We start from the raw sequence: 44,776 nt of genomic DNA, 5'->3' as shown, positions 1-44,776 counted from the left end.
CATGACGTCAATCGCCAAAGCCGTCCTCACCCTGGAGCGGCAACGCTGAAGAAGCTCAGTGAGCTCATAACGTGAGAAGAATGGGGGGATTCGGCCGCCTTCCGGCCTTGTCCGTCTTTCAGGCCGCCGTGACCGCCGGGCTCAGTCGCTGCTGATCCTCGCCCTGGGCAGCTCCCCAAGCGGGACCGGGCCGCGCCGCCGGTGGACTCTTCTGGTGGCGCCCGTCCTTGTCGGCTCCGGAGGCTACATCTCCGCGAACAACTCGTCCGCGTCAGCGGCTGTGAGTGAGCGGTCGAACCAGGTGCCGAGCATGTCCAGGTCGGTGCAGCCGCTGATGCGTTCGCGGGCGGCCTCGGGGATGTCGATGCCGCGGAGGTCGAGGATGCGGAGGATGTCCTGGGCGCGGCCCTCGGCTTCGCCCTTGGCTTTACCTTCGGCTTCACCCTTGGCCCGGCCCTCGGCCTCACCCTTGGCCTTGCCTTCGGCCTCCCCCTGCGTGAAGCCCTTGATCCGGTACTCCTCCACGATGGTGCCGCTGCCCGGGAAGCGGCTGGGACGCATGGCCACGAGGTTCCTCCAGAGTGCGCGGGCCGGGGTGTCACCCAGGCCGATTTCGGTGTATTCCGCCCAGTCGTCCAAGGCGTTGCCGCCGACGTTGGCCAGCGCCGTCGCCAGAGCATCCAGTATCGCAGGGAGGGCCGGGTCCTTGGCGTGGGCGAGCGCGGACAGGACCGCCAGGGGGATGTCCTGTTCCGCCTCGTCCGGGTCGATGATCGTGGGCAGGTTGTCCGGGCCCAGGACCAGGGGGAAGACCGCGATGCTGGTGTGCGCCGGCAGGCCGATACGGATCGGGTTCGCGGCCCAGGACGCGGTGTTCTTGTCCCGGCACAGGACCAGCAGGATCGGGGGCACCTTGTACTTCGCGTACAGGTACGCCAAGTAGTACGTCCAGCTGCTGTGCTTCTTCTCGTCCGGTTGGCCCTGGGACTCGAAGGCGAGCAGATAGCCGTCGTTGTCCGCCGTGCTGATCCGTAACAGGGTGTCCACGCGGCGTTCCACGGGCTTGATCTCGGCGAGATCGGTGTCCAGGAACTGGATCGACGTGGGTTTGGGGAAGGGGATGCCGGCCCTCGGAAGGGCTCGGGCGAACAGCTCCGGGTCCTCCCTGAAGATCTGGTGCATCGCCTCGTGCGGTGAGCTGACCATGCGATGGAACGTAATGGGGTCAATGCGTTTCTATGGCGACAAGGTGATGCGTTCAGCCGTACGAGTGGCTTTTGCTGTTGGAATTTGCCAAAGGGGCATGCATTCAGATCCGTGTAGACCTGCGTAGGTCCATATGGCGCGCCCGGTGGCCGGATTTCGCCGTACTGGCTGCCGCACTGTCCTCGAACTCTCTTGCGAAATATGCCAGTTGCGATCACGCTCTGCGTATCGACGGGGGTCGGGGGTGGGAGCTGGAAGCGGAGGCTGGGGCGGGTATGGGTGCCATGGAGAGGGTCGCTGATGCGGCTGGGGGAGCGGTGGACGCGGTAGCGGACGTGGTGCGGAGCGATGCCGCTCTGCTGGAGGACGACTTGGCCGAGTTTCTCGGTTCGCTCACCGCTCCTGGGGCGGTCGCCTCGCAGTCCGTGTACGAGGCCGCCCTACGGCGCTCCCTCTACGAACCCGTCGCCGATGCCGTCGGGTCCAAGGTGGGCCAGGAGGCGTTGCCCCCGACTGCCGGGGCGCCCGGCGGCAACCGGGCCCCGCTGCGGCCGTCGATGGTGTACTGGGCCTATCGCAACTACCGGGGTTTCCCCGACGAGGCCGGGGGCGGCGATTCCGAGGCCGACCTGGCCGTCGTCCGGCGGGCCGCCGTGGCTGTACGGGTCCTTCTCAAGGCCTTCGTCGCCATCGACGACATCCAGGACGGCAGTGACATCCGCTACGGAGAACCCGCGCTCCACGTCACCCACGGCGTGCCCCTCGCGCTCAACACCGGTTCCTGGCTGATCGCGGCCGTCCTGCGGCACGCGGCCGATCCCGCTGTCGTGGACAGTCTGCTGCGTGCCGTCGAGAGCGGCTTCACCGGGCAGGCCGTCGACCTGTCCACGCGTACGGCCGAGACCCGCGCCGAATTGCTGGCCGCGCCCCTCGAAGAGCGCCTGGCCTACTGGGAGTCACTCGCCGCTCTCAAGACCGGAACGCTCTTCCGGATGCCGCTCGACTCGGCGCTCACGGGTCTGCGTGTCATCGACGACGAGCAGTACGTCCTGGACGCCGCCATGCGCCAACTCGGCCTGGCCAGCCAGCTGTTCAACGACCTCACCGACTTCGTGCCCGAGTTCGGCGGGGGCCGGATCCACGAGGACTACGACGGGCTCAGCAACCGGGTCTTCCTCGAACTGCTCGACCCGGAGTCGTCCGAACGGTCACTCGCAGGGGAGCAGCTCAAGGCGTACGTCCTCGGTCGTCCCGAGCTGGAACCCACCCTCCTCGCGCTCGCCGCCGAAGCCGTCCGGCTGAAGCGTGAGGCCAAGGAGAGCGTGTACCGCGTGTGCCGGTCCGACCGCAGCGCGGCCTATTTCGACCTCACCATCGAACGCAAGGGTCACCTCATCGACCGTCTCCACGAGACGCTCCAGCAGCGGAGCGGCGCGTGACGGCGGCCCCGGTCCCGGTCCCGGCCACGATGGTCGAGCGGCTGCGTACGAGCACCCGCGACTGGCACGACGCCCTGGAGGCCACCCCGTTCGCGAGCGCGATGATCGCCGAAACGCTTCCCGTCGAGCGGTACGTGGGCCAACTCGGCGCCTACCGGGTGGTGTTGGAGACCCTCGAAGGGGAACTCTCCCGCGTCGCGGACTCCTCCGCCGACCCTGTGTGGTCGCCGGACCTCGGCAAACTTCCCCTCATCGAGCGTGACTTGGCCTACTTCGCGAACCTCGGCACCGCGCCCGGCCCTTGGGCGGTCGAAGAGGCCGAGGCGTTCACCGCGGAGATACGGCAGCGGGCCGTCGACGCCGACCTCCGCGCCCTCCTCGGCTTCCTCTATGTCATGGAGGGCTCGACGCTCGGCGCCCTCTTCCTGCACCCGCATGTCACCGCCGCCTACCGCCTGCCGGGCACGGACGGCGTCGCCTACTACACGAGCGGCGACCGCGACCGCTGGGCGCGCTTCGCCTCCCGCATGGACCAGACCCTCACCGACCCCGAGGCGCAGGACCAGGTCCTCGCGGCGGCCCACAGCGCCTACCGGCACGCCGCCGCGATCACCGGGGCACTCTCCGTGGGTCTCAGCCCGCCATTTCCATCCCCAGCCCCAACTCCCGTGCGATGAGCATTCGTTGGACCTCGCTCGTGCCCTCCCCGATCTCCAGGATCTTCGAGTCGCGCCACATCCGGGCCACCGGGTACTCGTTCATGAAGCCGTAGCCGCCGTGGATCTGGGTCGCGTCGCGGGCGTTGTCCACCGCGATCGTGGAGGAGTACAGCTTGGCCAGGGCGGCTTCCTTCTTGAAGGGCTCGCCCGCCACCAGCCGGGAGGCCGCGTCCCGCCAGGCCAGGCGGGACGTGTGGGCCTTCATCTCCATGTCCGCGATCTTGAACTGGATCGCCTGGTTCGCGCCGATCGGACGCCCGAACGCGTGCCGTTCCTTCGCGTACTTCACCGACTCGTCCACGCAGCCCTGGGCAAGTCCGGTCGCCAGCGCGGCGATCGCGATGCGCCCCTCGTCGAGGATGCGCAGGAACTGGGCGTAGCCGCGCCCTTCCTCGCCGACCAGGTTCGCCGCTGGGACGCGCACGTCCGAGAACGACAACTCCCGGGTGTCCGAGGCGTTCCAGCCGACCTTCGAGTACGGTGCCGCGACCGTGAAGCCCGGCGTCCCGGACGGGACCAGGATCGCCGAGATGAGTGGCCTGCCGTCCTCCTTGCGGCCCGTCACCGCCGTCACCGTCACGAAGCCCGTGATGTCCGTACCCGAGTTGGTGATGAAGCACTTCGTCCCGTTGATCACCCACTCACCGGTGTCGGGGTCCAGCCGGGCCGTCGTCCGCGTCGCGCCCGCGTCCGAGCCGCCGTCCGGTTCCGTCAGGCCGAACGCGCCCAGGATCTCGCCGGCGCACAGCCGCGGAAGCCACTCCCGCTTCTGCTCCTCCGTGCCGAACAGGTGGATGGGCATCGCGCCCAGCGACACCCCCGCCTCCAGCGTGATCGCCACCGACGAGTCGACCCGCGCCAGTTCCTCCAGGGCGATACCCAGCGCCAGATAGTCACCGCCCATACCGCCGTACTCCTCGGGGAACGGCAGTCCGAACAGGCCCATCCTGCCCATCTCGCGGACGATCTCGTACGGGAACTCGTGCCGCTCGTAGAAGTCGCCGATCTTCGGGGCCACGACGTCGTGCGCGAACTGCTCGACCGTACGGCGGAGTTCTTCCAGTTCGGGGGAGAGCTTGTGGTCCATGGTCCTTCACTGCTCCTGGGAATCCTGAGAGGCCTGTGAGCCCTGCGAATCCTTGTGGGACAGGGCTCGTACGGTGCGGGACGGGCTCGGTCGGCCCAGTCGGTCGGCCATCCACGTGCTGGTGGCGACGAGGCCGGTGAGGTCGACGCCGGTCTCGATGCCGAGGCCCTGGAGCATCCACACCAGGTCCTCGGTGGCCAGGTTGCCGGTCGCGGACCTGGCGAACGGGCAGCCGCCGAGGCCGCCCGCCGACGCGTCGACCGTCGTGACGCCGTGTTCCAGCGCCGCGTACGTGTTGGCCAGTGCCTGGCCGTAGGTGTCGTGGAAGTGCACGGCGAGCGTCGACGTCGGTACGTCCGTCTCGTTCAACTCCGTCAGCAGGCGCCGCACATGACCCGGCGTCGCGACGCCGATCGTGTCGCCCAGGCTCAACTCGTCGCAGCCCATGTCCAGCAGAGCCCTGCACACCCGGACGACCTGCCCGACCGGCACCGGGCCCTCCCACGGGTCGCCGAAGCACATGGAGAGGTAGCCGCGGACCGAGACGTTCTCCGCCCTGGCCCGGGACACGACCGGCTCGAACATCGCCAGTGCCTCGTCGACCGTCCGGTTGAGGTTGGCCTTCGCGAAGGACTCCGTCGCGCTGGCGAAGACGGCGACCTGCCGAGCGCCGAGGGCCAGGGCCCGGTCCAGGCCACGTTCGTTCGGCACCAGAACCGGGAGCGCCACCCCCAGATCGCTCAGCTCGCTCAGATCCCTGACGAGCGGGAACAACTGCTCCGCGTCCGCGAGTTGGGGCACCCACTTGGGGTGGACGAAGCTGGTCGCCTCGATCGTCGTCAGGCCGGCGGAGGCCAGTCGGCGGACGAACTCCGCCTTCACCGGCGTCGGGACGGTCGTCTTCTCGTTCTGGAGCCCGTCCCGCGCGCCCACCTCGTGGATCCGCACCCGCGCGGGCAGATTCGCCGCCGGTACGGTCATCGGCAGCCCTGGGATCGTCATCGCGTCGTCGCCTCCGTGTCCTTCTCGTCGTGCGGCGTGATCACGGCGAGTACCTGGTCCATGGCGACCGTCGTCCCGGGGGTGACGTCCAGTTCGGCGACCGTGCCCGCGTGCGGGGCGGCGATGACGTGCTCCATCTTCATCGCCTCGACCACCAACAGGCTCTGACCGGCGGCCACTTCGTCCCCGACCGCCACCTTCACCACCGTCACCGTGCCGGGCATCGGGGCGGTCAGCGAGTCGGCTCCCGCGTGGGCGGCGCCGGTGAGCGAGGCCGCCACCGGGTCGTGGTCGCGCACCTGCCAGGCGTCGCCGTCGCGGCCCAGCCAGTCGCCGGCGCGGTGGAAGGTGTGGCGGACGCCGTCGACGACCACGGACACCTGGGCGGTGGTGACCGTGTGCGTGCCCTGCGGGAAGTGGGTGACGGGTTCGAGTCCCGTCACTCGTAGCTCGAAGGGCAGCGGCTCCGGTGTACCGCCCAGTCGCCAACCACTGGGCACGGAGAAGGGATCCGTCCAGCCGTCCCCCGTCGCCTTCGGGCGCAGCGCCTCCAGCCGTACGGCCGCCGCCGCCTCGTAGACCTCCTCCGGCACCCCGTCCGGTACGAGGGAGTCGACCTCGCGCTCCACCAGCCCCGTGTCCAACTCGCCTGCCACGACCGCCGGATGGGCGAGGAGCCGGCGCAGGAAACCGGCGTTCGTCGGCACGCCCAGCGTGACCGTCTCCGCGAGGGCAGCGCGGAGTTTACGGAGCGCGGTCGGCCGGTCGGGGCCGTACGCGATCACCTTGGACAGCATCGGGTCGTACAGCGAACCGACCTCCGTGCCCTCGGTCAGCCCCGAGTCGGTGCGTACGCCGTCACCGGAGGGTTCGCGCAGCGCGAGCACCGTGCCGCCGGACGGCAGGAACCCGCGCGCACCCGCCCGCACGGACACCGTCTCCGCGCAGATCCGCGCCTCCACGGCGTGCCCGGTCAGCCGTACGTCCTCCTGCCCGAAGCCGAGCGGCTCGCCCGCCGCCACCCGCAGCTGCCACTCCACCAGGTCGAGGCCGGTGACCAGCTCCGTCACCGGGTGCTCGACCTGGAGGCGGGTGTTCATCTCCATGAAGTAGTAGGAGGACGGGTCGGTGCCCGGGACGATGAACTCGACCGTGCCGGCGCCCTCGTATGCGCACGAGCGTGCCGCCTGGACCGCCGCCTCGCCCATCGCGGCCCGGGTCCGGTCGTCGAGGAACACGCTGGGCGCCTCCTCGATGAGCTTCTGGTGGCGGCGCTGGAGCGAACACTCGCGTTCGCCCAGGTGCACGACGTTCCCGTGGGCGTCGGCCAGGACCTGGATCTCGATGTGCCGGGGCCGGTCGACCCACCGCTCGACCAGGAGCGTGTCGTCACCGAAGGAGGCGCGGGCCTCGCGCCGCGCGGCGGCGATCTCCTCCTCCAGGGTGGTGAGGTCCCGGACCAGACGCATGCCCTTGCCGCCGCCACCCGCACTGGGCTTCAGCAGTACCGGAGCTCCCAACTCCCGGGCAGCAGCGGCGAGTTCGGGGTCGCGGCCGCCGGGCACCACGGGTACTCCAGCCGCCTTCACGGTCTCCTTGGCGCTGATCTTGTCACCCATCAGGGAGATCGCGTCGGCGGGCGGCCCGATGAAGACGAGCCCGGCATCGACGCACGCCCGTGCGAAGCCCGCGTTCTCCGCGAGGAAGCCGTACCCCGGGTGCACGGCCTGGGCGCCGGTGCGGGCAGCCGCCTCCAGGAGTCGCTCGACGGACAGATAGCTCTCGGCGGCCGGCGCCGGTCCCAGCCGTACTGCGGTGTCGGCCTCCCGGACGTGCCGCGAGTCGGCGTCCGCGTCGGAGAAGACGGCCACCGAACGCACGCCCAGCGCGCGGAGGGTGCGGACGACCCGGACCGCGATCTCGCCCCGGTTGGCGACAAGCACAGTGTCAAACATGAGTCCTCACATCCGGAAGACGCCGAACTGGGGGTCGCCCAGTGGCGCGTTGGCGCAGGCGGTGAGCGCGAGACCCAGTACCTGGCGGGTTTCGAGGGGGTCGATGACGCCGTCGTCCCAGAGCCGGGCGGTCGCGTAGTAGGCGTTGCCCTGACGCTCGTACTGCGCGCGGATCGGGTCCTTGAAGGCGTCCTCGTCCGCCGCAGGCCAGGACTCCCCGCGCCCCTCCAACTGGTCCCGTTTGACGGTCGCGAGGACGGACGCGGCCTGCTCGCCGCCCATGACCGAGATCTTGGCGCCGGGCCACATCCACAGGAAGCGCGGCGAATACGCCCGGCCGCACATGGAGTAGTTCCCCGCGCCGTACGAACCGCCGACCACGACCGTCAGCTTGGGCACGCGTGTGCAGGCCACGGCCGTGACCATCTTGGCGCCGTGCTTGGCGATGCCCCCCGCCTCGTAGTCCCGGCCCACCATGAAGCCGGAGATGTTCTGGAGGAACAGCAGGGGGATGCCGCGCTGGTCGCAGAGCTCGATGAAGTGGGCGCCCTTCTGGGCGGATTCGGAGAACAGGATGCCGTTGTTGCCGATGACCCCGACCGGGTGCCCGTGGATGTGTGCGAAGCCGGTGACGAGGGTCTGCCCGAACTCGGCCTTGAACTCCGAGAAACGGGAACCGTCGACCACGCGCGCGATGATCTCCCGTACGTCGTAGGGCGTGCGGGAATCGGTGGGTACGGCGCCGTAGAGGCCGTGGGGGTCGACCTTGGGCTCGATGGACTGCTGGACGCCCCAGGGCAGCGGCCCGCGAGCGGGGAGGGTGGCGGCGATGTTCCGCACGATGCGCAGGGCGTGCGCGTCGTCCTCGGCGAGATGGTCGGTGACGCCCGACACGCGCGCGTGGACGTCCCCTCCGCCCAGTTCCTCGGCGGTCACCACCTCACCCGTGGCGGCCTTCACCAGCGGGGGACCGCCCAGGAAGATGGTCCCCTGATTGCGGACGATGACCGCTTCGTCGCTCATGGCCGGGACGTAGGCACCCCCCGCGGTGCACGATCCGAGCACGGCGGCGATCTGCGGAATCCCGGCGCCGGACATCCGTGCCTGGTTGAAGAAGATCCGCCCGAAGTGGTCGCGGTCGGGGAAGACCTCGTCCTGCATGGGCAGGAAGGCGCCCCCGGAATCCACCAGGTAGATGCACGGAAGCCGGTTGTCGAGGGCGATCTCCTGCGCGCGCAGATGCTTCTTGACGGTCATCGGGTAGTACGTGCCGCCCTTGACGGTGGCGTCGTTGGCGACGATCACGCACTCGCGCCCGCTGACCCGCCCGATCCCGGCGATGACACCGGCGGCGGGCGCCTGCCCCTCGTACATCCCGTCGGCGGCGAGAGGGGCGATCTCCAGGAAGGGTGACCCGGGGTCGAGGAGCCGGTCGACGCGCTCCCGGGGGAGCAGCTTCCCGCGCGCGGTGTGCCGCTCCCGGGCCTTCTCGCCCCCGCCCAGCCGGGCCGCGGCCAGCTTGCCGTGCAGTTCCCCGACCAGCGCGCGATGAGCCGCCTCGTTGGCCCGCCAGGCCTCCGACGCGGGGTCCGCCGTGCTGTGCAGCTCCGGTGCCTCCTGCATCCTGCGGTCCCCTCACCCGGTGATCGCCCAGTGGTCACCCGGCGGGCGACTGGTTAATGAGCGTTAACGTCATTTCCTTCAGGTTAACGACCGCTAACCTCCGTGTCTAGAATCAATCGCATGGCCACCAGAACCGACGCCCCGACCCGCCGCGAACAGATCCTCAAGGAGGCCGCCAGGCTCTTCGCCGAGCGCGGTTTCCATGGCGTGGGCGTGGACGAGATAGGGGCGGCCGTGGGCATCAGCGGCCCCGGCCTCTACCGCCACTTCCCGGGCAAGGACGCGATGCTCGCCGAGCTGCTGGTGGGCATCAGCGGCCAGCTCCTGACGGGCGGCAAACGGCGGGTGTCCGAGGCCGACGGGGACCCCGGGGCGCTCCTCGACTCCCTCATCGAGGGCCACATCGACTTCGCCCTCGACGACCGCCCCCTGATCACCCTCCACGACCGCGAACTGGACCGCCTGCGCGACAGCGACCGCAAGCTGGTGCGTCAGCTCCAGCGGCAGTACGTCGAGCTGTGGGTGGAGGTGGTCCGGGAGGTCTATCCGGAGCTGACGGAACCGACCGCGCGCTCCGCGGTCCACTCGGTCTTCGGCCTCCTGAACTCGACCCCGCACCTGGGCCGCCCGGGCGCGCTGCCCGGCCGGGGCGTCACCGCGGGCCTGCTGCACCGGATGGCGAGGGGTGCCTTCGCGGCGGCGGGGGCGGGAGAGTGATGAGCGTTACGGCCCAACTCCACTGGACGGGGCTTCGTACTCGCCGGTACGGTTGATCTGAGCAAGCGCTTAGGTGTTCGAGTCGAGGAGGCGGCGGTGCGCCGTACTGTGTTCAATGAGGACCACGAGGCGTTCCGGGAGACCCTTCGCGCCTTCATCGAGGCCGAGGTCGTTCCCGTCTACGACGAGTGGTTCGCCGCCGGCCAGGCGCCGCGCGACTTCTACTACAAGCTCGCCGAGCTGGGCGTCTTCGGCATCCGCGTCGACGAGGAGTACGGCGGCGCCGGCATCGACTCGTACAAGTTCGAGGCCGTCCTGTACGAGGAGACCGCGCGCGCGGGTGTCTCCTTCGGCGGCTCCGGTGTGCACGTGCTGCTCGGTCTGCCGTACGTCAAGCTGCTCGCCACCGACGAGCAGAAGAAGCGCTACCTGCCGAAGTTCGTCTCCGGTGAGGAGATGTGGGCGATCGCGATGACCGAGCCGGGCACCGGCTCCGACCTCGCGGGCATGAAGACCACCGCCAAGCTGAGCGAGGACGGCACCCACTACGTCCTCAACGGCTCCAAGACCTTCATCACCGGTGGTGTCCACGCCGACCAGATGATCGTCTGCGCCCGCACCGACGCGCCCAGCGCCGAGGACCGCCGCCACGGCATATCCCTCCTCGTGGTGGACACCAAGTCCGAGGGCTACTCGATCGGCCGCAAGCTGGACAAGCTCGGCCTGAAGACCTCCGACACCGCCGAGCTGGCGTTCGTCGACGTCAAGGTGCCCGTCGAGAACCTCCTCGGCGAGGAGAACAAGGGCTTCTCCTACCTCGGCCACAACCTCGCCTCCGAGCGCTGGGGCATCGCCTACGGCGCGTACGCGCAGGCCAAGGCGGCTGTGCGGTTCGCCCAGCAGTACGTCCAGGAGCGTGTCGTCTTCGGCAAGCCGGTCGCGCACTTCCAGAACACCAAGTTCGAGCTGGCCGCCTGCAAGGCCGAGGTGGACGCCGCCGAGGCCGTCGCCGACCGTGCCACCGAGGCCCTGGACGCGGGCGAGCTGACCCCGGCCGAGGCCGCCAGCGCCAAGCTGTTCTGCACCGAGGTCGCGCACCGCGTCATCGACCGCTGCCTCCAGCTGCACGGCGGCTACGGCTTCATGAACGAGTACCCGATCGCCCGCCTGTACGCCGACAACCGCGTCAACCGGATCTACGGCGGCACCAGCGAGATCATGAAGTCGATCATCGCCAAGGACATGGGCCTGTAGGTACTTCCGCACGGCCGGGATCGCACGGCTGGGATCTGCGGGCCTGTCAGGACCTGGGCTGCCAGGACATGGGCCCGTAAGGTCCCGGAAATTACTGACCCGTAGAAATGACTGCATGAGTCAGGCACTTCAGTCTCTCCTCGATCTGCTCGACCTTGAGCAGATCGAGGAGAACATCTTCCGCGGCCGGTCCAGGCCCGCCATCGTCCCGCGTGTCTTCGGCGGGCAGGTCGCGGCCCAGGCCCTCGTCGCCGCCGGCCGGACGGTCCCCGCCGACCGCCCCGCCCACTCGCTCCACTCGTACTTCCTGCGCCCCGGCGACCCCGGTGTGCCGATCGTCTACACCGTCGACCGCATCCGGGACGGCCGTTCCTTCACCACCCGCCGCGTAGTCGCGGTCCAGCACGGACAGCCGATCTTCCACCTCTCCGCGTCCTTCCAGCGGCACGAGGACGGCCTCGACCACCAGGCCCCGATGCCCGTCGCCCCCGACCCGGCGACCCTCCCCACGGCCGAGGAACAGCTCCCGCGGTACGCGCACCTGGACCCGGCGGTCGTGGAGAAGTTCCTCCGGTCCCGCGAGGCCGTCGACCTCCGCTACGTCGACGACCCGCCCTACGGCAGGTTCGGCGAGCCCCGCGAACCGCGCTCCCAGGTCTGGTTCCGTACGAACGGCAAGCTCGGCGGCGCCGTCGACGAACCGCTGCTGCACGTCTGCCTCGCCACGTACGTCTCCGACATGACGCTGCTCGACTCCGTCCTGCTCGCGCACGGACGCGGCGGCTGGGCGGTGGGCGATGTGGTCGGCGCCTCCCTGGACCACGCGATGTGGTTCCACCGCCCGTTCCGCGCCGACGAATGGCTGCTGTACGACCAGGAGTCACCGTCCGCGTCCGGCGGCCGTGGCCTCGGCCAGGGCCGCATCTACACGCAGGACGGGCAGCTGGCCATCACGGTCATCCAGGAGGGCGTGATCAGGGTCCCCCGCACGCCCTGACGTGCGTTTCTAGTCGTCGAGCAGCCCGGCCTCGGTCAGCAGGAACGCCGTCAGCGGGTCGTAGAAGCGCGGGCTCGTCACATGGTCGTCGAGCGGAACGGCGACCTGGAGGGTGCCTTCCGCCTCGGCCAGGAACAGCGCCGGATCGTTGCAGTCCGCGTATCCCACGGAGTCGATGCCGTGCTGTGCGGCGTACCCCGCCCAGCCGTGGTCGGCGACGACCAGGTCGGGCAGCGGGCGGCCCTCCCGCTCAAGGCCCGTCAGGATCGCGCGCATCGGCTCGCCGGAGTGCGTGTGCCACAGCGAGGCCCCGTGCTCCAGCACCGCCACGTCCGCGAACTGGAACACGTACCCCTCGTCCGTCGTCAGACCGTCCGGAATGACGACGATCTCGCAGCCGGCGGCCCGCAGCGCGTCGGCCGTGGCGCGGTGCACGTCGAGCAGGCCGCCAGGGTGGCCGGTCGCGAACAGCACCCGCTCGTGCCCGTCGGCCGCCTTGCGCAGCCGGGCAGCCAGCCGCTCCAGCGCGGCGACCGTCAGCTCGGGGTCGATGGTGTCCTGGCCGTAGCGGTGCTCGGGATCGTCGTTGACGCCGACCCGCTCGGCCATCACCGCGAGCACGTCCTGCTCGTCGCTCCAGCGGTCGCCCAGCTCCAGCCCGAGCCAGTAGTGCCGTTCGCCGTTCGCCAGCTTGCGGTAGTGGGAGAGGTTGTTCTCGCGGGGCGTGGCGACATCACCCGCGATACGGGTTTTCACAAGGTGATCGACAAGCTCGGCGCGGCTGGGAATCCCGGGTATCGGCATGCCTCCCATTGTGAGGCAGGCGACACCGCGAGCACCCGGGCGTACCGGCCGCTGGGACGCAGGTCACGCCGCCCGGCCATCGGGGACCGTATGTCCGGATCGTCGAGGTCCGTGGTGAGGAGAGCCCTGTTCAGCGCCCGCCGCACCCGGTCGGGCACCGTCGCCTCCCGGTCACCACCTACGCTGGCGCGAGCGGCTCGTCGGGCGCACCATCGAACTCGTACCGAAACCCGTATCGGCGGATCCGAATCCATATCCAAACCGGCCCCGAGGCGCAGGAAAGAAGGCAGAACAGCATGACCAGCAGTTACGAGGCGTACGAGACGCCCCGCGGCCCCGTCGACTCGTCGCGCATCCCGAGGTACGCCGGTCCCGCGACCTTCGCGCGGCTGCCGCGCCTCGACGAGGTCGGCGGACGTGCGGATGTCGCCGTGGTCGGGGTGCCGTTCGACTCGGGTGTCTCGTACCGGCCGGGCGCCCGCTTCGGCGGCAACGCGATCCGCGAGGCGTCGCGGCTGCTGCGGCCGTACAACCCGGCGCAGGACGCGTCCCCGTTCGCGCTGGCGCAGGTGGCGGACGCCGGAGACATCGCCGTCAACCCGTTCGACATCAACGAGGCGGTGGAGACGGTGGAGGCGGCGGCCGACGAACTGCTGGGGACGGGGGCGAGGATGATGACCCTCGGCGGCGACCACACGATCGCGCTTCCCCTCCTGCGCTCGGTCGCGAAGAAGCACGGCCCGGTGGCCCTGCTCCACTTCGACGCGCACCTCGACACCTGGGACACCTACTTCGGCGCCGAGTACACGCACGGGACGCCGTTCCGGCGGGCGGTGGAGGAAGGCATCCTGGACACCTCCGCCCTCTCGCACGTCGGCACGCGCGGCCCGCTGTACGGCAGGCAGGACCTGGACGACGACGCGAAGATGGGCTTCGGCATCGTGACGTCGGCGGACGTGATGCGGCGCGGCGTCGACGAGGTCGCCGACCAGCTCCGCCAGCGCATCGGGGACCGCCCGCTCTACATCTCCATCGACATCGACTGCCTCGACCCGGCGTTCGCACCCGGCACGGGCACGCCGGAGGCCGGCGGGATGACGTCGAGGGAGCTGCTGGAGATCCTGCGGGGCCTGGCGTCCTGCAACCTGGTCTCGGCGGACGTCGTGGAAGTCGCCCCCGCGTACGATCACGCGGAGATCACCTCGGTCGCGGCGTCGCACACGGCGTACGAACTGACGACGATCATGTCCCGCCAGATCGCCCAGCAGATCGCACAGGCCCGCAGGGACAGGGACGAGAACAAGGACGGCGAAACGCAGTGACCCACGACCACGACCTGGTACTGAAGCCGACCGCCGCCCAGACGGAGGCCGCGCTCAACCCGCCCCCCGGCCGCAACGGCGGAGACCTGGTCGTGGAGACGCTGGCCGGCCTCGGCACGACGACGGTCTTCGGCCTGCCCGGCCAGCACGCCCTGGGTCTGTTCGACGCGCTGCGCCGCTCCGACCTGCGGTACATCGGTCTGCGGGTGGAGAACAACGCGGGGTTCGCGGCGGACGCGTACGGCAGGATCACGGGCGAGGCGGCGCCGCTGCTGCTGTCGACGGGCCCGGGCGCACTCACCTCGCTCGCGGCGCTCCAGGAAGCGGCGGCGGCCTCGGCCCCTGTCCTGGCGATCAGCAGTCAGATCCCGACGGCGGGGCTGGGCGGCGGCAGGCACGGCTACCTCCATGAACTCCCGGACCAGCAGGCGTCGTTCAGGGGTGTGGTGAAATCGGTCCACACGGTCCGTACGCAGTCCCAGATCCCGTCGGTGATCGAGGCGGCCTGGAAGTCGGCGCTCACGGCCCCGCACGGCCCGGTGTGGGTGGAGATCCCGCAGGACGTACTGCTGGCGGAAACCCCGATTCCCGTGGTGACGGGCGGCGACGCCTTCCCCGAGGAACTGCCCCCGCGCCCCGAACTGACGGCGCTGGCAGCCCACTTGCTGTCGAACGCCGAGCGCCCGGCGATCATCGCGGGCGGCGGGGTCGTACGGGCGGACGCCTCGGGCAAGCTGCGGGCGCTGGCGGAACGCCTCCGGGCCCCGGTGGTGACGACGTACGGCGGCAAGGGCGCGTTCCCGTGGACGCACCCGCTGTCGTTGCAGTCCTGGCTGGAGGACCGGCACATGACCGACTTCCTGGAGGACGCGGACGTCCTGCTGGTCGTCGGCTCGGGCCTGGGCGAACTCTCCTCCAACTACCACACGTTCAAGCCGCGCGGCCGGATCGTCCAAGTCGAGGCGGACCTGGGCAAGTTGGAGGCCAACCACCCGGCGCTGGGCATCCATGCGGACGCGCGGCTGGCGTTGCAGGCGCTGCTGGAGACGGTGCCGGCGGTGAGGGAGGACGAGACGGCGGGGGAGACGGCGGGCGACCGGGTCCGGGGGGTACTGGACCGAGTCGCTGCGCGCCTCGCCGACCAGGAACTCACGCTGGAACAGGGCCTGTTGAAGTCGATCAGGGCGGCCTTGCCGTCCCGCTCCCCCTCCTTCTGGGACATGACGATTCTTTCGTACTGGGCATGGTCGGCCTTCGACCCGCGCGGCGCCAACACCATGCACTCGGCCCAGGGCGCGGGCGGCCTCGGCTACGCCTTCCCGGCGGCCCTGGGAGCGGCGGTGGCCGATCCGACGTACCCGGTGCTCGCGGTCTCGGGCGACGGCGGCGCGCTGTACGGGATCGCGGAGCTGGCGACGGCCCGGCAGTACGACCTCAACGTCACCTGGCTGATCGTCGACGACGGCGGCTACGGCATCCTGCGTGAGTACATGACGGACGCGTTCGGGGAGACGACGGGCACGGAGCTGGCGCGGCCGGACTACGTGGCACTGGCGGAGTCGTTCGGGGTGCCGGGGGTGCGGACGTCGGCGCAGAAGCTGGAGACGGACCTCGCGAAGGCGCTGGCGGCGCCGGGGCCGTCGGTGGTGGTGCTTCCGGCGGTGCTGCGGATGTTCGCGGCGACGCACTTGGGCTGACGGACGGGGACTGTCCGGCGCTGGAAGAATGAACGGACCAACAATCAGGCGCCACAACCGCGATCGAACCAGACGACCTCTCGGCGAGTGCACCCCGCGGACGGTCAAGGAAGGCCGTCTTGGTCTCGGTGAGGCGGCCACGCCGGGCCGGCCGCGAGAACGACGGAGACCCTGCGTGCACCCGGCTCCGGCAGACCGTGTCGGGGATGGTCGTACGCGTGAGGCGCGACCGGCAACGATTCCGGTCCCCAGGGGCAACCGACGAACCCGGTTGATCGTCTCCAGGGGCAAGTCGGACGAGAGCCTGCGTGCGAGAGCAAGTGACAAGCGGCAGAAGCGGATCGGACCGAGAACCCAAGGGGAAGAGGGCCGGATGATGAGTGCGGAAGCAGACCGGACCGGGCGACCCGGAACGGTGGACACGGCTTTCTGGGCCCTGGTCGCGGCGATTGCCGTGGACACCGTCATCTGGGTGCTGGACACGTTCGTCATCTCTCCCTCGGGGTTCGCGGAGATGCGTGAGGAGATGGGGCAGGGCGCGATGCGGCAGGTCGCCATGTCTGCGGGATTCCTGGTGGTCACCAGTGCGCTGTTCCTGCTCCTCGCCTTCAAGATGCGCGAGGGCCGTGGATGGGCACGGAACGGGCTCGCCGCCGTCGGTGCTCTGGGCATGCTCTTTTTCGTGGGCAGCATGAACATGAGTGGCTTCGACGAAGAGACGGCCGGCGAGATCGTCTATGCCCTGTTGGTCGGCAGCATCCCGGCCCTGCTCGCCCTCGGCGCCATCCTGTTGATGTTCCTGCCGACGTCCAACTCCTACTTCTCCTCCGCGGCACGCACCGCGTGAGGCTGCGCGAACGGGCGCGGCTGGAGAGCCTGTTGTCCCGTCGCCCGCGGCTCTCCGACTGTGATCCTCTCGGTCTTGGCCACGTGGAGTACGACGACATTCCGAAGATCAGTCCGTGGAGCACACGGTGAAAAGCTTGCTGGCCATCGTGGTCATGGTGGCCCTTGCCGTGCTTTACCTGCTGCCGTCGTACATCGCGTTCGCGCGCGGCGCGAAGGACCGGTGGTTGATCCTCGTCATCAACGTGTTCCTCGGCGGATCGATCATCGGGTTGCGGAACGACAGACGGCCCTGAACTCCCCGTGGGTCACGGCGAGTTCAGGGCAAGGCGGCAATGCGTACGCCCGCTGCCGGACCGGCTACCAGATCGCCTCGACCCACTCCGGGTGGTCGATGAACGGGTTGCGGTTCTTCTGGTAGGTGTCGTAGATCGCCTGGTTGCGCCTCTCCTCGAAGGCGCTCGGCGGGTCCTCGTCGTTCCACTGCTTGAGTACGGACAGCTTGCCCATGTACGGGTTGCTGCCGTTGTTGACCTTCTCGTTGGGCTCCAGGTCGGGCCAGCTGTCGTCGCCCTCGTAGCGCACGGCCATGTAGAGGATGATGCGCGCCACATCGCCCTTGTCCGCGTCGCGCGGCTCGAAGGAGTCGGAGTCCTTGAGGCTGCCTCCGCCGCCCGAGACCGTGCTGCCGCCGTTGTCGAAGTCCAGGTTGCCGCGGATGCTGTTGATCGTCACGTCGCAGGCGCGCAGGTGGTGCAGGTCCGTGCCGGGGCCGGTCGCCTCGCCGAAGTCGCCGTGGGACTTGGCCCAGGTGTGCTCGCGGTTCCAGTCGCCCACGTCGCCGCCGTTGAGGGACTTGCTGCGCGAGGCGCCGCTGTACAGCAGGATCACGTTGCTGCTGTTGTTGGGGTCCTGGTCGGTGACCTTGAGCGCGTTCCAGACCGCGGAGTACGAGATCTTCGTCTGGCTGCTGATGATCGTGTGCAGCGAGGACTTGAGGCTCGTGCCGGTCTTGCCGATCGCGTTCTTGTAGTACGTCGAGTCGTACGCGGTCGTCGTCGCGCCGGCCGGGGTGGCGGTCATCGTGGGGATGGCGAGGGCCGCCAGGACGGTCGAGGTGGCGAGCGCCACGGTCTTCCAACGGCGGGTGCGTATCTGCGTCGCGGGCATCGGGGGTGTCCGTTCTACGCGTGTCGAATGGGGGAGACATCCGGGAGCGTGACATGGACATGCGTTTCGGGCAATGAACTGCACGTGTCTGTTGGGTGACTTAAACCGGCAACTTGGTTGATTCCGCCGTGATTTGACGCGCGTAGAGCCAGGGGGAGGACAAGAGGTGGTCTGGAGAAGGGGGTGGCCCCTGACCGTGGTTTCGGTCAAGGGCCAGTCGGTGTCGGACGGGCTCAGCTGACGTCCGACGCGTCCAGTCGGTAGATCGTCGACGTCGGCGACGTCGACGAGTTCGATGCGTCGGACGACTCCGTCGCCGTGCCGCCGCTGTACTCGCTCTCCTTCACCGCCGTACCGTGCTCCTGCACCCAGGCCGTGACCTCCGAGCTGAGGCTGGAGCCGCCCATACCGCCCCCGCCGCCCATGCCGCCGCCGAGCTGGATGTAGTGCAACTCGCCCTTCTTCACCAGCTCCTTGAGCTTGGCCAGGGTCATCGCCTTGTCGGTGCCGGTCCAGCCCCACATGGAGATCACCGGCTCACCGCTGCTCACGATCAGCTGCGCCGCACCCTGTGAATTGGACACCGCCAGCAGCCACTTGGCGCCGTCCTGGTGCTTCTTCAGGTACGTGATCAGCTCGCTGTCGACACCGCCACCCATACCTCCGCCGCCACCGCCCATACCGCCGGGCTGCCCGTCCTGCTGCTGACCGCCGGCCTCGGCGCTCGTGCCGCCCGGCGGCGTACCCGTACCGCTACCCGGTTGGCCACTGCCCTGCTGACCGCTGCCGTCGGGTGCCCCGCTGGGCATACCGCCACTGGGCGGCGTACCCGTCTGGCCGCCCTGCTGACCGGACTCGGCCTGCCCACCCTGCTGTTGGCCGCTCTGCTGGCCCGGCCCGCCGCTGCCGCCACCGGGGAAACCGCCGCCCGCGCGACCGCCACCGCCGCCCCCGGGACCGCCCATGCCGCCGCCCGTCGAAGGCCCGGCCGTCGGGTTCGTGCCGCCCATGCCGCCACCCGTCGCGGAGGTCTCCGCGAAGGAGTACGCGGCCGGGCCCGCCACCGCCGCGACGATCGCCGCCACCACCGAGGCGGCCAGCAGCCGCACTCGCCGTCCGGTGCGGAAGACCAGCAGACCCGTGATCGCCAGTGCCATGACCACGGCGATCGTCGGCCACAGCCACGCGTTCCAGTCGGCGGTCCGGCGCAGCAGGACGATCGACCAGACGCCGGTGACGCCGAGGGCCGACGGGAGTACCCACACCCACCGCCTGTCGGTGCGGAACGCGCGCAGCAGGAGCACCCCGCCGCCACCGCACAGCGCCGCGATACCGGGCGCGAGGGCGGTCGTGTAGTACGGGTGCATCGTGCCCTCGGCCATGGCGAAGGTGAGGTAGTGGAGCAGTGCCCAGCCGCCCCACATCAGCAGCGCGGCGCGGGTCGCGTCCGTACGCGGGGCCCGGCCGATCAGTACCAGGCCGCCCACCAGCGCGATGCCCGCGAAGGGCAACAGCCAGGAGATCTGGCCGCCGAGGATCTCGTTGAACATCCGGCCGATACCGGCGGTCCCGGAGAAGCCGCCTCCACCGCCTCCACCGCCCCCGCCGTTGCCCTCGCCGCCGAGGACGCGGCCGAGGCCGTTGTAGCCCATGATCAGGTTCCAGGCGCTGCCGTCCGTCGAGCCGCCGATGTACGGGCGTTCGTCGGCCGGTACGAGGGACACGGCCGTGGCCCACCAGAAGCTGGCGACCGCGAGTGCGACGCCCGCGAGCAGCAGGTTCACGATCCGCTTCACGAGGCCCAGGTCGGCCGCGTACAGGTAGACCGCGAAGACGGCGGGCAGCGCGATGTAACCCTGGAGCATCTTCGTGTTGAAGGCGAGGCCGAAGCACACCGCCGAGCCGAGCAGCGGCAGCAGCCTGCCGTCGCGCGTGGCGCGCAGGGCGAGGGCCGCGCCGGCCACCATCAGGCAGACCAGCAGCGTGTCGGGGTTGTTGTCCCGGTTGATGGCCACGGTGATCGGGGTGAGCGCCAGGACCAGCGCGGCCACGGTGGCCGCCGTGTGCCCGAACACCCGCTTCACGGAGGAGTGCAGGATCCAGATGGTGCCGAGCGCGGACGCGATCAGTGGCGCCATCATCTGCCAGGTGCCGTAGCCGAACACACGGCAGGACAGGCCCATGACCATGAGGACGAAGGGCGGCTTGTCGACGGTGAGGAAGTTCCCCGCGTCGAGCGAGCCGAAGAACCACGCCTTCCAGCTCTGCGTGCCGCTCAGTACGGCCGCGCTGTAGAAGCTGTTGAGGCCGGAGGAGGAGAGGTTCCAGGAGTACAGGACCCCGGCCAGCAGCATGATCGCGAGCAGCGCGGGCAGCGACCAGCGCGGCGCCTTCTCGGGAGCGCGGGGCATGCCTGACGGGGCGGGGGCCGGTGGAGTCCCGGGGGCCGCGGGATCGGCGGCGGCGAGGGTCTCCGGGGCGTGGGGGTGTGGGTCGGTGGCAGATGTCACCGTCGAATCGTCCGGACGGTGGGTGGGTGCGCGCTGTGGCATGCCTGGGGGCCACCTGTGAATCAGGGCAACAGTGCGTCACGCGCGGTCCGGGCCTTCCCCAAGCGGGTCTCGACAGCAGTTCCCGAAAAAAAGTGCGACCGACGCACAACCATTCGCAGCGCAAGTGAGTCAGAAGAACACCAGCGTGCCGGGGGCGCGTTGATGTCCTTCACGGGGATGGGAACCTCCATGAATCACCACATATCCAGATCCGCGCGCGCCCGCGTACTCGGCGGCGCCGCAGTCTGTGCCGCGACCGTGCTGTCGCTCGTCGCCACCGCGACACCCGCCGGTGCGGCCACGGCGGCCGTCAGCTGTACGTCCGCCAAGCCCGCCCTCGCCACCAAGCTGAAGCGGGACATCACCACCGCCCTCTCCGGCCGTCGGGGCTCCGTCAGCGTCGGTGTCTTCGACCGGACCACGAAGACGACCTGCGTGTACCGGGCGCAGACCGCCTACGACTCCGCCAGCGTCGTCAAGGTGACCGTCCTGGGGGCCCTGCTCTGGGATGCCCAGAAGCAGAACCGTGCCCTGACGGCCACCGAGAAGAACCTCGCGAAGGCCATGATCACCAAGTCGGACAACGCGTCGACCACGAAGCTGTGGAACCAGCTGGGCCTGACGAAGATCAAGGCCTTCGTCGCGGCTGCCGGTATGACGCAGACCAAACCCGGCGCGAACGGCTACTGGGGTCTCACCCAGATCACCGCCCGTGACGAGCAGAAGCTCCTCGCCCTCACCACCATCACCAACGCCGTCCTGACCGACAACTCCCGTGCTTACATTCAGCAGTTGATGAGCCAGGTTGTCGCGTCCCAGCGCTGGGGCACACCGAAGGGCGCGCCCTCGGGTGTCTCCGTGCACGTCAAGAACGGCTGGCTGCAGCGCGCCACGAACGGCTGGCGCGTGCACAGCGTCGGCACGTTCAAGGGCGGCGGCCACGACTACATGATCACGGTGCTCACCCACGGCAACAGCACCTGGAACTACGGCATCGCGACCATCGAGGGCATCGCCAAGGTCGTCCACCGGGATCTCGCCGCGAGCTGATCGCGAGCTGTTCGCCGGCCGCCCGCGAGTTGGCCGCGAACCGACTTCACCGCAGCGTCTCCCGGCCGTCACCGACCCGATCTACGGTGACCGCCATGCGCCTGCGACCTCTGCGAACCCTGCTCACCACGGTCACCGCCGGCCTGGCGGCGGCCAGCTGTCTGACCGCCGCCGGACCGGCGAACGCCAACTCCCTCGCGCGTGACACCGGTACCGCCGCCAGTAACGCCTGTTCGCCCACCGTCTCCCTCGACCGCTTCTCCGACGCGCTCGACAAGACGACGTACGACGGCACCTTCGTCGGCAACCTCTCCGCGCTCGCGGTGGACCGGGACGGGAACCTCGCCGCCCTCTCCGACCGCTCGTCCCTGTTCACCCTGGACCGGCGGACCCTGAGCCCGACGGGCGTCGTCCCCCTCGCCGACGAGACCGGCGCCGCGCTCGACTCCGAGGGCCTGGTCGTCGACCGGGACAGCACCCGCCTCGTCTCCTCCGAGACGGAACCCTCCGTACGCCGCTACTCCCGCGACGGACGCATCCTCGACCGTCTCCCGGTGCCGGACGCGCTCAAGGTCGCCCCGGCCGGCCGCGCCACCGCCAACCAGACCTTCGAGGGGCTCACCCTCCTCCCCGGCGGCCGTACGCTCCTCGCCTCCATGGAGTACGCGATCTCCGGCGACTCCACCGGCATCGTCCGCTGGCAGACCTGGGAGCGCGGGGGCGGCCGTTTCGCTCTGGGTGCCCAGTACGCCTACCGCACCGACACCGGCCTGGGTGTCCCCGAGGTCGCGGCGACCCCCGACGGCCGGCTCCTCGTCCTGGAGCGAGGTTTCACCGCCGGCGTCGGCAACACCGTCCGCCTCTACCTGGCCGACCCGCGCCACGCCACGGACACGCGCGGTGTCGAGAACCTCACCGGCCAGGGCGGTGTACGTCTCGTCCGGAAGACCCTCCTCGCCGACATCGTGAACTGCCCGTCACTGGGAGCGACCGCCAAGCAGCCCCAGCCCAACCCCCTCCTCGACAACGTCGAGGGCATGGTCGTCACCGGTCGCACCCACGGGGGCCTGCGCGTCCTGCTGGTCAGCGACGACAACCAGAACGCCGTGCAGACGACCCGCTTCTACTTTCTGCGGGTCCGGACGTCGTAACCACGCGTGGCCGGAGGCATTGCGGAGCCATCGCGGAGGGATGAAATCCGCTTCCGCCCGTGTTGGTGCTTACCGGCGGAGTGCGGAATCGCGGATCTACGGAAGGCGCCGGAGTGGCAGAGCAGCGGGGGCGGAAGCCGGTACACGAACCGGAACAGGTGCCGGAAACGGCACCGGCACAGGCACCGGCAGCGGTAGCTGTACCGGGATGGGCACGGCGGCTGGTCGGATACGCCTGGCGGCATCCGAAGGACGTCGTGCTCTCCCTGGGCGCGTCCCTCGGCGGTATGGCCCTCATGGCGCTGGTCCCGCTGATCACCAAGGTGATCATCGACGACGTCATCGGCGACAAGAGCCGCTCCATGGCCCCCTGGGCGGGCGCGCTCGTCGTCGCCGCCGTCCTCGTCTACGTCCTCACGTACATCCGCCGCTACTACGGCGGACGGCTCGCCCTCGACGTCCAGTACGACCTGCGGACGGAGATGTTCGAGACGATCACCCGGCTCGACGGGCGCCGTCAGGACGAGATGTCGACCGGGCAGATCGTCGGCCGGGCCACCAGCGACCTCCAGCTGATCCAGAGCCTCTTCTACATGCTCCCGATGACCCTCGGGAACGTGCTGCTCTTCGTGATCTCCCTCGCGATCATGGCCTGGTTGTCCCTCCCGCTCACCCTGGTCGCGCTCGCCGTCGCCCCCGCCCTCTGGATCGTCGCCAAGCGCAGCCGTACGAAGCTCCACCCGGCCACCTGGTACGCGCAGGCCCAGGCCGCCGCCGTCGCCGGTGTCGTGGACGGCGCCGTGACCGGCGTACGCGTGGTGAAGGGGTTCGGGCAGGAGGACCAGGAGACGGGGAAGCTCAGGGAGGTCGGGCGGCGCCTGTTCGCGGGGCGGCTGCGGACCATCCGGTTCAACTCCGTCTACACCCCGGTACTGCAGGCCGTGCCCGTGCTCGGGCAGGTCGCCATGCTCGCGGTGGGCGGCTGGCTGGCCGTGGGCGGGAACATCACGCTCGGTACGTTCGTCGCCTTCTCCACCTATCTCGCGCAGCTCGTCGGGCCCGTGCGCATGCTCGCCATGGTGCTGACCGTCGCGCAGCAGGCACGGGCCGGCACCGAGCGTGTCCTCGAACTCATCGACACCAAGCCCTCCCTGGCCGACGGGCACAAGGACCTGCCCGCCGACGCCCCCGCCACCGTCGAGTTCGACGACGTCTCGTTCGGGTACGACCCCGAGCACCCCGTCCTCGACGGGCTCAGCTTCGAGATCCGGCCCGGCGAGACCCTCGCCGTCGTCGGCTCCTCCGGCTCCGGCAAGTCGACCGTCTCGCTCCTCCTGCCGCGCTTCTACGACGTGACACGCGGCGCGGTCCTCATCGGCGGCCACGATGTCCGCGAACTCACCCTCGACTCCCTCCGGGCCGCGATCGGGCTCGTCCCCGAGGACTCGTTCCTCTTCTCCGACACCGTCCGCAACAACATCGCGTACGGCCGTCCGGACGCGACCGAGGAACAGATCCTCACCGCCGCGCGCGCCGCCCAGGCGGACCGTTTCATCGCCGACCTGCCCCACGGCTACGACACCAAGGTCGGCGAGCACGGCCTCACCCTCTCCGGCGGCCAGCGGCAGCGCGTCGCACTCGCCCGCGCCATCCTCACCGACCCCCGGCTCCTCGTCCTCGACGACGCCACCTCCGCCGTGGACGCCCGCGTCGAGCACGAGATCCACGAGGCGCTCACCCACGTCATGGAGGGCCGGACGACCCTCCTCATCGCCCACCGCCGCTCCACCCTCGGCCTCGCCGACCGCATCGCCGTCCTCGACGACGGCCGCCTCGCCGACCTCGGCACCCACGAGGAACTCCAGGCCCGCTCCGCCCTGTACCGGCGGCTGCTGACCGACCCGGACGAGCTGGGCGGTGTCTCGCCCGGCCGCGCCCTGCCCTCCTCCGCGCCGCCCGAGGACACCTCCGTACGGGACGAGCTGGACGCCGAGTTCGACGCCGAACGCGGGGTCACCCCCAGGCTGTGGAACGGCGACCGGGAGCCCAAGGACACCGCGTTCGCCGGGATGCCGGCCACGCCCGAACTCCTCGCGCAGGTCGAGGCGTTGCCCCCGGCCGTCGACACCCCGGGCATCGACGAGGCGCGCGCGGTCACGCCCGAGGAGTCGTACGGGCTGAAGCGGCTGCTGCGCGGCTTCGGGAAGCCGTTGCTGCTGAGCCTCGCGCTGGTCGCCGTGGACGCCGGGATGGGACTGCTTCTGCCGATCCTGATCCGGCACGGCATCGACTCGGGCGTCTCCCAACTCGCCCTGGGGGCGGTGTGGGTGGCCGCCGGGCTCGCCCTGGTGTCCGTCGTCGTCCAGTGGGCGGCGCAGATCGCCGAGATGCGGATGACGGGCCGTACCGGCGAACGCGTCCTGTACGCACTCCGGTTGAAGATCTTCGCCCAGCTGCAACGCCTCGGACTCGACTACTACGAGCGGGAGTTGACCGGGCGGATCATGACGAGGATGACGACGGACGTCGACGCCCTCTCCACGTTCCTGCAGACCGGGCTGGTCACCGCCTTCGTCTCCGTCGTCACCTTCTTCGGCATCATGGTCGCCCTGGTGGTGATCGACGTAGAGCTCGCGCTCGTCGTGTTCGTCACCATCCCCGTGCTGGTCGTAGGGACGTTCTACTTCCGCCGGGCGAGCGTGAAGGCGTACGAACTCGCCCGTGAGCGCGTGTCCGTGGTCAACGCCGACCTCCAGGAGTCGGTGGCCGGGCTGCGGATCGTGCAGGCGTTCCGGGGCGAGCGGGCAGGCGCGAAGCGGTTCGCGGAGGGCAGCGACAGTTATCGCCGGGCGCGCGTGCGCGGGCAGTGGCTGATCTCCGTGTACTTCCCCTTCGTGCAGCTGCTGGCCTCGGTCGCGGCTGCGGCGGTGCTGATCGTGGGGGCGGGACGGATCGACGACGGGACGCTGACGACCGGTGCGCTGGTCGCCTACCTCCTCTACATCGACCTGTTCTTCGCGCCCGTGCAACAGCTCTCGCAGGTCTTCGACGGGTACCAGCAGGCGACGGTCTCGCTGGGCCGCATCCAGGAACTCCTCCAGGAACGGACCTCGACCCAGGCCGCCGAGGAACCGCTGGAGGTGCTCTCCCTGCGCGGGGACATCGCCTTCGAGGGCGTGGACTTCGCGTACGGTTCCGGCGACGACGCCGAAGAGGCCCTGAGCGGCGTCCGGTTGACGATTCCGGCCGGGCAGACCGTCGCCTTCGTCGGGGAGACCGGCGCCGGCAAGTCGACGCTCGTGAAGCTGGTCGCCCGCTTCTACGACCCGACCGGCGGCCGGGTCACCGTCGACGGCACCGATCTGCGCGCCCTCGACATCACCTCGTACCGCCATCGCCTCGGGGTCGTGCCGCAGGAGGCGTACCTGTTCCAGGGGACCGTGCGGGACGCCATCGCCTACGGGCGGCCGGACGCCACCGACGCCCAGGTGGAGGCGGCGGCGCGGGCGGTCGGGGCGCACGACATGATCGCCACGCTGGAGGGCGGCTACCTGCACGAGGTCGCCGAGCGCGGACGCAACCTCTCGGCGGGGCAGCGCCAGCTGATCGCGCTGGCCCGCGCGGAACTGGTCGACCCGGACATCCTGCTTCTCGACGAGGCGACGGCGGCACTGGACCTGGCCACCGAGTCCCAGGTCAACCAGGCCACGGACCGCCTCGCAGGCCGCCGTACGACGCTCGTCGTCGCCCACCGCCTCACCACGGCGGCCCGCGCCGACCGGGTCGTCCTCATGGACCACGGCCGGGTCGCGGAGGACGGCACCCACGAGGAACTGCTCCAACTCGACGGCAAGTACGCCGAGTTGTGGCGGACCTTCGTAGGCGCACCGGACCAGGAGGAACCGGTTACGTCGTCATCCCGCTGACTGGACGCGCCCCAAAGGGGCGCGGGGCTGTGTCGATATGCGGCTCCGCCGCGGGGCGCGACCAGCCACAGGCGACCCGCAGGCGAAGTACGACCGACCTTCCCGCGGAGCACCACGCAACCGTTGGCCATGGCCTCTGCGTCCGTACATCAGTACGGTAATGCGCGGCAACGGGAGGGGAGACGGTGAGCGCTGGTTGGGTACGGCGGCGCATGGCACTGGCACTGGCCGTGCTGACCGCGTCCGGGATGCTCTCCCTTGTGAGCCCGGGTACGGCCGAAGCGGCCTCCGCTGCTTCCGCGTGCTCCGGCCGCAAGGCGAAAACGCTGACCTTCTCCACCGGCGTGGTGCGCGTCTACCGGCGCAGCGGCTACGTCTGCGCGGTGACCGTGCCCAAGCGGCCGGGCGTCCGCCAGTGGATGTCGGTGAGCATACGGGCGCGGGGCGGGCGTCCGGTCGTCGACAAGGGGCTGTTCTCGAAGCGGGCCGGCCCGGTGACCGTGCACGCGGGGCGACGGCAGGTGTGGATCCAGGGGGCGGTCGGACGGGGATCGGTCAGCTCTGGCTGGATCCGGTGCTGATCCGCTTCCCCGACCCTATTTCCTGATCCCCTGCCCGAGGGATTTCCCTATCTCCCCTGGTGCGCCGGTAGTTGCTCCGATAGCTTCCGGCGCACAGATGTTTCATAGGGGAGGGTGCATGCGCAAGGCGCTCAGATGGCTGCTCGCGCTCGCCGTGCTGATAGGCACCGTGAGTACGGCGGGGGCGGCGACCGCCGCTCAGCCGGAAGCCATATCCGGCACCAAGAGCAGTACCAGTACCACCAGCACCGCCAGTTCGGACATCAAGGACCGGCTCCTCGCGATCCCGGGCATGAGCCTGATCCAGGAGAAGCCGTACACCGGCTACCGGTACTTCGTCCTCGACTACACCCAGCCGATCGACCACCGGCGACCGTCCAAGGGCACGTTCCAGCAGCGCATCACCGTCCTGCACAAGGACGTCTCACGCCCGACGGTCTTCTTCACCAGCGGGTACTTCGTTAACACGAACCCCAGTCGCAGCGAGCCGACGCGGATCGTCGACGGCAACCAGGTCTCCCTGGAGTACCGCTTCTTCACGCCGTCCCGGCCCGAACCGGCGGACTGGTCCAAGCTGGACATCTGGCAGGCGGCCAGCGACCAGCACCGCGTCTTCAAGGCGCTCAAGCCGATCTACGCCAAGAAGTGGCTGTCCACGGGCGGTTCCAAGGGCGGCATGACCGCCACGTACTACGAGCGCTTCTACCCGCGCGACATGGACGGCGTCGTCGCGTACGTCGCCCCCAACGACGTGGTGAACAACGAGGACTCGGCGTACGACCGGTTCTTCGCACGCGTCGGCACCAAGGAGTGCCGCGACCGGCTGAACGCCGTACAGCGCGAGGCGCTCGTGCGCCGGGAGCCGCTGGAGAAGAAGTACGCGGAGTACGCCGTCGCCGAGGGCTCCACCTTCGACACCATCGGCAGCCTCGACAAGGCGTACGAGGCCACCGTGCTCGACTACGTGTGGGGATTCTGGCAGTACAGCCTGCTCGCCGACTGCGAATCCATCCCGGCGGACGCGAAGAACGCGACCGACGACGACATCTGGACCTCGATCGACACGATCATCGGGTTCTCCGCCTACACCGACCAGGGCCTGGAGCCGTACACGCCGTACTACTACCAGGCGGGCACCCAACTCGGCGCGCCCACCATCAAGTTCCCGCACATCGAGAAGAAGTACATCCGCTACGGCTACCAGCCGCCGCGCAACTTCGTCCCCCGGGACATCTCGATGAGGTTCCAGCCGCAGGCGATGCGTGACGTCGACAACTGGGTGAAGAACCGTGCCCGGCACATGCTGTTCGTGAACGGGCAGAACGACCCGTGGAGCGCCGAGCCGTTCCGTCTCGGCAAGGGCGCGAAGGACTCGTACGTCTTCACCGCCCCCGGCCTGAACCACGGCGCGAAGGTCGAGAGTCTGGTCCCCGAGCAGAAGGCGCTCGCCACGGCCCGCATCCTGGAGTGGGCCGGCGTCGCCTCGACCGCCGTCCGGTCGAACCCATCGGTGGCCAAGCCGCTGGCGACGTACGACGCCAGGCTCGACAAGCGCAACATCGAGCGCGAGCCCACGCTGCGGCCGTAACGACCTTGGAAAGTATGGGCAGTTGATCGCGAGGCGGCCCCCGGTGACAGGTCACCGGGGGCCGCCTCGTCGTACCGTCAGCCGCTGACCGCGGCCGGCGGGCGGCCTGCCATCAGCAGGTTGACCAGGGCCACCAGCAGGTCCCTGCTGTCCAGCCGCTCCCGGAGGTCGCCCATGACGACCGGGATGCCCGGGTCGAGGTCGAGCGCGTCCCGCACCTCGTCCACCGTGCGGTCCCGCAGCCCGTGGAAGCAGTTGACGCCGACCACGAAGGGGACGCCACGGCTCTCGAAGAAGTCGATCGACGCGAAACTGCTCTCCAGCCGCCGGGTGTCCGCGAGGACCACCGCGCCGAGCGCCCCGTGCACCAGGTCGTTCCACATGAACCAGAAGCGTTCCTGGCCCGGCGTCCCGAACAGGTACAGGACGAGCTGGCTGTTCACGGTGATCCGGCCGAAGTCCAGGGCGACGGTCGTCGTGGTCTTCCGCTCGACCCCGTCGAGGTCGTCCACGCCGAGTCCCGCGACGGTCAGCCGCTCCTCGGTGTGCAGGGGCGGGATCTCGCTCACGGAGCCGACCATGGTGGTCTTGCCGACGCCGAAGCCGCCCGCGATCAGTATTTTCACCGCGGCGGGCGTGGTGGACGTCCCGGCCACGCACACCTGTGATCCGGTCTGTTCGTCAGAGTCCGAGTAGGGCATCCTTCACCGCCTGCAGAAGAGTCATGTCGGTTTCCTGGCCGACCGCGACCGCGAGCGGCGGCCGGGCCGTCACCCGGTCGAGCGCGAGGAGATCGCCGACGAGGATCTTCGTCACCGCCACGGGCAGGTTCAGCCCGGCGGCGACCTCCGCGAGGGCCACCGGCGCACGGCACTGCCGGAGGATCATGCGGTGTTCGGGCTGCAGACCCCGGTCGCCGTGCCGTTCGTCGGGCGCGACGGTGGCGATCACCGTGATGAGGGTGAGGTCGTCGCGCGCCGAGGCTGTCCGCCCATGGGTGATCGTGTACGGCCTGACCAGGCTCTCCTCGGCCTCATCGTCCTCCGGCGACCCGTCCGCCCAGTGGCTCACTCACGCCCCCCGCCCTCCAGTCGCTGGACCCGTACCTCGGTGCCCAGCCGCTGCCCCACCTGCTGGACGAGGGTGTCCATCGCCACGGCCATCACCTCGGCGTCGACCTCCTGGTCCGCCACGACCGCCAGATGGGTGCCCCGGCCGGCCGCGCTGACGAACAGCCAGAGTTCGTCGAGCTCGATGATGACCTGGCGGACGGGCCCGCCGCCGAAGACCTCGCCGACGCCACGGGCCAGGCTCTGCTGTCCGGTGGCGATGGCGGCCAGGCGTTCCGCGTCGACCCGGGCGACGCTGCTGGACTGGCTCACCACCAGCCCGTCGTCGGACAGCACGATGGCGTTCCGGGTGCCCGGAACCTGGTCGACGAGACGGTCGAGCAGCCAGTCGAGGTCGGAGTTGGTGGCAGTGGTTCGCAGAGTCATCGTCCGTCTTCCTTCCGGGCCCGGTCGGGTCCCGGTGAGGGATTGGTGGGCTGGGAGCTGGGCTGGTGATCGGCGTCGGGCCTGAGCCGGGCGGCCCTGGACTGACGCTGGAAGGCCCCGACGGTGGCGCCGGAGCGGGTGCCCCCGCGGCGGGGCAGGGGCTGGGCCGAGGCGCTGGGGCCGCTGCCCTGCGGTTCGGTGTCGTACGAGGGAGGAGCCTCCCGGAGTTCGGTGGCGAGACTGGCCTGCCGGACGCGCCGGGGCAGGGGGTTCTGGCTTGCGGTGGGCGCCGGAGCGGGTGCCTGCGCGGAAGGCGGAGTGGGACGGGCAGGCGGTGCAGACGGTGCGGCCCAGGGGCCGATGAGCGGACGTGCGTACGCCTCCTGCTCGACGACGTGCACGGCGCGCGACCGGGGTACGGCGCGACCATCGGCATCCGCCGATCCGGTGTGGGCCACCGTTCCGCGGACGGTGTGCGGGTCCGCGGCGGGTGGCACTGCCGGGGGTGCCGGGCGGGTGGTGGCGTCGGCCGGTCGGGTGTGGGTGGTCGTTCCGTGGAGCGTGTGCGGGTCCGGGGCGGGGACTGCCGGGGTCGCCGGGCGGGCTGAGGTGTCCGTCGGTCCGGTGTGGGTGGTCGTTCCACGGGCGGTGTGTGGGTCCGGGATGCGTACCCCGGGGGTGGCCGGGCGGGTGTTGGCGTCCGCCGGTCCGGTGTGGGCCGCCGTTCCGCGGAGCGTGTGCGGGTCCGGGGCGGGGACCGCCGGGGTGGCCGGGCGGGTGGAGGTGTCCGTCGGTCCGGAGCGGGTGGCCGTCGAGTGCAGCGCGAGCCGGGCCGGGACGGGGGCGGCCGGGGGAGCCAGGGGCTCCGGGGCCGCCGGAAGGGCGGCCGGCCGCCCCCGCACCGGCCCACCGGCGGAGACCAGCTCCGCCGGGACCAGCACGACGACCCGGGTGCCCCCGAACGACGAGGGCCGCAGCTCGACCCGGATACCCAGGTTGGCGGCGAGCCGGGCCACGACGTACAGGCCGAGCCGGGCGTCGTCGGCGCGGGACATCACGTCCATGCGGGGCGGGGCGGCCATCAGCTGGTTGGCCTCGGCGTACTGCTCCGGGTCCATGCCCATGCCGCGGTCCTCGATCTCGATCGCGACCCCGCGCCCCACCCGGGACGCGGTCACCTCGACCGGGTTCGGCGGCCGGGAGAAGGACACCGCGTTCTCCATGAGCTCCGCGAGGAGGTGGACCATGGGGCCGACGGCACGCTCCGACAGCCAGGTCTCGCCGTCGCTGTCGATCCGGATACGCCGGTAGTCCTGCACCTCGCCCTGGGCGGAGCGCAGGATGTCCCGCAGGAGGACGGGCCTGCGCCAGCGCCGCTGCGGTGTCCCGTTGCCGAGGATGACCAGGTTCTCCTCGTAGCGGCGCAGCCGGGCCGTCAGGTGGTCGAGGTCGAAGAGGCCTTCCAGCACCTCGGGGTCCTCGTGCCGCCGCTGCATCTCGCCGAGACGTTTCAGCTGCATGCCGATCAGCAACTGGGTGCGCCGGGCGATGCGCTGCAGCAGCCGCTCGAAACCGCGGTACAGCTCGACCTCCCGCACGGCGGTCTCCAGGGCCGAGCCGCGGGCCTGGTTGAGGGCCTGGCCCAGCTGGCCGAGTTCGTCGTCGCCGTGACAGATCTCGGGCAGCTCGGCGTCGGTGTCGACCTTCTCGCCCCCGCGCAGCCGCTCCACGATGTCGGGCAGCCGCTCCTGGAGTTCGAGTGCCTCGGCGCGCAGGCCGAAGATCCGGCGGCGCAGCGTTCCGGTCAGGCGCAGCGAGAGGAACAGCATCAGCAGCACGACCGAGGCGCTCACGGCGCTGTTGACGATCATGTTGGCCGTCAGGCTGTCGAGTTCGTCATCGGTGGAGGCGGCGAGGTCCTCGGAGTAGGCGTTCCCGGCCCCCAGCAGTTGGGGGGTGATCTCCGCGATGCTCTGCTGCCACGTCTTCCCGAGTGCGGCGGAGACGGCGGTCCGGCCCTTGTCGTCGGCGTCCGTGGTGGTGAGGAGGCTCTGCTCGACCGAGGTCTTCCGCTTCCAGTCGGCGCCGGACAGCACGTCCTGGTACGCCTTGGCCCGGGCCTCGGAAAGTTGCGGAACGACCTTCTCGCCGAAGATGTGTTGCTGGCTGCCGATCAGCTCGGAGATCGCGAAGCGCTGCTCACCGGTGAGCCGGCCGCTCGCCACTCCGGCGATGATGATCGCGTCCTCGCGCGAGATCATCTCCAGGCCCCACTGCGCGTCGAGCGCCGGCCGGGTGAGGACGGCCGTCTCGGCGAAGGAGACGTTGCCGAAGTCCTCGAACAGCTGCATGCTCGACGCGATCACGCCGGTGTAGGCGTCGAACGTCTGCTGCTGGTCGGCGGATCGCCGGTCCACGGCGTCCCGGTAGGCCGGCAGCTTCTTCAGACCGAGGGTGACCTCCTGGAAGGCCTTGGCGAGAGCGGACGGGACGGTGCCGACCGCGTCGAGGCTGCGTACTGACTTGTCGGTGAGCGCGCGCTGGCGTGTCAGTTCGGACCGGCCGGTGTCGGATTCGGCGAGCGCCGCCGCGCTGAGCCGCCGCTCCGCCTGGAGGTTGAAGAAGACGGTGGCCAGCGGGTTGCCGAAGCGTTTCCCCTCCTCGGTGCGGTCATGGACGGCCTGCCAGTCACCGTACAGATGGGACGAGTTGACCGCGCCCAGGGCCACCAGGGCCAGACAGGGCACCAGGGCCAGGACGAGGAGGGTCGACCGGAGCGACAACCGGCGCTTCGGAGCCCGCACTTCCTTCGCTTCTTTCGCAGCCGTCGGAGCCCGGTCCTGCTGCTGTTGCGCCGTGCGTGCGTGGAGTGCCACAGAGGTTCCCGGCCTGTGAGTGCTGACGGACTGTCCGAAAAGATGGGGTCCGCGCCATGACAGGGGGAGCCTACCGATTCACGAAATCATCACAACAGGTGTTCGGGTGAATGGGAGCGACTCGTTATTCGGCCGATGAAACGGAATCCGTCACACCGGCTTCGCGCACCCCACCGGCCGGTCCCCGCCCAGTTGTACGTAAAGGGCGGTGGACGTGGGGCAGTCGGGTCGTTCGGTGACGGCCTCGGTCACCCGGTACTCGGGCTTCTTCTCGCTCTTCCCGTCGCACGCCGTCTCGCGCACCTCCCCGCGCCCCGCGCTGTAGACGCAGTCGCCGACGATCGTGCGCGGGCCTCCGCCGCCGCCGGGGTCGCCGGGGTGCGGGGCCTGGAGCTTGCGCATACAGGCGTAGCCCTGCGGGACGGCACCGTCGCCGTCCTCGTCGGCGGCGGGCCGCTGTTCGCTGATGTGCAGCACGAAGTCGGTGGTCGCCGGGCACGGCGGACTGTCGGTCACCCTGCCGTCGTGCCGGGCCACGACCCGGGCCGCCGCCCGCTCGCTGGTGCAGGGCACCTCGGTGAAACTGGTGATGCCGAACGAGCTGCACTCGTCGATGGAGAGGAAGACGGTGCCGTATCCGGTGGGCCGGGGTGGCGTGGGCCGCTGGTCGACCGCCGTACCCTCGGCGGCCCCTGAGACCGCCCCCTCCGACGGGCCGCCCGCCGAGTCTCCCGCCGAACCGTTCGCCGAGCCGTCCGGCGAACTGTCCGCCGAGCCGTTCGGCGAGAGCTGACATCCGGTCGCCGTGAACACCGCCACCAGGATCAGCAGCGCGCAGGTGATCACCCGCACGTAGACCACTCCCACGGGCCACATGGACCCCATGGGCCCCACAGAACGCACTTCGCGCATCGCATCCCCCCGAGTACCCCGCGCCCAGCGTGGCCCGCGCCACCAGGGCCACGCTGGAAGTTCGGCTGATTTGCGCCTATTGGGGGTGGTGCGCCGGTTGTGCGACGTACGACGCGTACGCCTCCTTACCTCCCGCCTCCGAGCGGTCCTGGTGAAGCCGGGTGAGCGATCGCACCCTGAACGCGGCGCGGGGCTGTGCCGATGTGCGGCACCGCCGTGCGGGCGCGGCCTCCCCCACCGGCCGGTGGGGGACGAACCGCATGTCCCGCGGGGCCGCTCAGTACGACAGTCCATGACCGATCGGGTACATCACCCGCGTCGGATCGTCCGCGCGCAGCACCGGAACCGGCAGCCTTCCGCGCGGCCGGACCCGTCCCGCGATCACCCGTGCGGCGGCCCGGAGTTCGACGTCGGTCCAGGAGTAGGTGGCCAAGTACGCCTGTACGTCGGGCAGTTGGGCCACGTCGTAGGGATTGCGGACGGCGACACACACCACGGGCCTCCCGGTGGCAAGCAGTTGGGTGACGAGGGTCCGCTGACTGCTGGCGCTGCCGAGGTTGTACGTCCCGACGACCACCGCGTCCACCTCAGCGGTGGCGGCGACGGCCCGGGCGATGACGGTGGCGGAGGGGGCGGTGCCGGTCGACAGGGCGGTGGCGGCGAAGCCCAGTTCGGTGAGGGCGCTCGCCAGCACGGTGGTGGGGGGCCCGGTGGTACCGGACGGCGACGCGGGATCGGCCCCGACGACGAGCACCTTCTTCTGCGTCACCCGGGAAAGGGGCAGCAGTTTCCGCTCGTTGACGAGAAGGGTGGTGGTCCGCTCGGCGATCCGGTCGGCGGCCAGCAGATGGCCCCGGACACCGACGGCCCGGTCGACCCCGGCACGGGTGACGTACGGGCGGTCGAGCAGCCCGAGCCGGTTCTTGAGCCGGAGGACGCGCAGGATCGATCCGTCGAGGCGCGCCTCGGTCAACTCCCCCTGCCGCACGGCCGTCAGTACCGCGTTCCAGGCGATGTCGAGCGACGGCGGGTTGAGCAGCTGGTCGACCCCGGCCTTCAGCGCGAGCACCGGAACACGGTCGTCGCCGTACTTCTCCCGTACGCCCTGCATGCCCAGCGAGTCGGTGACCACGACTCCGTCGTAACCGAGTTGCCCGCGCAGGATGCCGGTGAGGATCGGGTGGGAGAGGGTGGCGGGGTCGCCGGAGTCGTCGAGGGCCGGGACCATGATGTGTGCCGTCATGATCGAGTCGATGCCGGCGCGGATCGCGGCGCGGAACGGCGGTGCGTCGACGGTGTCCCACTGCTCGCGCGTGTGCTCGATGACAGGGAAGCCGTAGTGGCTGTCGACGGCGGTGTCCCCGTGCCCCGGGAAGTGTTTGGCGGTGGCGGCGACGGAGGACCGCTGGTACCCCGTCACCTGTGCGGCGACCAGCCCGGCGACGGCCTTCGGATCGGCGCCGAACGACCGGACGCCGATCACCGGATTGGCGGGGTTGACGTTCACGTCGGCCACCGGCGCGTAGTCCTGGCGGATACCGAGGGCGCGCAGTTCGGCGCCGCCGATGCGGCCGGCGGTCAGCGCGTCGGTGCGCGAGCCGTTCGCGCCGAGGGCCATGGCTCCCGGCAGGAGGGTGGCGGGTCGGCCGACGCGGGCGACGATGCCGTGCTCCTGGTCGGTGGAGATGAGGACCGGCAGCCCGCGGGGAAGGGCGAGCGAGGCCCGCTGGATGCCGTTGCTGAGGTCGGCGATCTGATACGGATCGCGGGTGTTGTGCGCCCAGGCGAAGTAGATGATCCCGCCGACCCGGTACTTGGCGACGAGTTCGGCCGCCGTCCGTACGCCGATCTCCGTGAGGTTGGCGTCGATGTCGGCCTGGTCGGGCGCGGTGGCGGAGTGCCCGTACACCCGCATGACGAACAGCTGACCGACCTTCTCCTCAAGGGTCATACGGGAGACGATCCGGCGGAGTCGCGCGTCACTGTCGTACGGCTGTGCCTCACTCCCGAGGGCGAGCGCGGCGCCGGTGCCGGCGGTCGCGGCGAGAAGAGCACGTCTGGTGGTGCCGGAGTCGCGCACGGGGGCGCTCCTTCCCTCATGAAGGAAACTTCCGAGAAGTCACGAATAACCGGGAAGTTTCTTCCAGTCAAGAGTGCGCACGCTAACGCGAGATGGCCGAATGCCCCCGGAAAGGGGGCCGCCACCGGCGCATCGGAGGGGGGCGCACCGGTGACGGCTCGCTGCCGGCCGCAGGCGGTTTGGAGAGGGTGGGTCAGCGATCGCAGCCAGCAGCGAGGCCGACACCGCACAGCGGTGACTCATCCGGCAGTCCTGCCGGTTGGACGGGCCGGGGCGGAGGTGGGTTCCCGGATCGCGGCCGATTCCGGGAAGTCGGTACGGGAGTGAATGATGGGGCAACGCCCCCCAAAGGGGCGCGGGGAACTGCGCGACCAGCCACGACGGCGCCGCAGCGAACAGCCGACCGAAACTCCGTCCCGCTTCCCGCGGAACCCCCCACCGTTCATGGTCCATTTCGCGGACGTTCCGGCGCGTGGGGCGCGGGCCGGGCGAGCATAGGGCCATGGCCGTCGTAGAGATTCCCGGTTCCAAGTCCATCACCGCGCGCGCCCTCTTCCTCGCCGCGGCCGCGGACGGGGTCACCACCCTCGTACGCCCCCTGCGCTCGGACGACTCGGAGGGCTTCGCCGAGGGACTGGTCGCTCTCGGCTACCGGGTCGGACGGACCCCCGCGGCCTGGCAGATCGACGGCCGCCCGCAGGGCCCGGCGGCCACGGAGGCCGACGTCCACTGCCGCGACGGCGCCACGACCGCCCGCTTCCTCCCGACCCTCGCCGCCACCGGCCACGGCACCTACCGCTTCGACGCCTCCCCCCAGATGCGCCGCCGCCCCCTCGCGCCCCTCACCCGCGCCCTGCGAGACCTGGGCGTGGACCTGCGGCACGAGGAGACCGAGGGACACCACCCGCTGACCGTCGTCGCGGCGGGCGTGAAGGGCGGTGACGTCACCCTCGACGCCGGCCAGTCCTCCCAGTACCTCACCGCGCTCCTCCTCCTGGGCCCCCTGACCCGCAAGGGCCTGCGCATCCACGTCACCGACCTCGTCTCGGCGCCCTATGTGGAGATCACCATCGCGATGATGCGGGCGTTCGGCGCGGAGGTGCGCAAGGAGGGCAACGTCTTCGTGGTCCCGCCGGGCGGCTACCGGGCCACCACCTATGCCGTCGAGCCCGATGCCTCCACCGCCAGTTACTTCTTCGCGGCGGCGGCCCTCACCGGCGGCGAGGTGACGGTTCCCGGCCTCGGCACCGGCGCACTCCAGGGCGACCTGGCCTTCGTCGACGTACTGCGCCGAATGGGTGCGCGGGTGGAGATCGCCGAGGACCGCACCACCGTCACGGGCACCGGCGAACTGCGCGGCCTGACGGTCAACATGCGGGACATCTCCGACACCATGCCCACTCTGGCGGCCCTCGCCCCCTTCGCCTCCGGCCCCGTCCGCATCGAGGACGTGGCCAACACGCGCGTGAAGGAGTGCGACCGTCTGGAGGCCTGTGCGGAGAACCTCCGGCGGCTGGGCGTACGGGTGGAGACCGGGCCCGACTGGATCGAGATCCACCCCTGTCCGCCCGGCACGGCCCCCGCCCAGGACATGGACATCAAGTCGTACGGCGATCACCGCATCGTCATGTCCTTCGCGGTGACCGGCCTGCGCACCCCGGGCATCACCTTCGACGACCCGGGGTGCGTACGGAAGACGTTCCCCGGGTTCCACGAGGCGTTCGGAGAGCTGAGGGAGGTGCTCGGCCCGCTCGGCTAGGCCGACTCGTTGAGCAGCCGGGCGAGGTGTTCGCGGCCGGCGTCCAGCAGGTCCTCCAGGGGTGCGGCGGCCTCGTACCACCGCTTCTCGTACTCCCAGCACAGCCAGCCGTCCCAGCTGTGCCGGGAGAGGATCTCGACGCACTCGCCGAGCGGCAGCACGCCGGCGCCCAGCGCCACCGGGGTGGTGTCCTCGGTCGAGGCGATGTCCTTGACCTGCACGTATCCGAGGTGCGGGGAGAGGGCCGCGAAGCTGTCCATCGGCTGCTCGCCGCCGAGCCAGGTGTGCATGACGTCCCACAGCGCGCCCGCCTGACGGTGACCGACCGGCCCCAGGACGCGGATCGCGTCGGCGCCCGTGCGATGCGAGTCGTGGGTCTCCAGGAGGATGCGTACGCCGTAGTCGGCCGCGAACTCGGCGGCCCTGCCGAGCCTCCGGGCCGCCGTCGCGTCCGCCTCCTCGGGGCTCTGGTCGGTACCGCCGCCCGGGAAGACGCGGACGAAGGGGGCGCCCAGGTCGCGGGCGAGTTCGAGGAGCGCGCGGAGCTCCGTGAGCACGGGTTCGTCGTCGCCGGGCGCGGCGACACGCACGTACCCGGCGAGGCCGAGGATCTCGACGCCGGACGCCTTGAACTCGGCGGCCACATCGGCCCGTTCGGCCAGCGTGAGACCGAGGTGGACGGGTTCTTCGGGGTGCGTGCGCAGTTCGACGCCGTGATAGCCGTGGGTGGACGCGAGCCGCAGGACATCGGGGATGGGGAGACCGGGCACGCCGAGGGTGGAGAACGCCAGTTTCATAAAAGGGACCCTATCCGTCACTCCACCTTTCAGTCGTCTCGATCGATTCCATCGTTTCCGTCGCCGCGTGGAGATCCAGTCGCCAGTCCTGGCCGACCAGATCCCTGCCGAAGGAGCGATGGGGCTTCTCGGTGGCGAGGACGAAACCGTGGCGCCGGTAGATGTGGCGGGCGGCGGTGAGCAGGTCCTGGGTCCACAGGACGAGGTCGCGGTAGCCGACCTCGCGCGCGAATCCGACGACGGCCGCGACGAGCCGGTCACCGATCCCCAGCCCGCGCGCCTGAGGCTCGACGAGCAGCAGCCGCAGCCGGGCCGTCCCGGGCGCCTCGTCCCGTACGCACATCACGCATCCGACGGGCCGTCCGTCCAGCTCGGCGATCCACACCCGTTCGAGGTGCGGGTCGTGGTCCTCGGCGAAGTCGGCGACGATGCGGGCGACCAGTCCCTCGTAGTCGGTGTTGAAGCCGTACTCGGCCGCGTACAGCGCCGCGTTTCGCTGCACGATCCAGCCCAGGTCGCCGGGGACGGGCTCGCGCAGCACGACGTCCTCGCGGCGCGGGGGCCGGCCGTCGGAGAGGAGTGAGCGGACCGTGTGCAGCGCCTCCGTGAGCCGGGGCCGGTCGGCGTCCGGCACGGTGGCGATCAGGGAGGTGATGGCCTCCGTGGAGCGCTCGTCCAACAGGTGGGCGGTCTCGCGCCCGCGCACGGTGAGCGTGACACGCCGCCGCCGGGGATCCCGCTCGGAGGGCGCCCGCTCGATCAGCTCGTCCTGCTCGAACTTGTTGAGGATACGGCTCAAGTACCCGGAGTCCAGGGTGAGTTCGGCGCGCAGATCGGCGGCGTCGGTACGGCTGGAGTGCGCGAGCTCGTAGAGGACGCGGGCCTCGGTGAGGGTGTAGGGGGCGTAGAGGCGGCTGCTGTAGTCGAGGGCGCCGATGACGTTCGTGTAGAAGCGGTTGAAGGAGCGGATGTCCTGGACGGTCATGGTTCCGCCTCGCTGCTGACGACTGGGGGCAGTTGACTCAGTCAGAGATATTGCCGCCTTGAGGGTAGAGGCCGGGTGACGTGTTCCTCAAGACCCGGCAACGGGGCGGCGATGCGCGATTCCGGCATCCCATGGCTTGGCCAACTCCATGCCACCCGTGGCTCACCTGTTCATCGGCCGCTCCCGACACCTCTCGCCGGGCGAGGAGAAGAGCGCCGAGGTGCGAAGCCGGACGGAGGCTAGTCGAGCTGACCAACGCCAGGTGATGGGCGGGATGCCTGGAAGCGCGGGTGGGTACCCTGTGCGGAGGGGGCTCAGCACCGCTTCCCGACCCTGGTGCTCAGGTGTCCAGGTGGTCGACGAAGATGCCGATGAGTATGCGGCCGTCGAGACGAGGATCTGGCAGGCTGAAGTGCACGCGGTTACGGTGCCTTTCCTTTTTGCCGTGCCACTCGCAGCGGTAGATCTCCCCATCGTGCTTGACGTCCCGTTGCTTCATGGCGCCCGACTTCGACCTCGTGTTGGGGCTCTCAGGGGAGAGGTCCAGCCCGAAGTGCCCCAACTCTGCCTGCACAGCGTGCGGTTGTCCCGCGTGCCTGGTGAGGGCATCGGCGAAATGATCGTGCACCACGGACAGGACGCAGACCACCCAGTCACGCATCTCGGAGTAACTGCCGTCGAATTTACGGAAAGAGAGGGAACTGGCGAAGATGAGCTCCGGAAATGCTTCGCGGGCGCGGTCGAAGAAGTCGGGCTCGGTGACACCCTCACGTGCGAAGAGAGCACGCCGGAACTCCAAAAGGGCAGGCGCATCGCCAAGGAAAAAGACCCTCTCTGTCATCGACTCGCCGGTCGACTCATCGCACGCGGAGACCGGAAGCCACCCGCGACGGTCTGGGAAGGCGAAGACCAGGCAGCCGACGTGGTGTCGCTGCCGCGTCTGCCACCACGCGTAGCCGACGGACAGGGCAAGGTCCTGGACAGTCCCGCCCACTTCGACCTGGTCGGGCAGTCCCGAAAGATCCGTGTCCCAGCTGGGACAGCGGTCCATGAGGCGAACCATTCTCAGCCGTGCGTCACGGCCGACCTTCGGAGCTTCGCCCTCGTAGAGGACGTCATACAGCTCCCTCCCTTCCACGCACTCCACTTCGATCCAGTAGGGCGAAACGGCGACCGAGCGCCCTTCAGTCAGCGCCTCAAGCGCGTCGCTGAAGTCGTTCAGCAGGTCCGTCAGTCGTTCCTCCGCAAGCCCCCGAAAATCGAAGGACGATTCGTCCACGACGAACCGGTACGGTTCACCGCCCCCTGCGCCTGGCACGCGCCAGCCTCCCCAAGTCCCGCTCGATCTGGTCGAAGAAGCCATGCGGCCACTCGGTCAACTCGCCCTTCTCCGTGAACCCGATGGGTACGGAGCCGACCTCTTCCTCGCCGAAGTAGTGCACGATCGCGTCCTGCGGCTCCAGAACCCTTTCCTCCGCCACGGCCAGGCGGGCGCCGTTGAGAACGTGGTCACTGTGCGTCTCCACGATGACCTGGGCTCCGGCGCCGGCGACGCGGGCCAGGAAGCGCCCCAGTTTGGACTGACCGCCGGGGTGCAGATGCGCCTCCGGATTCTCGACGATCAGCAGGTCGCCGGGCCGGGTGAGGAGACCGGCCACGATCACCGGCAGAGCGTACGAGAAGCCGAAGCCCATGTTGGTGGGGCGAATCGGCTCGCTTAGCAGGCCTGGCTCCTGGAACCGGATGGTGCTCGCGGTGATGCCCGGCGGCCACTGCGCGGTGATCTTGATGGGCCGAATGATGTCGGAGGCCCAGGTTTCCACCTGCGTGCGGAGGGTGGTGACGTTGTGTGTCTCCTGTGTCGTCGGATGCAGCATCGGTACACGAACGGACCTGGTCTCGTGGAGGGCGAGGACCTGAGCGGTGTACTCGCCCTGCACCCCGACGCCGATCAGTTCGGGGTCCTCAGCCGAGACTCCCAGCTGGTCACGCGGTCCGAGCCGCTCGGCGCACAGGTAAGTGAATGCGCTTCCCTCACCGCAGAGTTCGGGCAGCGGCGGCCCCGCGCCCTCGGCCACCTCAAGATAGAGAGCCTGCTCATCGGGAACGACGAACCGATGGGTGCTCTGTGTGTCAGCGTCGTCACCGCTGACCTCGAACTCGATGATCGAGCCCGGCGCACTGGGGTGAAGTACTTCGTGTGCTTCCCCCAATGCCAGTCCGTAGGGTCCGTTCAACTGGACCACGCGCCTGCCAGGCGCGTCCGCGAGCTGGCGCGTGAGCAGCAGGGTCTGGATGGTGGTGCTCTTGCCGGTGCCGTTGAGGCCGGTGAGCACCGTGAGTGGACGCAGCCGGAAGGATGCCTCGGCGAAGCGCTTGAAGTACCGGATACCCAGCGAAGTGATCACTTACCGGCCTCCGCGGCCTTCGCAGTAGTTTCGAACCGGTACAGCACGCGGCGGACATCGCCGGTGGACGAGGTGATGGCTTCGAGATAGCGGTAGTCGCGGGTCATGAGGGTGCGCGCCCTCGCGACAATCTCAGATTTGCGCCCGTCCAGGTCCTCGGCATCGTACTTGGCGAGCGTGATCGACCAGGTCTCGAACAGTGCCCGATTGATTGGGTTCCGCCAGGAGGAGGTCAGCGGCCACTTCCGGAACGCGTGGTCGCCGAAGACGAGTCGGGCGTTGACCATAGCCTTGCGGAAAGCCGACATGAGTGCGTTGACCCGGGCGTCGTCCACCTCGTTCGCGTCGTCCAGCATGCCTGTGGTGCGCTGGAGGAGCGGGTCCATTGCAGCGTACTTCGCGTAGCCATCCGTGCCCATCAGCCAGAAGGCAGCGAAACGCAGGGCCATCTCCCGGTCGTTCATCCGGATATGGCCGCCCATGCCGTTGGTCGCCGCGTCGAACTCCGCGGTGGAGGTCATGCTCCGAAGGATCGTCCGGCTGCGGTCCTTGCTCATGCAGTGCCGAATCTCCTGCGCGTTCAGGGGCGTACCGCCCGTGTTGATGCGCTTGAAGATGTCGTACATGACGTCCGGGGGGGTCGTGGGGTCGATGACGTGGGTGACGATCTGCGTGTTGAAGATGCGTCGTTTCCACGGTGCGGGAAGGTCCTCGAACCGCTTGCCCTCTACTGTGTTCTGGAGATATTCGAGGCCCTTGAGCGCGAATCCCTGCTCGTCCCCCCCGCGCACGAAGTCATGAATGGTGGACAGGCGCTGCAGACCGTCGACGACCCGCATATAGCCGTCTGTGTCCTCCGCGAAGTAGAAGGCCGGTAGCGGAATCTGCAGGAGTACGGACTCGATGAGCCGGGACTTCTGCACGAGCTTCCAGACCCGGCCTCGCTGGAAGTCCGGGGCGAGCTCCAGCGAGTCGTCCTCGATCATGTCGAGCGCGTTGCGCAGCGAGAACTGCTTGGTGTTGACGCGAATCTGCTCGGGGTTCCACGGGCGGGCGATCTCCGGAGAGGCGCCGTCGTCCTCGGTCTCAGCCTCGATACCGGTACCCGTGTCGAGGAAGTGCTCCTCCGTGATCTTCGGCGGCTCTTGGATGTCCGAGGTCGTCATGAGGTTGATCGTAGCCGGGCAACCACAGCCCAGTACCAACTGATTCGGAAGCGGAAGAATTCACCGCCGTCGCGGGCATCGGGCAATCGGACGGAGCACGGTACCCCTGTCCTCGTGTCGCGATCTCCTGGGACAGCCCGCACCGCGCTCTCTGAACCAAGGCAGAGTCCGGCCCGTCGAGCGGCAAACATGTTCGGGTTCAGTCCGGGGAGAGACACGAATGGCAAGCTTCGGGGCTGAAGCTGATCGGGTGACTCCCAGGGCAAGGAGCCTCGGCATGGCTGATCACGAAGTTGGTCAAAGACAGGCGGGACCGGAGGGGACGCGACGGCAGGCGCGGACTTTCGTAGGAATCTCTGGACTCTGCGCCCACTTGAGCTTGAAAGCTCGCGCCTGCTCTGCGTACCGGACCAACGTCAGGACAAGCCGCTCAGGACCAGAACTCGTTGCTGCGGTCGATGTTCTCGACGCACTCGTCGAGGTCGGTGATCTTGTCCCCGACGATCCGGAAGACGATGCAGCCGACCTCGTCCATCCGCCGCCCCTGGCGCTCGGCGGTGAAACGGTGCACGGCGACCACGTGCCCCCGGCCGTCGACGAGGACGTTCATCAGCGCGACGCGCATCGTCCCGGCCGTCTCCTCGCCGAGCCGCCGGTACATGTCGATGATCGCGTCCTGCCCCTTGAAGTCCCCGGAGAGGGGATGGCTTCCGGGAACGTGGTGTGTGGCGTCCGCCGCCATCATTCCGCGCAGCGTGTCCATGTCCCCGCTGGAGAAGGCGTCGAAGCCCCTGCGTACGAGGACTGCGTGCGGGTGTTCAGCCATGATGATCGCCACCTTTCGGTGTGTGGGCGATGTCCGACCGACGGGGCCCATTGTCCTCGGGTTCGGGGCGGTACGCAGGTCAGGGGCCGGGAGCTCGTGCCTCCCGCCGTTCTACCTGATCCATCCTCACCCTCAGCCGCTGTGCCCTGTAGCACCCCGACCGGCTCCGTACGGAACCGGTCGGGGGCGCCGGACCCGTCCTGGACGGGGAACCAGGACGGGTGTCACAGGAGGTGCCCAGACGCCCGCTGTGGGTTACGCGTGGCCCACGACGGGTCCGTGGCTGGGTGACGTCTGGACGGGCTTGCGGCAGTCCGGCGGGTTCGCGGGCGCCGGGTGGCCGTCGAGGGCGCGGCAGAGGGCCGCGTGCAGGTGCTCGGCCTCGGCCGGCGAGAGTGACAGTTCAGCGTTCAAGCTGATCCGCCCGCACCTGGGCAACAGTGCGGCGCGTGACCTCTATGAACGCGCACGGCTGGCCACGCCGACGTCTCTGCTGCCTTCCAGGTAATCCAAGTAACCCAAGACCCCTTGTCCCTGGAGTCCCGTGGTCGCGGGGTCCTCCCCTTCGTCCACGATGCCGCCGGGCAACTCCCAATCCCACCGCTGGGGGAAAAAGCGGTACCGCCACAGCACGAGCACGCGGTCGTGGTCGGCAGTCCGGCGAGTTCGTGGGCGCCGGGTGGCCGCCAGGGGCGCGGGGGAACGTCCCGGAGTCCCTAAGAGAGCATCTGATCAATGTTCAGGTCGTTCTGTCTGATTCGCCGGTTTCGATTCGCCAGGTTGGT

At 69.8% G+C, this 44,776-nt stretch carries 36 protein-coding genes and 1 pseudogene; 15 read left to right on the top strand and 22 right to left on the bottom strand.

The window, feature by feature from the left end; genetic code table 11:
- Positions 1 to 243: 243 nt before the first annotated feature.
- The gene (locus IEY89_RS36540) at positions 244 to 1,206 is read right to left on the bottom strand and encodes an RpnC/YadD family protein (RefSeq protein ID WP_189151854.1); all 963 of its coding nucleotides are present in this window, start codon (positions 1,204 to 1,206) and stop codon (positions 244 to 246) included.
- 317 nt (positions 1,207 to 1,523) lie between these two features.
- On the opposite strand from IEY89_RS36540, the gene IEY89_RS36535 reads away from it, so the two are divergent.
- Together IEY89_RS36535 and IEY89_RS36530 are read left to right on the top strand one after the other, a co-directional pair.
- A complete protein-coding gene (locus IEY89_RS36535) occupies positions 1,524 to 2,645 on the top strand; it encodes a polyprenyl synthetase family protein (protein ID WP_229695625.1) in 1,122 nt (373 codons plus the stop codon).
- Positions 2,642 to 3,322 (top strand): biliverdin-producing heme oxygenase, encoded by a 681-nt coding sequence (locus IEY89_RS36530; RefSeq protein WP_189151852.1) that lies wholly within the window; start codon positions 2,642 to 2,644, stop codon positions 3,320 to 3,322. The genes IEY89_RS36535 and IEY89_RS36530 overlap by 4 nt, the downstream gene beginning before the upstream one ends.
- Here IEY89_RS36530 and IEY89_RS36525 read toward each other — a convergent pair.
- The 4 genes from IEY89_RS36525 to IEY89_RS36510 are packed head-to-tail and all read right to left on the bottom strand — an operon-like array spanning position 3,279 to position 9,031.
- Positions 3,279 to 4,451 (bottom strand): acyl-CoA dehydrogenase family protein, encoded by a 1,173-nt coding sequence (locus IEY89_RS36525; protein WP_189151851.1) that lies wholly within the window; start codon positions 4,449 to 4,451, stop codon positions 3,279 to 3,281. The two genes, IEY89_RS36530 and IEY89_RS36525, sit on opposite strands and share 44 nt — an antisense overlap.
- Before the next feature lie 6 nt (positions 4,452 to 4,457).
- The gene (locus IEY89_RS36520; RefSeq protein ID WP_189151850.1) at positions 4,458 to 5,453 is read right to left on the bottom strand and encodes a hydroxymethylglutaryl-CoA lyase; all 996 of its coding nucleotides are present in this window, start codon (positions 5,451 to 5,453) and stop codon (positions 4,458 to 4,460) included.
- Positions 5,450 to 7,408 (bottom strand): acetyl/propionyl/methylcrotonyl-CoA carboxylase subunit alpha, encoded by a 1,959-nt coding sequence (locus tag IEY89_RS36515; protein WP_189151849.1) that lies wholly within the window; start codon positions 7,406 to 7,408, stop codon positions 5,450 to 5,452. The genes IEY89_RS36520 and IEY89_RS36515 overlap by 4 nt, the downstream gene beginning before the upstream one ends.
- A gap of 6 nt (positions 7,409 to 7,414) precedes the next feature.
- Positions 7,415 to 9,031 (bottom strand): carboxyl transferase domain-containing protein, encoded by a 1,617-nt coding sequence (locus IEY89_RS36510; RefSeq protein WP_189151848.1) that lies wholly within the window; start codon positions 9,029 to 9,031, stop codon positions 7,415 to 7,417.
- Between the two features lie 120 nt (positions 9,032 to 9,151).
- Between IEY89_RS36510 and IEY89_RS36505 the strand changes: the two genes are divergently transcribed.
- The 3 genes from IEY89_RS36505 to IEY89_RS36495 all read left to right on the top strand — a co-directional run bounded on the left by IEY89_RS36505 (position 9,152) and on the right by IEY89_RS36495 (position 11,999).
- Positions 9,152 to 9,748: an SACE_7040 family transcriptional regulator gene (locus IEY89_RS36505; protein ID WP_189151847.1), complete on the top strand. Its 597-nt coding sequence runs from the start codon at positions 9,152 to 9,154 to the stop codon at positions 9,746 to 9,748.
- 96 nt (positions 9,749 to 9,844) lie between these two features.
- Positions 9,845 to 11,002, top strand: coding sequence for an acyl-CoA dehydrogenase family protein (locus IEY89_RS36500; RefSeq protein ID WP_189151846.1), 1,158 nt, complete (start codon positions 9,845 to 9,847; stop codon positions 11,000 to 11,002).
- A 115-nt stretch (positions 11,003 to 11,117) separates the two neighbouring features.
- Positions 11,118 to 11,999, top strand: a complete 882-nt coding sequence (locus tag IEY89_RS36495) for an acyl-CoA thioesterase (RefSeq protein ID WP_189151845.1) — start codon at positions 11,118 to 11,120, stop codon at positions 11,997 to 11,999.
- A 9-nt stretch (positions 12,000 to 12,008) separates the two neighbouring features.
- On the opposite strand, the gene IEY89_RS36490 is transcribed toward IEY89_RS36495, so the two are convergent.
- Entirely contained in the window at positions 12,009 to 12,803 is a 795-nt protein-coding gene (locus tag IEY89_RS36490; RefSeq protein WP_189151844.1) for a phosphatase, read from the bottom strand.
- 296 nt (positions 12,804 to 13,099) lie between these two features.
- Here IEY89_RS36490 and speB point away from each other — a divergent pair, with 296 nt between their 5' ends.
- From speB to IEY89_RS36470, 4 genes are all read left to right on the top strand, one after another.
- Entirely contained in the window at positions 13,100 to 14,125 is a 1,026-nt protein-coding gene (speB, locus tag IEY89_RS36485) for an agmatinase (RefSeq protein WP_189151843.1), read from the top strand.
- Positions 14,122 to 15,822 carry a thiamine pyrophosphate-binding protein gene (locus tag IEY89_RS36480; protein WP_189151842.1) on the top strand — a complete coding sequence of 567 codons (1,701 nt, stop codon included), beginning with the start codon at positions 14,122 to 14,124 and terminating at the stop codon, positions 15,820 to 15,822. The genes speB and IEY89_RS36480 overlap by 4 nt, the downstream gene beginning before the upstream one ends.
- Positions 15,823 to 16,237: 415 nt before the next feature.
- Positions 16,238 to 16,669, top strand: coding sequence for a hypothetical protein (locus IEY89_RS36475; protein ID WP_189151841.1), 432 nt, complete (start codon positions 16,238 to 16,240; stop codon positions 16,667 to 16,669).
- 115 nt (positions 16,670 to 16,784) lie between these two features.
- On the top strand, positions 16,785 to 16,964 hold the full coding sequence (locus tag IEY89_RS36470; protein WP_189151840.1) for a superinfection immunity protein: 180 nt from the start codon (positions 16,785 to 16,787) through the stop codon (positions 16,962 to 16,964).
- A 64-nt stretch (positions 16,965 to 17,028) separates the two neighbouring features.
- Here the strand turns inward: IEY89_RS36470 and IEY89_RS36465 are convergent, their stop codons facing one another.
- Positions 17,029 to 17,838: an endonuclease I family protein gene (locus IEY89_RS36465; RefSeq protein WP_189151839.1), complete on the bottom strand. Its 810-nt coding sequence runs from the start codon at positions 17,836 to 17,838 to the stop codon at positions 17,029 to 17,031.
- Positions 17,839 to 18,071: 233 nt separating this feature from the next.
- On the bottom strand, positions 18,072 to 20,348 hold the full coding sequence (locus IEY89_RS36460) for an ArnT family glycosyltransferase (RefSeq protein ID WP_189151838.1): 2,277 nt from the start codon (positions 20,346 to 20,348) through the stop codon (positions 18,072 to 18,074).
- A 231-nt stretch (positions 20,349 to 20,579) separates the two neighbouring features.
- Here IEY89_RS36460 and IEY89_RS36455 point away from each other — a divergent pair, with 231 nt between their 5' ends.
- The 5 genes from IEY89_RS36455 to IEY89_RS36435 all read left to right on the top strand — a co-directional run bounded on the left by IEY89_RS36455 (position 20,580) and on the right by IEY89_RS36435 (position 28,686).
- Complete coding sequence (locus IEY89_RS36455; RefSeq protein WP_189151837.1) at positions 20,580 to 21,440, top strand: serine hydrolase; 861 nt, start codon at positions 20,580 to 20,582, stop codon at positions 21,438 to 21,440.
- 95 nt (positions 21,441 to 21,535) lie between these two features.
- Positions 21,536 to 22,591, top strand: coding sequence for an esterase-like activity of phytase family protein (locus IEY89_RS36450; protein ID WP_189151836.1), 1,056 nt, complete (start codon positions 21,536 to 21,538; stop codon positions 22,589 to 22,591).
- A 158-nt stretch (positions 22,592 to 22,749) separates the two neighbouring features.
- Complete coding sequence (locus tag IEY89_RS36445; RefSeq protein WP_189151857.1) at positions 22,750 to 26,517, top strand: ABC transporter ATP-binding protein; 3,768 nt, start codon at positions 22,750 to 22,752, stop codon at positions 26,515 to 26,517.
- A gap of 212 nt (positions 26,518 to 26,729) precedes the next feature.
- Positions 26,730 to 27,098 carry a hypothetical protein gene (locus tag IEY89_RS36440; protein ID WP_189151856.1) on the top strand — a complete coding sequence of 123 codons (369 nt, stop codon included), beginning with the start codon at positions 26,730 to 26,732 and terminating at the stop codon, positions 27,096 to 27,098.
- A 118-nt stretch (positions 27,099 to 27,216) separates the two neighbouring features.
- Complete coding sequence (locus IEY89_RS36435) at positions 27,217 to 28,686, top strand: S28 family serine protease (protein WP_189151835.1); 1,470 nt, start codon at positions 27,217 to 27,219, stop codon at positions 28,684 to 28,686.
- 77 nt (positions 28,687 to 28,763) lie between these two features.
- Here the strand turns inward: IEY89_RS36435 and IEY89_RS36430 are convergent, their stop codons facing one another.
- The 6 genes from IEY89_RS36430 to IEY89_RS36405 all read right to left on the bottom strand — a co-directional run bounded on the left by IEY89_RS36430 (position 28,764) and on the right by IEY89_RS36405 (position 36,050).
- Positions 28,764 to 29,387, bottom strand: coding sequence for a GTP-binding protein (locus IEY89_RS36430; protein WP_189151834.1), 624 nt, complete (start codon positions 29,385 to 29,387; stop codon positions 28,764 to 28,766).
- On the bottom strand, positions 29,368 to 29,757 hold the full coding sequence (locus IEY89_RS36425) for a DUF742 domain-containing protein (RefSeq protein WP_189151833.1): 390 nt from the start codon (positions 29,755 to 29,757) through the stop codon (positions 29,368 to 29,370). Before IEY89_RS36425 ends, IEY89_RS36430 begins: the two co-directional genes overlap by 20 nt.
- Positions 29,754 to 30,182 carry a roadblock/LC7 domain-containing protein gene (locus tag IEY89_RS36420; RefSeq protein WP_189151832.1) on the bottom strand — a complete coding sequence of 143 codons (429 nt, stop codon included), beginning with the start codon at positions 30,180 to 30,182 and terminating at the stop codon, positions 29,754 to 29,756. The genes IEY89_RS36425 and IEY89_RS36420 overlap by 4 nt, the downstream gene beginning before the upstream one ends.
- Complete coding sequence (locus tag IEY89_RS36415) at positions 30,179 to 32,986, bottom strand: sensor histidine kinase (RefSeq protein ID WP_189151831.1); 2,808 nt, start codon at positions 32,984 to 32,986, stop codon at positions 30,179 to 30,181. Before IEY89_RS36415 ends, IEY89_RS36420 begins: the two co-directional genes overlap by 4 nt.
- A gap of 222 nt (positions 32,987 to 33,208) precedes the next feature.
- On the bottom strand, positions 33,209 to 33,943 hold the full coding sequence (locus tag IEY89_RS36410) for a hypothetical protein (protein WP_229695622.1): 735 nt from the start codon (positions 33,941 to 33,943) through the stop codon (positions 33,209 to 33,211).
- A 304-nt stretch (positions 33,944 to 34,247) separates the two neighbouring features.
- Positions 34,248 to 36,050: a glycoside hydrolase family 3 protein gene (locus tag IEY89_RS36405; protein ID WP_189151830.1), complete on the bottom strand. Its 1,803-nt coding sequence runs from the start codon at positions 36,048 to 36,050 to the stop codon at positions 34,248 to 34,250.
- 502 nt (positions 36,051 to 36,552) lie between these two features.
- Here IEY89_RS36405 and aroA point away from each other — a divergent pair.
- Entirely contained in the window at positions 36,553 to 37,809 is a 1,257-nt protein-coding gene (gene aroA / locus IEY89_RS36400) for a 3-phosphoshikimate 1-carboxyvinyltransferase (RefSeq protein WP_189151829.1), read from the top strand.
- Here the strand turns inward: aroA and IEY89_RS36395 are convergent.
- The 8 genes and pseudogenes from IEY89_RS36395 to IEY89_RS36360 all read right to left on the bottom strand — a co-directional run.
- Positions 37,806 to 38,606: a sugar phosphate isomerase/epimerase family protein gene (locus IEY89_RS36395; RefSeq protein WP_189151828.1), complete on the bottom strand. Its 801-nt coding sequence runs from the start codon at positions 38,604 to 38,606 to the stop codon at positions 37,806 to 37,808. The genes aroA and IEY89_RS36395 overlap by 4 nt on opposite strands.
- A 10-nt stretch (positions 38,607 to 38,616) precedes the next feature.
- Entirely contained in the window at positions 38,617 to 39,591 is a 975-nt protein-coding gene (locus tag IEY89_RS36390; protein ID WP_189151827.1) for a bifunctional helix-turn-helix transcriptional regulator/GNAT family N-acetyltransferase, read from the bottom strand.
- A 340-nt stretch (positions 39,592 to 39,931) separates the two neighbouring features.
- Positions 39,932 to 40,870: a hypothetical protein gene (locus IEY89_RS36385; RefSeq protein ID WP_189151826.1), complete on the bottom strand. Its 939-nt coding sequence runs from the start codon at positions 40,868 to 40,870 to the stop codon at positions 39,932 to 39,934.
- 16 nt (positions 40,871 to 40,886) lie between these two features.
- Positions 40,887 to 41,999, bottom strand: a complete 1,113-nt coding sequence (locus IEY89_RS36380; protein ID WP_189151825.1) for an AAA family ATPase — start codon at positions 41,997 to 41,999, stop codon at positions 40,887 to 40,889.
- Positions 41,996 to 43,165, bottom strand: coding sequence for a DUF262 domain-containing protein (locus IEY89_RS36375; protein ID WP_189151824.1), 1,170 nt, complete (start codon positions 43,163 to 43,165; stop codon positions 41,996 to 41,998). Before IEY89_RS36375 ends, IEY89_RS36380 begins: the two co-directional genes overlap by 4 nt.
- A 430-nt stretch (positions 43,166 to 43,595) precedes the next feature.
- On the bottom strand, positions 43,596 to 43,991 hold the full coding sequence (locus tag IEY89_RS36370) for a nuclear transport factor 2 family protein (RefSeq protein WP_189151823.1): 396 nt from the start codon (positions 43,989 to 43,991) through the stop codon (positions 43,596 to 43,598).
- 255 nt (positions 43,992 to 44,246) lie between these two features.
- The gene (locus IEY89_RS36365) at positions 44,247 to 44,405 is read right to left on the bottom strand and encodes a hypothetical protein (RefSeq protein WP_189151822.1); all 159 of its coding nucleotides are present in this window, start codon (positions 44,403 to 44,405) and stop codon (positions 44,247 to 44,249) included.
- A 120-nt stretch (positions 44,406 to 44,525) separates the two neighbouring features.
- A pseudogene (locus tag IEY89_RS36360) lies at positions 44,526 to 44,642 on the bottom strand (NUDIX hydrolase); the annotation flags it as partial.
- Positions 44,643 to 44,776 lie beyond the last annotated feature (134 nt).

Source organism: Streptomyces lacrimifluminis (genome assembly GCF_014646095.1).
Taxonomy (GTDB): Bacteria; Actinomycetota; Actinomycetes; order Streptomycetales; family Streptomycetaceae; genus Streptomyces; species Streptomyces lacrimifluminis.
The sequence above is the reverse complement of the archived record's forward strand: the minus strand, read 5'-3'. Positions and strand labels throughout refer to the sequence as shown.

Excerpts from the sequence above, each read along its gene's own strand:
- IEY89_RS36540 (WP_189151854.1), bottom strand. The coding sequence starts at position 1,206 with ATGGTCAGCTCACCGCACGAGGCGATGCACCAGATCTTCAGGGAGGAC.
- IEY89_RS36525 (WP_189151851.1), bottom strand. The coding sequence starts at position 4,451 with ATGGACCACAAGCTCTCCCCCGAACTGGAAGAACTCCGCCGTACGGTC.
- IEY89_RS36520 (WP_189151850.1), bottom strand. The coding sequence starts at position 5,453 with ATGACGATCCCAGGGCTGCCGATGACCGTACCGGCGGCGAATCTGCCC.
- IEY89_RS36515 (WP_189151849.1), bottom strand. The coding sequence starts at position 7,408 with ATGTTTGACACTGTGCTTGTCGCCAACCGGGGCGAGATCGCGGTCCGG.
- IEY89_RS36510 (WP_189151848.1), bottom strand. The coding sequence starts at position 9,031 with ATGCAGGAGGCACCGGAGCTGCACAGCACGGCGGACCCCGCGTCGGAG.
- IEY89_RS36505 (WP_189151847.1), top strand. The coding sequence starts at position 9,152 with ATGGCCACCAGAACCGACGCCCCGACCCGCCGCGAACAGATCCTCAAG.
- IEY89_RS36495 (WP_189151845.1), top strand. The coding sequence starts at position 11,118 with ATGAGTCAGGCACTTCAGTCTCTCCTCGATCTGCTCGACCTTGAGCAG.
- IEY89_RS36490 (WP_189151844.1), bottom strand. The coding sequence starts at position 12,803 with ATGCCGATACCCGGGATTCCCAGCCGCGCCGAGCTTGTCGATCACCTT.
- speB (WP_189151843.1), top strand. The coding sequence starts at position 13,100 with ATGACCAGCAGTTACGAGGCGTACGAGACGCCCCGCGGCCCCGTCGAC.
- IEY89_RS36465 (WP_189151839.1), bottom strand. The coding sequence starts at position 17,838 with ATGCCCGCGACGCAGATACGCACCCGCCGTTGGAAGACCGTGGCGCTC.
- IEY89_RS36455 (WP_189151837.1), top strand. The coding sequence starts at position 20,580 with ATGAATCACCACATATCCAGATCCGCGCGCGCCCGCGTACTCGGCGGC.
- IEY89_RS36450 (WP_189151836.1), top strand. The coding sequence starts at position 21,536 with ATGCGCCTGCGACCTCTGCGAACCCTGCTCACCACGGTCACCGCCGGC.
- IEY89_RS36440 (WP_189151856.1), top strand. The coding sequence starts at position 26,730 with ATGGCACTGGCACTGGCCGTGCTGACCGCGTCCGGGATGCTCTCCCTT.
- IEY89_RS36435 (WP_189151835.1), top strand. The coding sequence starts at position 27,217 with ATGCGCAAGGCGCTCAGATGGCTGCTCGCGCTCGCCGTGCTGATAGGC.
- IEY89_RS36430 (WP_189151834.1), bottom strand. The coding sequence starts at position 29,387 with ATGCCCTACTCGGACTCTGACGAACAGACCGGATCACAGGTGTGCGTG.
- IEY89_RS36420 (WP_189151832.1), bottom strand. The coding sequence starts at position 30,182 with ATGACTCTGCGAACCACTGCCACCAACTCCGACCTCGACTGGCTGCTC.
- IEY89_RS36410 (WP_229695622.1), bottom strand. The coding sequence starts at position 33,943 with ATGGGGTCCATGTGGCCCGTGGGAGTGGTCTACGTGCGGGTGATCACC.
- aroA (WP_189151829.1), top strand. The coding sequence starts at position 36,553 with ATGGCCGTCGTAGAGATTCCCGGTTCCAAGTCCATCACCGCGCGCGCC.
- IEY89_RS36395 (WP_189151828.1), bottom strand. The coding sequence starts at position 38,606 with ATGAAACTGGCGTTCTCCACCCTCGGCGTGCCCGGTCTCCCCATCCCC.
- IEY89_RS36390 (WP_189151827.1), bottom strand. The coding sequence starts at position 39,591 with ATGACCGTCCAGGACATCCGCTCCTTCAACCGCTTCTACACGAACGTC.
- IEY89_RS36375 (WP_189151824.1), bottom strand. The coding sequence starts at position 43,165 with ATGACGACCTCGGACATCCAAGAGCCGCCGAAGATCACGGAGGAGCAC.
- IEY89_RS36370 (WP_189151823.1), bottom strand. The coding sequence starts at position 43,991 with ATGGCTGAACACCCGCACGCAGTCCTCGTACGCAGGGGCTTCGACGCC.